This window comes from Acinetobacter sp. Z1 (assembly GCF_024296945.1).
GTDB lineage: Bacteria > Pseudomonadota > Gammaproteobacteria > Pseudomonadales > Moraxellaceae > Acinetobacter > Acinetobacter beijerinckii.
The window spans coordinates 1,384,110-1,441,780 of record NZ_CP101115.1 but is presented as its reverse complement, the minus strand read 5'-3'; the positions used below and the strand labels follow the sequence as shown (position 1 = coordinate 1,441,780).

The 57,671-nt window shown below is 40.0% G+C and carries 50 protein-coding genes (1 of these 50 only partly in view); 11 read left to right on the top strand and 39 right to left on the bottom strand.

Translation table 11 applies throughout. The features are described 5' to 3' along the window. On the top strand, positions 1-352 hold the 3' portion of the coding sequence (hpxO, locus tag NGC85_RS06755) for an FAD-dependent urate hydroxylase HpxO (protein WP_254805294.1). 806 nt of this gene lie to the left of the window's left edge; 352 of the gene's 1,158 nt are visible here — the last part of the coding sequence; its start codon lies beyond the left edge, outside the window; it ends in the stop codon at positions 350-352. Between the two features lie 133 nt (positions 353-485). On the opposite strand, the gene NGC85_RS06750 is transcribed toward hpxO, so the two are convergent. From NGC85_RS06750 to uraD, 4 genes are all read right to left on the bottom strand, one after another. Continuing rightward, complete coding sequence (locus NGC85_RS06750; RefSeq protein WP_254805293.1) at positions 486-1,781, bottom strand: OprD family outer membrane porin; 1,296 nt, start codon at positions 1,779-1,781, stop codon at positions 486-488. A gap of 184 nt (positions 1,782-1,965) precedes the next feature. Next, on the bottom strand, positions 1,966-3,342 hold the full coding sequence (locus NGC85_RS06745) for a nucleobase:cation symporter-2 family protein (RefSeq protein WP_254805292.1): 1,377 nt from the start codon (positions 3,340-3,342) through the stop codon (positions 1,966-1,968). Positions 3,343-3,385: 43 nt separating this feature from the next. Beyond that, the gene (gene uraH / locus NGC85_RS06740) at positions 3,386-3,721 is read right to left on the bottom strand and encodes a hydroxyisourate hydrolase (RefSeq protein WP_254805291.1); all 336 of its coding nucleotides are present in this window, start codon (positions 3,719-3,721) and stop codon (positions 3,386-3,388) included. After that, positions 3,721-4,221, bottom strand: coding sequence for a 2-oxo-4-hydroxy-4-carboxy-5-ureidoimidazoline decarboxylase (gene uraD, locus NGC85_RS06735; RefSeq protein ID WP_254805290.1), 501 nt, complete (start codon positions 4,219-4,221; stop codon positions 3,721-3,723). Before uraD ends, uraH begins: the two co-directional genes overlap by 1 nt. A 330-nt stretch (positions 4,222-4,551) precedes the next feature. Here uraD and NGC85_RS06730 point away from each other — a divergent pair, with 330 nt between their 5' ends. Next, positions 4,552-5,676 carry a linear amide C-N hydrolase gene (locus NGC85_RS06730; protein ID WP_254805289.1) on the top strand — a complete coding sequence of 375 codons (1,125 nt, stop codon included), beginning with the start codon at positions 4,552-4,554 and terminating at the stop codon, positions 5,674-5,676. Between the two features lie 67 nt (positions 5,677-5,743). Here NGC85_RS06730 and NGC85_RS06725 read toward each other — a convergent pair whose 3' ends face one another. The 13 genes from NGC85_RS06725 to NGC85_RS06665 form a co-directional block, all read right to left on the bottom strand. Beyond that, positions 5,744-8,167 (bottom strand): glucose/quinate/shikimate family membrane-bound PQQ-dependent dehydrogenase, encoded by a 2,424-nt coding sequence (locus NGC85_RS06725; RefSeq protein ID WP_254805288.1) that lies wholly within the window; start codon positions 8,165-8,167, stop codon positions 5,744-5,746. A gap of 15 nt (positions 8,168-8,182) precedes the next feature. Next, positions 8,183-9,514, bottom strand: a complete 1,332-nt coding sequence (locus NGC85_RS06720; protein ID WP_254805287.1) for a carbohydrate porin — start codon at positions 9,512-9,514, stop codon at positions 8,183-8,185. A gap of 18 nt (positions 9,515-9,532) precedes the next feature. Further along, positions 9,533-10,993 (bottom strand): nitrous oxide reductase family maturation protein NosD, encoded by a 1,461-nt coding sequence (locus tag NGC85_RS06715; RefSeq protein ID WP_254805286.1) that lies wholly within the window; start codon positions 10,991-10,993, stop codon positions 9,533-9,535. A gap of 19 nt (positions 10,994-11,012) precedes the next feature. Further along, the gene (gene aroD, locus NGC85_RS06710; RefSeq protein WP_254805285.1) at positions 11,013-11,852 is read right to left on the bottom strand and encodes a type I 3-dehydroquinate dehydratase; all 840 of its coding nucleotides are present in this window, start codon (positions 11,850-11,852) and stop codon (positions 11,013-11,015) included. Positions 11,853-11,920: 68 nt separating this feature from the next. Further along, the gene (pcaG, locus tag NGC85_RS06705; protein ID WP_254805284.1) at positions 11,921-12,550 is read right to left on the bottom strand and encodes a protocatechuate 3,4-dioxygenase subunit alpha; all 630 of its coding nucleotides are present in this window, start codon (positions 12,548-12,550) and stop codon (positions 11,921-11,923) included. A gap of 12 nt (positions 12,551-12,562) precedes the next feature. Then, positions 12,563-13,288 carry a protocatechuate 3,4-dioxygenase subunit beta gene (gene pcaH, locus NGC85_RS06700; RefSeq protein WP_254805283.1) on the bottom strand — a complete coding sequence of 242 codons (726 nt, stop codon included), beginning with the start codon at positions 13,286-13,288 and terminating at the stop codon, positions 12,563-12,565. Between the two features lie 10 nt (positions 13,289-13,298). After that, positions 13,299-13,712 (bottom strand): 4-carboxymuconolactone decarboxylase, encoded by a 414-nt coding sequence (gene pcaC / locus NGC85_RS06695; RefSeq protein WP_254805282.1) that lies wholly within the window; start codon positions 13,710-13,712, stop codon positions 13,299-13,301. Positions 13,713-13,736: 24 nt separating this feature from the next. Then, a complete protein-coding gene (locus tag NGC85_RS06690; RefSeq protein WP_254805281.1) occupies positions 13,737-15,089 on the bottom strand; it encodes an MFS transporter in 1,353 nt (450 codons plus the stop codon). A 42-nt stretch (positions 15,090-15,131) separates the two neighbouring features. Continuing rightward, positions 15,132-15,917, bottom strand: coding sequence for a 3-oxoadipate enol-lactonase (gene pcaD / locus NGC85_RS06685; protein ID WP_254805280.1), 786 nt, complete (start codon positions 15,915-15,917; stop codon positions 15,132-15,134). Then, on the bottom strand, positions 15,914-17,269 hold the full coding sequence (gene pcaB / locus NGC85_RS06680) for a 3-carboxy-cis,cis-muconate cycloisomerase (RefSeq protein ID WP_254805279.1): 1,356 nt from the start codon (positions 17,267-17,269) through the stop codon (positions 15,914-15,916). Before pcaB ends, pcaD begins: the two co-directional genes overlap by 4 nt. An 8-nt stretch (positions 17,270-17,277) precedes the next feature. Further along, positions 17,278-18,486 carry a 3-oxoadipyl-CoA thiolase gene (gene pcaF, locus NGC85_RS06675; protein ID WP_254805278.1) on the bottom strand — a complete coding sequence of 403 codons (1,209 nt, stop codon included), beginning with the start codon at positions 18,484-18,486 and terminating at the stop codon, positions 17,278-17,280. 86 nt (positions 18,487-18,572) lie between these two features. Continuing rightward, positions 18,573-19,226, bottom strand: a complete 654-nt coding sequence (locus tag NGC85_RS06670) for a 3-oxoacid CoA-transferase subunit B (protein WP_254805277.1) — start codon at positions 19,224-19,226, stop codon at positions 18,573-18,575. Between the two features lie 11 nt (positions 19,227-19,237). Continuing rightward, positions 19,238-19,924 carry a 3-oxoacid CoA-transferase subunit A gene (locus NGC85_RS06665; RefSeq protein ID WP_254805276.1) on the bottom strand — a complete coding sequence of 229 codons (687 nt, stop codon included), beginning with the start codon at positions 19,922-19,924 and terminating at the stop codon, positions 19,238-19,240. A 246-nt stretch (positions 19,925-20,170) separates the two neighbouring features. On the opposite strand from NGC85_RS06665, the gene pcaU reads away from it, so the two are divergent. The 5 genes from pcaU to NGC85_RS06640 all read left to right on the top strand — a co-directional run bounded on the left by pcaU (position 20,171) and on the right by NGC85_RS06640 (position 23,518). Next, complete coding sequence (gene pcaU / locus NGC85_RS06660) at positions 20,171-20,995, top strand: IclR family transcriptional regulator PcaU (protein WP_254805275.1); 825 nt, start codon at positions 20,171-20,173, stop codon at positions 20,993-20,995. A gap of 298 nt (positions 20,996-21,293) precedes the next feature. Then, a complete protein-coding gene (locus NGC85_RS06655; protein ID WP_254805274.1) occupies positions 21,294-21,860 on the top strand; it encodes a nuclear transport factor 2 family protein in 567 nt (188 codons plus the stop codon). A 36-nt stretch (positions 21,861-21,896) separates the two neighbouring features. Continuing rightward, positions 21,897-22,265 (top strand): roadblock/LC7 domain-containing protein, encoded by a 369-nt coding sequence (locus NGC85_RS06650; RefSeq protein WP_254805273.1) that lies wholly within the window; start codon positions 21,897-21,899, stop codon positions 22,263-22,265. Positions 22,266-22,314: 49 nt separating this feature from the next. After that, a complete protein-coding gene (locus NGC85_RS06645) occupies positions 22,315-22,812 on the top strand; it encodes a chalcone isomerase family protein (protein WP_254805272.1) in 498 nt (165 codons plus the stop codon). Between the two features lie 13 nt (positions 22,813-22,825). Continuing rightward, positions 22,826-23,518 (top strand): response regulator transcription factor, encoded by a 693-nt coding sequence (locus NGC85_RS06640; protein WP_005053467.1) that lies wholly within the window; start codon positions 22,826-22,828, stop codon positions 23,516-23,518. A gap of 3 nt (positions 23,519-23,521) precedes the next feature. Here NGC85_RS06640 and NGC85_RS06635 read toward each other — a convergent pair whose 3' ends face one another. The 10 genes from NGC85_RS06635 to NGC85_RS06590 all read right to left on the bottom strand — a co-directional run bounded on the left by NGC85_RS06635 (position 23,522) and on the right by NGC85_RS06590 (position 34,485). Further along, positions 23,522-24,850 (bottom strand): HAMP domain-containing sensor histidine kinase, encoded by a 1,329-nt coding sequence (locus NGC85_RS06635; protein ID WP_254805271.1) that lies wholly within the window; start codon positions 24,848-24,850, stop codon positions 23,522-23,524. A 29-nt stretch (positions 24,851-24,879) separates the two neighbouring features. Beyond that, positions 24,880-25,929, bottom strand: coding sequence for a cyclopropane-fatty-acyl-phospholipid synthase family protein (locus tag NGC85_RS06630; protein ID WP_254805270.1), 1,050 nt, complete (start codon positions 25,927-25,929; stop codon positions 24,880-24,882). A gap of 9 nt (positions 25,930-25,938) precedes the next feature. After that, the gene (locus NGC85_RS06625; protein WP_254805269.1) at positions 25,939-26,718 is read right to left on the bottom strand and encodes a DUF1295 domain-containing protein; all 780 of its coding nucleotides are present in this window, start codon (positions 26,716-26,718) and stop codon (positions 25,939-25,941) included. Between the two features lie 33 nt (positions 26,719-26,751). Then, positions 26,752-27,951 (bottom strand): cyclopropane-fatty-acyl-phospholipid synthase family protein, encoded by a 1,200-nt coding sequence (locus NGC85_RS06620; RefSeq protein ID WP_254805268.1) that lies wholly within the window; start codon positions 27,949-27,951, stop codon positions 26,752-26,754. Further along, positions 27,926-28,741 (bottom strand): DUF1365 domain-containing protein, encoded by an 816-nt coding sequence (locus tag NGC85_RS06615; protein WP_254805267.1) that lies wholly within the window; start codon positions 28,739-28,741, stop codon positions 27,926-27,928. Before NGC85_RS06615 ends, NGC85_RS06620 begins: the two co-directional genes overlap by 26 nt. A gap of 15 nt (positions 28,742-28,756) precedes the next feature. Beyond that, positions 28,757-30,031, bottom strand: a complete 1,275-nt coding sequence (locus NGC85_RS06610) for an NAD(P)/FAD-dependent oxidoreductase (protein WP_169109872.1) — start codon at positions 30,029-30,031, stop codon at positions 28,757-28,759. Further along, positions 30,031-31,017 (bottom strand): acyl-CoA desaturase, encoded by a 987-nt coding sequence (locus tag NGC85_RS06605; RefSeq protein ID WP_254805266.1) that lies wholly within the window; start codon positions 31,015-31,017, stop codon positions 30,031-30,033. Before NGC85_RS06605 ends, NGC85_RS06610 begins: the two co-directional genes overlap by 1 nt. 216 nt (positions 31,018-31,233) lie before the next feature. Continuing rightward, complete coding sequence (locus tag NGC85_RS06600; RefSeq protein ID WP_254805265.1) at positions 31,234-32,025, bottom strand: sulfite exporter TauE/SafE family protein; 792 nt, start codon at positions 32,023-32,025, stop codon at positions 31,234-31,236. Between the two features lie 106 nt (positions 32,026-32,131). Next, positions 32,132-33,787: a bifunctional protein tyrosine phosphatase family protein/NAD(P)/FAD-dependent oxidoreductase gene (locus NGC85_RS06595; protein ID WP_254805264.1), complete on the bottom strand. Its 1,656-nt coding sequence runs from the start codon at positions 33,785-33,787 to the stop codon at positions 32,132-32,134. Between the two features lie 14 nt (positions 33,788-33,801). Further along, the gene (locus tag NGC85_RS06590) at positions 33,802-34,485 is read right to left on the bottom strand and encodes an MBL fold metallo-hydrolase (protein ID WP_254805562.1); all 684 of its coding nucleotides are present in this window, start codon (positions 34,483-34,485) and stop codon (positions 33,802-33,804) included. A gap of 193 nt (positions 34,486-34,678) precedes the next feature. Between NGC85_RS06590 and NGC85_RS06585 the strand changes: the two genes are divergently transcribed. Beyond that, positions 34,679-35,983, top strand: a complete 1,305-nt coding sequence (locus NGC85_RS06585) for a sigma-54-dependent Fis family transcriptional regulator (RefSeq protein ID WP_254805263.1) — start codon at positions 34,679-34,681, stop codon at positions 35,981-35,983. Between the two features lie 42 nt (positions 35,984-36,025). On the opposite strand, the gene NGC85_RS06580 is transcribed toward NGC85_RS06585, so the two are convergent. Together NGC85_RS06580 and NGC85_RS06575 are read right to left on the bottom strand one after the other, a co-directional pair. Next, positions 36,026-38,491, bottom strand: coding sequence for an acyl-CoA dehydrogenase (locus NGC85_RS06580; protein ID WP_254805262.1), 2,466 nt, complete (start codon positions 38,489-38,491; stop codon positions 36,026-36,028). A 352-nt stretch (positions 38,492-38,843) separates the two neighbouring features. Beyond that, a complete protein-coding gene (locus NGC85_RS06575; RefSeq protein ID WP_254805261.1) occupies positions 38,844-39,875 on the bottom strand; it encodes a LysR family transcriptional regulator in 1,032 nt (343 codons plus the stop codon). Positions 39,876-40,071: 196 nt separating this feature from the next. Here NGC85_RS06575 and NGC85_RS06570 point away from each other — a divergent pair, with 196 nt between their 5' ends. Both NGC85_RS06570 and adeG read left to right on the top strand, forming a co-directional pair. Further along, positions 40,072-41,295, top strand: a complete 1,224-nt coding sequence (locus tag NGC85_RS06570; protein ID WP_254805260.1) for an efflux RND transporter periplasmic adaptor subunit — start codon at positions 40,072-40,074, stop codon at positions 41,293-41,295. A 5-nt stretch (positions 41,296-41,300) separates the two neighbouring features. Next, positions 41,301-44,480 (top strand): multidrug efflux RND transporter permease subunit AdeG, encoded by a 3,180-nt coding sequence (gene adeG / locus NGC85_RS06565; RefSeq protein ID WP_254805259.1) that lies wholly within the window; start codon positions 41,301-41,303, stop codon positions 44,478-44,480. Between the two features lie 101 nt (positions 44,481-44,581). On the opposite strand, the gene NGC85_RS06560 is transcribed toward adeG, so the two are convergent. Both NGC85_RS06560 and NGC85_RS06555 read right to left on the bottom strand, forming a co-directional pair. Next, the gene (locus tag NGC85_RS06560) at positions 44,582-46,069 is read right to left on the bottom strand and encodes an NAD(P)/FAD-dependent oxidoreductase (RefSeq protein ID WP_254805258.1); all 1,488 of its coding nucleotides are present in this window, start codon (positions 46,067-46,069) and stop codon (positions 44,582-44,584) included. A gap of 12 nt (positions 46,070-46,081) precedes the next feature. Next, the gene (locus NGC85_RS06555; protein WP_254805257.1) at positions 46,082-46,921 is read right to left on the bottom strand and encodes an SDR family oxidoreductase; all 840 of its coding nucleotides are present in this window, start codon (positions 46,919-46,921) and stop codon (positions 46,082-46,084) included. Positions 46,922-47,048: 127 nt separating this feature from the next. Here NGC85_RS06555 and NGC85_RS06550 point away from each other — a divergent pair, with 127 nt between their 5' ends. Then, positions 47,049-47,678, top strand: a complete 630-nt coding sequence (locus tag NGC85_RS06550; RefSeq protein WP_005058521.1) for a TetR/AcrR family transcriptional regulator — start codon at positions 47,049-47,051, stop codon at positions 47,676-47,678. 136 nt (positions 47,679-47,814) lie between these two features. Here the strand turns inward: NGC85_RS06550 and NGC85_RS06545 are convergent, their stop codons facing one another. The 8 genes from NGC85_RS06545 to NGC85_RS06510 all read right to left on the bottom strand — a co-directional run bounded on the left by NGC85_RS06545 (position 47,815) and on the right by NGC85_RS06510 (position 57,271). Next, positions 47,815-48,255: a YbaN family protein gene (locus NGC85_RS06545; RefSeq protein ID WP_254805256.1), complete on the bottom strand. Its 441-nt coding sequence runs from the start codon at positions 48,253-48,255 to the stop codon at positions 47,815-47,817. Between the two features lie 25 nt (positions 48,256-48,280). Continuing rightward, positions 48,281-48,880 carry a biliverdin-producing heme oxygenase gene (locus NGC85_RS06540; RefSeq protein ID WP_254805561.1) on the bottom strand — a complete coding sequence of 200 codons (600 nt, stop codon included), beginning with the start codon at positions 48,878-48,880 and terminating at the stop codon, positions 48,281-48,283. 25 nt (positions 48,881-48,905) lie between these two features. Continuing rightward, complete coding sequence (locus NGC85_RS06535; RefSeq protein ID WP_254805255.1) at positions 48,906-49,826, bottom strand: energy transducer TonB; 921 nt, start codon at positions 49,824-49,826, stop codon at positions 48,906-48,908. 10 nt (positions 49,827-49,836) lie between these two features. Continuing rightward, entirely contained in the window at positions 49,837-51,300 is a 1,464-nt protein-coding gene (locus tag NGC85_RS06530; RefSeq protein WP_254805560.1) for a surface lipoprotein assembly modifier, read from the bottom strand. Between the two features lie 106 nt (positions 51,301-51,406). Beyond that, positions 51,407-52,198, bottom strand: a complete 792-nt coding sequence (locus tag NGC85_RS06525; RefSeq protein ID WP_254805254.1) for a Slam-dependent surface lipoprotein — start codon at positions 52,196-52,198, stop codon at positions 51,407-51,409. A gap of 186 nt (positions 52,199-52,384) precedes the next feature. Next, complete coding sequence (locus NGC85_RS06520; protein WP_302885537.1) at positions 52,385-55,570, bottom strand: TonB-dependent receptor; 3,186 nt, start codon at positions 55,568-55,570, stop codon at positions 52,385-52,387. 171 nt (positions 55,571-55,741) lie between these two features. Then, positions 55,742-56,749, bottom strand: a complete 1,008-nt coding sequence (locus tag NGC85_RS06515) for a FecR family protein (protein WP_254805253.1) — start codon at positions 56,747-56,749, stop codon at positions 55,742-55,744. Then, positions 56,750-57,271 carry a sigma-70 family RNA polymerase sigma factor gene (locus NGC85_RS06510; RefSeq protein WP_254805252.1) on the bottom strand — a complete coding sequence of 174 codons (522 nt, stop codon included), beginning with the start codon at positions 57,269-57,271 and terminating at the stop codon, positions 56,750-56,752. It abuts the gene before it with no gap. Positions 57,272-57,671: the final 400 nt, after the last annotated feature.

Here is a 57,671-nt window from a genome sequence, read left to right as displayed (position 1 = left end):
TGAGCCTTTTATGAATTTTTATAAAGGTCGTGTCGTTTTACTTGGCGATGCAGCCCACAGTACCACCCCAGATATTGGACAAGGCGGTTGCCAAGCAATGGAGGATGCTATTTACTTGGCACGTGCTTTGCAGATAAATACTTTTGGGCTAAGTGATGCACTAGAACGATACCAAAACAAACGTAATGATCGAACCAAAGAAATGGTATTACGTGCTCGTAAGCGTTGTGATGTAACGCATATGAAAGATCAAAAAGTGACTGAAGAATGGTATCAATCACTCTATACAGAACAAGGTTCGCACATCATGCAAGGAATTATTAGTAATATTGTGGGAAATCCTTTAGATTAATAACATAAAGTTTTAACTCCCCCCTTCAATGGGGGCTTTTTTTTATTTGAATAATTTAATCAGGCAATCTTATAAAGCTGATAATAAAAAAGCCCATTTCATAGCTGAAATAGGCAGTTGGGATAAGCAGACTTTAAAACTTATAGCTCAATGTAAATCGATTTTGTAAAAAATCCTTCTCATATCGTGGAGAAGTTTGGATACCAAAGAAGTTACTCACACTAAATCCTTTTAAAGCGCCTGTAAAATTATAAATGCCAAAAACCATATACTCAGACTGATTACGACTCGCAAGATGATCGGCCTCTTTCAAATCCATAAACGAATATCGAGCACCAGCAATCACTTGATCAGTGAACTTCCCTTCCAAGGATGTCATAAAAGCATTTCCCGCACCTAAATCTTGCGTACTGGTAAAAAATGGCTGTGCAAAAATTTCACCTGAAGAAGTTTTAGTAGCGAATGGTGTTAATAAAGCACCATTTAGATAACTTTCGCTATCTGGTTTGATATAGTTATAGGCCACTTTCAAACTTGCTTTTGGCAAAACTTTAAACGCTGCCTGAACACCAAAAATTTGGCTATCTACTGCTCCAGCTAAAGCTTTACCTTGATCTTTACCCGAAATATATTGCATAGAAAACTCTGGCGAATAATTCAATTTTGGCAAAGACAAATCTGCTTGGATATAAATCAAACGTGTGTAATCATCATAGTCTTGATACCAAAACTGAGCTTTAAGCTTCTTATCTTCATCGATGTCAAAACTCTTACCTGCACCAACTGACCAAACACCATCTGATTGAATATTTGAGTTTTGACGTGTGGTTTTGGTAAATTCATCATCAGCATAACTTTTAAATTTATTGACTTTGGTTAAGCGTATAAAGTCAGTGTTATTTCCAATTTGGAGATCCGCAGCTTGATACAAAGCCATTAAAATACGCCTATCTGCATAATCCCCCATAAATGGTAAATTAAGACGCTGATTACCAACCGTCACCCGTGCGAAATCATTTTTCCAAGTCACATAGGCTTCCGCCAAGCCATCGCGATCTTCTTTTAACTCGGATACTTCATCATTTTTATTTTTCTCATCTAGACGACGTTGCAGATCATAACCAATAGCTGCTTGTACGCCGTAAAATGGCGCTGTTTCATATCTAATATAACCTCCAATGGAAACTGTATCTTGATTAAGATTATTGACAAAGTAACCATTATTCAAAGAATAATAAGCTGTTTTAACTGCACCATGTATCGCTCCACAACTCAGCATTTCCTGTACGGATTTAACTGAATTATCTTGCACTTTACAGTCTTGCCCTAAATTAAACAGACTATTCAAGCTCGTATCAGCAGCCCAAACTTGGCTCATGCTCCCCATTGCGATGAGCAGAGTTACAGATTTCAAAGTAAAATTTTTCATAATATTCCCCTAATGATTCATTTAAAAATCAACTCAACTCATTTTTAAGTTGTCAAAGCCCCAACCTTTGATTTTTTAAAATCAAAAGCTCCCCTAGACCTATTCAAAAATGAATAAGTAATTTTTTAATGGTTGATGTTTAAAACGTGTGATGGATTTGGAAAATCAAGCCACCGCAATATGGTTATGAGTGGCCAGAATTAACAGGTAATGTGGTTGTTTCTACAGACTTCTTAGTGAAAGGTAAATGATTAAATAAAATATTGAGCAAAATGGCAGTGATACATGCTGAGCTAATTCCAGAATGTAATAGCGTACTAACCCATTTTGGAAACTGTGCATAGAACTCATTGTTTGCAATCGGAATCATTCCAATTGCCAATGAGGTTGCAACAATAATCAGATTTTTATGATCGTTATAATCAACTTTTGCCAATGTGCGGATACCACTTGCGGCCACTGTGCCAAACAATACAATACCTGCCCCACCTAATACTGGCATTGGAATAGCAGCGACTAAACGCCCAACAATTGGTAATAACCCAAGTACTACCAGAATTCCTCCAGCAGTAGCTACAACAAAACGACTTTTGATTCCTGTAATTGCAACTAACCCCACATTTTGTGCAAATGCGGTTTGCATAAAGGAACCAAAAATTGGGGCAACTGCACTAGATAACATATCAGCGCGTAGACCGTCTCCAATTCGTTTAGAATCAACTTTGGTTCCAACAATTTCACCAATTGCAATAATATCTGCTGTAGTTTCAGTCATAATGACTAAAGTTACGATCACCATAGAAAGAATGGCAGTAAATTCAAACACTGGCATGCCGAAATGGAAGATATGAGGAAAAGCGAACACTGAACCATTAGCAACTTTGGAAAAATCTGCAAATCCAGCCAATGAAGCGATAATCGTACCTAAAGCAATCGCCATTAAAATCGCTAGACGTCGCATTAACTGACTTTTTAACATACTGAAAATAATGACAATCGCTAAAGTCATCGCAGCTAAACCAATGTTTGCTGTATCGCCCCAATTTTCAGCTTTTGGATTACCACCCATCATCCAACGAATCGCAACGGGCAATAAAGAAATTCCAATCATAGTAATCACACAACCAGTCACGACTGGTGGGAAAAAACGAATAATTTTTGAAAAGAATGGTGCGAGTAATAAACCAATCAATGAAGCAACGATGACTGCGCCAAACGCTGAAGCTAATCCTCCACCTGTGGTGACAATCGCCAAAATTGTTGCAACACCAGCAAAAGATACCCCTTGAACTATTGGCAACTTTGCTCCAAAGTGTTTAAAGCCCAAGGTCTGTAACATTGTTGCAATGCCCCCAACAAAGAGTGCCGCAGCAACCAAAAAACCTATTTCCGAGGCTTCTAAACCTGCGGCAGCACCAATAATGATGGGTGGTGCAATAATTCCACCATACATGGTCAGTACATGTTGCAGTCCATAAATAACATTTTTATTCATTCCTAAATATTGATGTTCTGCTGAAACGCTTGCACGAGCTTCGCTGTCTATTTTATCGTTGTGCATTTGATATTCCTCAATAAAAATTCATCATGAATATATTTTCTGTTTAACTGCCGCGATAGGTTGAATACGAAAATGGACTAATTAATAAGGGCACGTGATAGTGCTGATGGATATCTGATATTTTAAAATCGATACAAACCTTTGGATAAAAGCATTCAATACCTATAGATTTAAAATAATTCTCCACATAAAAAACTAGTTGATAATTTCCTTGTATAAATGAATCGAGATTAAATGCTTTAATACGACCATCTATATCAGTTAATTGTTTATCCATAGAAAAATAGCCTTGTGACGTTTCCTGTAATAATTCCACAGAGACCCCCACAGCAGGTTTACCTAATGAAGCATTTAGAATATGTGTACTTATACCTGCCATTATTGAATCTCCTGCTTTAAGCGAATTAATGCAATTTCACTGAGTTGTTGTTTGACTTCTTGCTGCTCTTGTTCATCTGAATTTTCTAAACGTCGGTTGAGTTCTGTTAACATTTCTGTACCTGAACGACCTGATGCCCGAATCAAAAAAATATGACCAAATTTGTGCTCATAAGCTAAATTGCCCTGAGACAGTGCTTGTTGAAGATCACTATTAGGATCTAGCAATGCTTGTTCATTTTGCGAAAATTTCTGCTCTTTAGCCGATAAAGCAATAGCTGCTTTTTTCTCCCCAATTCGCGGATGTAGCGCCAATGCTTGTGATATTTCTGACCACTTCCATGTTTGGGCTTGTAAGCTCGCCGTTTGATATAATTCTTCTGTCGAAATAAAAGGACGCTGTTGAAGAATAGTCTGAATCCAAGATTGAATATGAACACAGGATCTCAAAGCTTCTATCGCTTGCTCATCTTTTAAAAGATTGAATTGTTCCAAATTCATTTTTGCTCCAAATTGTTTCATTGTCAGACTGGTCTGACCAGATCGTATGTATTTAAGCAATGAACATGCCAATCTAGACATTTAGAATAAATTGGATTTTTAAAAAAAAGATAATATTAAAATATATTTATTCTAAACCTATTTATAAAATAATCTAAAGTAAATTATACGAACCGATTTTAATAATAATTTGACTATAAAAATATCATCTGCTAGTTTTTATATGCTCGATTAATCCTATATATTTAGAGCAAATATACATTAATATAAGATTAAATAATAATCGCCAATATTAATTAGTAAATATTCATAATTAAAAGAGAAAATAATATGTGTACTGAGTTTATTTTACCTCAAGCTACTGGTTATCGTATTTCAGGTCGTACAATGGATTTTGCTGCCACATTTACATGGCAATTAGCAGCAATTCCATTGGCAACTTCTTTGAAATCTATCGAGACCTTGCATAGTTCTACACCAGCTTATCACTGGCAAGCAAAATATGGTTTTATGGGCATTGGGATAAAAATGCCGCTAAATATACTCGATACTAAATTGTGTGATGCAATGAACACCGAAGGATTTTCTGCTGCCGCACTTTGGTTACCCCCTTCAATTTATCCAAAGCGGGCGAATGCACCACAAAATGCTAAGTTAATTTCTGCATTAGATATCTGTGGCTGGGCTGTGTCTAATTATGCTTCAGTTGAAACCTTAAAAAATGATTTATATGCCATTCAACAAGGCAAAGTTACATCTTTAGGTGAGATTTTATATTTTTGGGATCCCTTACAATTTTCAGAAAATAGTGAATTAAATAACAGCAATGAAGTCAAAAATTTAATTCCTATCCATTTTCAATTTCATGACAAAACTGGTGCAAGCTTAGTTCTTGAATTTAAAGATGGTGCATTATCGATTACCGATAATTCAGATATCGGCGTGATGACTAACACCCCATTTATTGACTGGCATCGTACCAATTTAGAAAATTATTTAAACCTAACCAATGTTGAAACCAACAGTAAAACCATTATTGGTATGAATGTAAATAAAGCAGGCAATGGCGGCGGTTCTATTGGCTTATCATCTTCGGCATTGCCTTCAGATCGCTTCTTGCGCACCACGATGGCATTGAACTACTCCATCCCTTGGCTCAATCAAAATACTAAACCTAGCAATACTGCTGCAATCGCTTATGCGATGAATGTCATTAAAGGAATATATGTTACTCAAGAGCAATGTATTGACCAAAGTGGCAATATTAAAGGGGATTATACCCAGTGGGAAATTGTTCGAGATCACAACAATCAAATCTTCTATATATCAACAACCGCTAGCTTAGGATTTTGGCAAGTTAATTTCTCTGACTTCCAACTTCAACAAAATGCTGAACCGCAATTTGTGGTGATTTCAGATGCGATTCAAATGCCTATTCTGAAAGCTTCAGCGTAATTCAATACGTAATAAAAAACCTGCAATAATTCAATTATTGCAGGTTTTCAAAGTGAATTTTAAACGCTTATTGCAAGCTGTACGCAATCACATAATCACCATGATCGGGAGATTGTCTTGCGCCACCCGCAGTAATCATCACATACTGTTTACCATTTTTTGGTGAAACATAACTGATCGGCGTACTTTGGCTACCGACTGGTAAACGAGATTTCCACAACTCTTTACCTGTTGATGAATCAAGTGCTCTTAAATAGTAGTCTTGAGTTGCAGCAAAGAAAACTAGACCACCTTGGGTTGCCATTGGTCCTCCAATCGTTGGCATCCCAATTGGTGCTTTAAGCCCCATTTTAATACCCATTGGTCCAGTATCTTCTACTGTTCCCATTGGTACTTGCCATGCAACTTGACGTGTTTTCATATCAATCGCAGTCATCGTACCGTACGGCGGTTTTTGACATGGGATATTAAACGCTGACCAAAAACGGTTCTTGTCTACTTTATATGGTGTGCCTTTCATTGGTACTGCACCCATACCTGTATTGACTTTTTCTCCACCGCTCGCTTCAAGCGCTAAATCTTCTGGCGTTTGTTCAATCAATCTAATCCATAAGCCTAAACGCATATCATTTACAAACATGTATTGATGGCTTGGATCAAATGCAATACTTCCCCAGTTCATTCCACCTAGAGAACCCGGAAAGCTGAGTGAAACATCCTTACCTGGTGCGGTAAATAAACCCTCATAACGCATTGATTTGAAGTTAATACGACACATCAATTGATCGAATGGTGTTGCACCCCACATATCTGATTCGGTTAAGGTTTGATTGCCAATTTGCGGCATTTCAACAGAACGAGGTTGTGTCGGACTGTATTGTTCACCTTTAATATCGGCAGGTTTTACAGGTTGCTCAATCACTTTTGTCAGTGGCTGACCGGTCAAACGATCCAGTACGAAGAATTGACCTGATTTTGTTCCAATCACAACCGCTGGCTTATTGGTTCCATCTTTCATTGGAAAATCAACAAGACTTGGTTGCATTGGTAAATCAAAATCCCATAAATCATTATGGACAGTTTGATAAACCCATTTTTCTTTACCTGTAGTTGCATCTAAAGCCAAAACAGATGAGTTGTATTTGTGATCGAGTGGCTGACGATTACCGCCCCAAACATCGACAGATGAACTTCCCATCGGTAAAAATACGGTATTCATTTGCGGATCATAAGACATGGCTGCCCATGAATTCGCAGAACTACGCTTATAGGTTTCACCGTCTTTAAGTACATAGTTTGGATCAGGATTACGTGGATCAAATGCCCAACGCAATTCACCTGTAATGATATCGTATGCACGAATTACACCACCTGGCATATCAGCAGCAAAATTATCTGCGATACGACTACCAATAACCAATACTGAACCAGCAACAGTTGGTGCAGAAGTAACTTCAAAACGTGGGGCTTTAGTACCCTCACCCAATCCTTTTAATAAATCAACTGTACCATCTACACCAAAGTCTTTACAGCGCTCACCTGTGTCGGCATTCACTGCAATCAAGCGTCCATCGGGTGTATTGGTATAAACGCGACGTAAACAAGAAGTATTTGTTGCAACCGCTTGTACGGGTGTTGCACCGACTAAGGTGGGTTGTTGTAATGCTTGAGTTGAGTCAAAGTATGCAACACCACGACAGCGTTCCCATGCATCCGCTTTAGAATTTATTTCTGCTTTCCAAAGTTGTTTACCTGAATCGGCTTCTAAAGCAAAAATATTATTGTGCGGGGTACATAAGAAAAGTTTATTGCCAACCTGCAATGGTGTCATTTGATCTTCAGCACCATTACCTGATCCTGTAGTGAAATCACCAGTACGGAAGCGCCAAACTTCTTTTAATTGATGTACATTGTCACGGGTAATTTGATCTAAAGCCGCGAAACGGCTACCACCAGCATCCTGTCCATAATGTTGCCAATTAGTTTGTTTCATGTCTGTTTTGACAGGAACTAATGGTAATTGCTCACCTGAAGCGGCAACAGTCGGATGTGGTACAAACATTTGATAAAAACCAAAGATCATACCCAATACAGTCAAACCACCCACTGCATAAGCTGGCATAGCTGATGTCGGTTGAAACTGATAATGACGTATCGCGGGTAAAGTCAGCATGAGAGCTGCAAACAAACCTGCTGGGAACATAAGTCGAGAAAATAAAGGCCAAAATTCCCAGCCAGCATCAATCAGCGACCAAATAATAGTTCCAATAAATACAACAGCGAAAATACTTACGCCTAAGGCTCTTTTCTTAAAAATAAAAAATGCAGCAACTAATGTTAAAAGTCCTGAGATCATGAAATACCATGATCCGCCCATTGTAACCAACTTCACACCACCAACTGTAAAAAACAGTCCTGTCAATAGCAAAGATAGTCCTAAAATAAAACACCATATTTTCAGTATGATATGTGAGCTTGTAGATTCAGACATACGTCATACTCCTTATTAGAAATTCACGCGCATGCTTAAACCTGCAACCCAAGCATCATCGACCTCTTTAACACCCGCCGGTTGATGAATATATTGTAGGTTTGGTCTGAGCATCACCGCAGGTGACCATTGATAGGTATAGTTCAATTCGACATTAAGCTCATCACGCTGCACAGGAACATAATCTGCTGCAAAGGCATCATACTGGTCGTAACCACGACTGGTATTGAGAGCAACTTGACGATCTTTATAACGATCATTGACTAGATAGTTTGCAACACCAAAACCAATTGAATCGTTTGGACGGCTATCAAAGGGTCCTTTGTACCACAGCGCAAGTTGTTGTGTACTTTGTACTGCTGTCGTCTCTTTATCATTTACAACTACATTAAAGCTGACATATAAACCACGTTTAGGATCATTTTCTTTTTGGCTTAATTGTTGTTGTGCATTCAGCCAAAAACTGTTTTTGCTATCGTGGACTTTACCTAGAGTGGCAATATCATTCGCTTCTGCTGTTGAATACAAAGCACCTAACTTATATTCACCTGCTAATCCATTGAACGCTGCCAACTTAGGTCGCCAAGCCAGTTCCACAGGAATTGTTGCGCCTTTGACATTGTCCATATCCAAGTTAAAACCATCATTTTTCCCAGTTTTAACATTGTCAGGATTTACTTCATATACGCCCACACCAAGTGTCCATTCTGGTGCAAATTGATATTTGACATTGGTACCCCATAGACCTACAGGTAAGTTATACCAAATCGAACCAATGGATTTTCCGAGCTGTCCGCCACAGAGTAATAAATTTTGAAATTCACATTGGGAACTATTGAAGTCATCAGACATACCCATACGACCAATCTTGAATTGAACCGTGTTATCCGCGAAACCTTTTTTGACCCAAGCTTGCGTTAAGCGCCAGATTTTGCCGCGTCCATAGATTTCTTGGCTATTTCCCAAAGCACTTGAACGTGGATCTTTAATGCGATCCAAAGTTAAGGCATTACCATCACGTTTGGTGATTAAGATGTTGGCGCTTGTGTTTTCCCAACCTGCAATTTTTTCTAAGTCAAAATTTGCACCTAAAGATAATTGCGTTGCATTTTTAAAGGCATTGTCATCGTTATAGCCACCATCTAAATTGGTGGCTGATTGACTCATAATCGCTGCAGTAAATTTATAACCGTCTTTTTCTAACTGTTGACGTTGTCCATTCCAATCACCTAGTAACCATTGTCGATCTTGAGACCAAGCTTGATTTTGGTCAGCGAAGCTATGTTGGGCTGCACAGATCGCAATCGCTAAACAGCTCATTTTGATCATTAAAGTGTTTGTATTCATATCAAAGCCTCCATGCTTCTATTTAAATTTTACTGCTGAGCTGAGTTCAGAAGTTGCACCTAAATGATCTGTAACATTTGCGGTCACACTTGCGACTTTTGATGTAGGCTTATAAGAAACTTTTGCAATACCCTCTGCATTGGTCACAGCAACAATCGAACCTAAATAAAATTCAGCTTCATTTGCATTTGCTGATGAGTTTCCAAACAATTCAACTTGATAACGCTGATTTGGTTGTCCTTTTATCTCAACAGCAATTTGACCTTTAGATAGGCTCAATGCCGGTGCCTGAATGCCTTGATTTGGTTGCTGATTGCAACCTTGTTGATTCGGCTGTAGACAAGTTTTTTGCAAGTTTGCTGGATCAATTTTGACACCGTGTCCACGAGACCCAACAAAATGCGCATGTTCTAAGCCCGGAACATCAAAAACAATTGCGCCTAAACGTTGATTTGGAACACAACTCCCACCTGCCTCACAGCGTTTAATATCTTTGGCGTTATCCCAAATTAGATTTTTAGTCAGTGTGATATGTGCATTGGCATCTTTTTCAGAACGAATGGCAATTCCCACTCGGTTACCATGCACTTTATTGCTATCGAAAATATTGCCATCGCCCGTTAGATTAAAACCATTCGAGTTATTGGTTAGTTCGTTATAAGCGATATAGTTACGTTTGCCCCAGTTAATCTGCAAACCATCTGAATAATTTTCAAATTTGTTGCCGACCACAGCATTGTCATTTCCCCACAGAATCTCAATACCTTGTGATGGTTCAGGATTTGCGGAAGTTGAAATAAAATGGTTGTTGGCAACAAGATTGAATGCTGCTCCGCGGGTTAATTCCAAACCATCGCCATTGTCTTGGAAATAATTATCTAAAACCTTGTTGTTATTGGTGGTAGTTGCTGTTGGATTGCCTTTACCATCATCACCCGTCAACATCACACCCGCGCCACCATAGTTGTGCATAATGCGGTTATGTTGAATCAAGTTGTTGCTGGCACGATTCATCAAGATACCGATACAAAAATGACGAATTTCTAAACCTTGGATGGTCACACCATTAATGTCACGTAAAACGATACCCGGTAAAGTCGTAGTACGCACATTGGTTCCAAACTGCCCCTCTACCGCTCCCGGACAGGCCTCAACACCACGACCTTTAATATAGTTTGAACCATCTACTGCGACAAACTCACCTGTTTTTGCCCATTGTGTGCCGATGATTTTGACAGGTGCTTTAATTTCAGGAAGTGGGCTATTGACTTTGATTGCATACGGCGCTTGACCAACTGCTTGAATCAAAATTTCACTGGCTTCCGTTGGTTTGGTATTGGCTTGTTCAATCGCCCAACGCAGTGAACCTTTTTCAGAATCATCCTGATAACGATCAACTACATAAGTTTCAGCTGCTGCTAAACCTGATACTGCTAAACCGATTGCAAGCGCACTTAAACGCAAAGAAACTACTTTCATTTTTAAAATCCTTTTTCAATTATTGTGTTGGTTGAACTGTTTTTAAGAACTGTTTCAGTTGGGTCACATCAATTTGACCGGGTGCTGATGCTTCACCAATCATGCCGAAGCTAAAGCTACCGCCCATATTTGCAGTTGCAATTCTTGAAATTGTGCCTAGTTTGCCCATAGACATGGTCAGCAATGGTTTTTTAGATTGTTGGCTGACTTTTAATGTCGCATTCATCAAGGTGAAAACATCTTGTTTGCTTTGTGGCATCACTGCGATTTTTAAAATATCCGCACCTAGCTGATCTTGTTTCAATAAACGTTTAACGATTTCATCTTCACTTGGAGTCTTCTGGAAATCGTGATTTGACATCACAATTAGTACTTTTTTGTCATGCGCCAATTTGACTGTATTCTTAACCACCTGCTGATCTCGGAACATTTCCACATCAAGCATGTCCATAAAAGGCTGTTTTAAATAAGCTTGATAGGTCTTGCCATAATCAGCATCACTGATGGTAAGTTTTCCACCTTCGTTGTGAGTGCGAATAGTTGCAATCATTGGTTTAGTAGCTAGAATCTTTTTTAATTCATGTCCTAATGCAATCACTTGTTTGCTATCAGCAGCAAAATCTAATAAATCAATCCTAAACTCTGCTAAATCAGCATCTTGATTGGCAGCAATCACTTTTGCTTGAGCAATCGCTTGTTCTTTAGTTTTTGCAGTAATGGGTACAATTGTTTTAACAGGTAATTGTGCCAGTGCTGAAAGTTCAATCTTTTTTTGAACATTTTCTTGGGCTTGTACCATTTGAACCGTAAATAAAGGGCTAACAAGCAGTGTTAATGCTGCCAGTGTTTTCATTTTCATCATCATCTTCCTTAATGGATTGCCTGTCTTTCCCAAGAGCAAGCAATCATTCGTTATGCACTTAAAATTTAAATATCAAAAAACACAGTTTCATCTTCGCCTTGAATACGAATATCAAAGCGATACACCACTTCACCATCCACTTCTATGCGTTTGGCAATTAAGGTTTGACGACGTGTCGCCCATTCAATACTGTTTAGAATCGGATCATTCGCATTCGCTTCCACTTCATCCTCGAAGTAAACACGAGTATGCAAACCAAGATTGATACCACGCGCAAAGACAACCACTGCAATATGCGGCGCTTGTGTTGTACCTTTACGACCTGCTACAGCACCCGGTTTAATGGTGTTGAAACTCCAAAAACCTGTTTCAAAGTTTGCCCCTGTACGTCCCCAACCTAAAAAATTTGGATCAACTGTTTTGCCTTGAGTATCAGCTTGACTTGGGTAAACACCGTTGGCATCGGCTTGCCAGATTTCTAACAACACATCTCGTAATGGCAAGCCAAGTCCATCAAATACTTGTCCTTCAAGGCGAATACGTTGACCTTGCGTTTTTTCACTCACCAACTGATTGTTAAAATTGTGTTCAAACACCTCAATATTGGCTTGCTGTGGTAACAAACCAATATGTACATAAGGGCCGCCTGTTTGTGATGGGGTTTCTTTCAATTCCTGAAAATTCCACGCGTTCATTGTGTTACTCCCTTAAGTCAAATCATTTTCAAAATAAGTCGCACGACGACCACGAAGATGAATATCAAAGCGGTAACAACGGCTGTCAGCTTCAATGAAATTATTTTTATCTTCCAATGCGATCAAGGCACGACGTTGATCTTCAGATGGAATGGTTTTTAAAATTGGGCAAGAATCAATTAAGGTATCGCCTTCAAAGTAGAACTGCGAAATCAAGCGCTGTGCCCAACCATCAGCGATCAAAGAAAAATGAACGTGCGCTGGGCGCCATTCATTGATACGGTTACGCCAAGGATATGGACCCGGTTTAATGGTACGGAAAATAAAGAAACCATTTTCATCAGTGAGCGTACGACCACAACCACCAAAGTTAGAGTCCATCGCACCAATAAACTTATCATTCGGATGACGGTAACGACCTGATGCATTGGCTTGCCATACTTCTAATAAGGCATTTTTAACAGGACGACCAAATTGATCACGCACATAACCATGCACAATGATTCGCTCACCAACAGGTAAACCATCTTTGGCATAGTTCAGAATCAAATCATTGTCTTTTGGGCCAAAAAGATTGGGTGAAAAATGTGGTGAGGTAACTTCCGTCAAGGTCTCGCTGATTGAAATCAATGCATTTTTTGGCGAACGTAGCACACTGGTTTTATAGCCTGGTGTATATGCTGGCGGATGATCATCCGTATTACGTTGTGCATATGCACCCAATGTATGAATTAACATACCTGTCTCCTTAATCCTGTGCTTGTTCCGAAATGGGTTGCACATCTATTCCAAGTTCTTTGAATACCTCTTCTGCCATATGCATTGCAGCATTCGCAGCGGGTAAACCTGCATACAAGGAACTATGCAAAATCAGCTCTTTCAGTTCGTCCTTAGTTACGCCGTTGTTAAAACAAGCACGTAAATGCATTCTGAGTTCATCTTCTCGCCCCAATGCCAACAAAATGGCAATGGTGACTAGACTACGGGTATGACGTGGTAAACCTTCGCGTGACCACACTTCACCCCAAGCAAATCGACTAATAAAGTTCTGAAAATCTTGGTTAAAGTCATTCAGGTTCTCTAAAGAACGCCCGACATGTTTTTCACCAAGCACTTCCGTACGAACTTTTAGCCCTTGTTGATAACGTTGTTCATCATTCATTGACGTTGTCCCTGATTATGAGAGTTAGGTCGCATCTGTATGCGCAACTAAAGATTTAACAAAAATCGCCACCGCAGCAGCCGTTGCTGGAATCATCAGTAAGCTAAGAATCGCCGTGAAAGACCAATCATTGCCCAACAGAACTGCACCAATCCAAGCACCAAACACTGCGCCAAATCGCCCAATTCCTGTCATCCAAGAAATACCTGTTGCCCGACATTGCGTTGGATAAAAGCGAGCACTTAAGGCTGGCATCGAAGACTGAGCCCCATTGATCGCAATACCCGCACATAACACTAAGAACGCCAATAAGGTTGGATTATTGAGACTTTGACCAACGGCAACTGCAAATACACCTGCAATAAAGTAGAACACTGAAATAATGCGATTTGGATTGAAACGATCCATTGCCCAGCCGATAAATAGCGCGCTAAGCACACCACCAAATTGAAATAAACCACCGATAAATGCAGCCCGTTCCATGGTTGCACCTGTTTCACGCATTAAAGTTGGTAACCAACTGGTCAAGAGATAAATCACGACCAAGCCCATGAAATAGGTCGACCACAATAAAATCGTGCCTTTGGCATATTGTTTTGAGAACAACATACCGAATACGTTTTTCTTTTCAGCTACCGCCGATTGTTCTTCTGGAATATGAAACTCGGTTACACCTTGAACTTGTTGAGGTGCAATACGGCTTAAAATTTTGCGAACCTTTCCTGGGTTTTTACCTTTTACGATCAAGAATCGATATGACTCTGGTAAGCAAAAAATCACTAAAAGCATTAAAATGAGTGGCGACCAACCACCTAATAAAAACAAACTGTGCCATCCAAATGTTGGGATCAACCAACTACTAATAAAACCACCTGTTGCCATACCCAAGTTATAGCCACAAAACATACAAGTGATCAGAAGTGAACGAATCCGATTTGGACAATACTCAGAGAATAAAGTCGTTGCATTTGGCATTGCAGCACCGAGTCCAATACCCGTTAAAAAGCGTAATACAACTAAACTATCTAAATGAGTTGCATAAGCAGATGCCAAAGTGAAACCACCAAAAACCAGCATCGAAATGGTTAAAACAATTTTCCGCCCGAAACGATCTGCTGTTGGGCCTGATACCAATGCACCAATAATCATGCCGCCAAGTGCAGCACTCATAACTGGCCCAAGTTGAGAACGATCAATTCCCCAATCTTGTGCTAATGCAGGTGCAATAAAACCCATTGCTGCTGTGTCGATCCCATCTACGAATACAATGAGAAAACAAATGATTGCAATCATCCATTGATACTTACTAATAGGTGCATCATTGATAAGTGACTGAGCATCCACACTGCTTTTTTGGGCAGCAAATTCCTGTGCCATAGTTGCCTCCTTGTAGGCGAATTCCTTTCTAACCCTGTTCGGTTATATCTTTTGAATAAACTTGGACAATGTTTGGTTGAACACTTGCGGTTGTTCAATATTCGATAAGTGCGAAGCTGCCAAGACTTCAAGCTGACTGTTTTTGATAGACTGATGCATGAATCCTGCATCTTGAACCGTTGTTACAGGGTCAAATTGACCTGCGATAATTAAAGTGGGAATTTGAATTTGATTCAGTTGATCGCGTAAATCGGCATCAGCCAAAGCTCGACAAGCATTCGCATAACCTTGTGATGGTGTTAAAGCTAAACTTTGAATAGTTTTTTGTGCCAATACGTCATGGGCATAATCAAAATACTCACTAAACCAACGTGTATGAGTGGTTTTAACAAGCTCTGCTAAACTCTGTTGTTCAACACTATTTGCACGACCATTCCAAGCTTCTGCCGTACCAATTTTTGCAGCCGAATTTGCAATTGTGACACTCAAAAAACGCTCTGCATAATGAATCGCAAGATACAAACCAGTGATCCCCCCCATTGAAATTCCGCAAAAATGGGCTTTGTCAATATTTAGGGCATCTAAGACATCTACAACATCTTCAGCAAGATTCGACAAGGTTGTCGTATCAATAACAGCACTTGCACCATGACCTCGTGTATCGTAAGTCACAACTTGATAATGCGCTGTGAATGCCGCAACTTGTGGTTGCCACATTCCATGATCAGTTCCAAGTGAATTGGAAAAGATAATGGCAGGTGCTCCTTTCTGCCCTTGAACTTGTACAGCAAGTTGATATCCTTGACGATTTTGAATATTGATCATCATTGTGAATCTCCTTGAGCTGCTTTGAGAACAGAATCAATTTGCATTTGGATATTACCTAAATAAGATTCAGGCTTAAAAAGCTCATCTAAAGCTTGTGCTGAAAAATGTTCTTTCACTTCATCTAGATTGGATAAAATATTTTTTAAATGTGTTTGTTGTGTAATTGCTTGTTGACATGCTTGCTCGACTAAATGATGGGCAGTCAAACGTCCAATCTTTCCTGCAAGTGACATCATCACGGCTTCAGCCATGATCAAACCTTGTGTAGATTCAAGATTGCGTTGCATCGCTTCAGGGTTAACCTGCATATTCTCAAGCACATCATTCGCACGTTCTAATGCACCAGCGCAAAGTTGAAAAATCTCAGGAATCGCTAACCATTCGGCATGCCAAGCACCTAAAGCACGTTCATGTTCTTGCACCATGCTTTGATAAATACTCGCCATTAGCGCAGGTACACGATTTGCCGCTGCAAGAATTGAAGCAGCTGCAACGGGATTTCGCTTATGTGGCATGGTAGATGAACCACCCCGACCTTTTGCCGTTGGCTCAAAAACTTCAGCAATTTCAGTCTGCATGAGTAATGACCAATCACGTGCGATCTTGCCTAAGTTGCCAACAATAATCGCAAGCACACTCGCAATCTCAACGATACGATCACGCTCACCATGCCATGTACATTCAGGTGTAGTCAGTTTTAATTCAATCGCAAAGGCTTGAACGACAGCAGAACCTTGATTTTGCAAAGATGCCAATGAACCGACCGCACCACCGAGTTGGGCAGTTAACACACGCTCTTTCATTGCTTGCAAACGATCAAGATCACGCTTTAATGCTGCTGCATAACGTGCAAATTTATGTCCTAAAGTAATTGGCAAAGCTTGCTGTAACCATGTTCGCCCAATCATCACTTGGTCACGGTAATGTTCAGCTTGTTTAAGTGAAATTTGATATGCAGATTGAAGTTGCTTTTCAATCAATACCAGCGCATCACGACATTGCAAAATCATTGCCGTATCAATGATATCTTGACTGGTTGCACCCCAATGTACGTATCGAGAGGCATCTTCATTCTGTTGTTTAACAATCGCGGTGAATTGTTTCACAAAGGGAATTGCAATATTCCCAGCTAAACCAGTTGCCACAACTAAGGTATCAAAATCAATCTGTGTTAAAGCAGATCGCCCAACCTGTTCGATGATCATCGCCATCTCACGAGGAATGAGATTGACCTGAGCCTGTGCTTTTGCCAAAGCCACTTCGGCTTGGATCATATAACTCAATAAAGATCGATCACTAAAAATAGCGGTGACGTCTGATTGATAAAACAAGCTGTCATATAACTGGCTCATTGCACACCTCACTCAACACGCTGAATAATCAAGGCAATGCCTTGACCCACGCCGATACACATCGAACACAAAGCATATTGTCCTTTGATCTGTTCAAGTTGGTTCAGTGCGGTGGTCACTAATCTCGCACCCGATGCACCCAGTGGATGACCTAAAGCAATTGCTCCACCATTTGGATTGATACGCGCATCATCATCTGCCAAACCTAAATCACGAGTCACAGCTAATGCTTGAGCTGCAAATGCTTCGTTCAACTCAATCACATTCATCTGTTCTAAGGTCAGATTGGCTTGTTTGAGTAACTTTTTGATTGCAGGTGCAGGTGCAAAACCCATAATGCGGGGTTCAACACCCACCGTAGTGGCGGCAATGATTTTGGCACGTGGTTTAAGTTGGTATTGAGCAACCGCGTCATCTGAAGCGATCAATAGTGCTGCTGCACCATCGTTAATGCCTGAAGCGTTACCCGCAGTCACTGTACCGTCTGCTTTCACCACACCTTTGAGTTTCGTTAATGCTTCAATGGTGGTCGATGCACGTGGGTGTTCATCGGTATCGACAACGACCGCATCACCTTTACGTTGAGGGATGCTCACGGGCACGATTTCATTTTTAAAAAAGCCTTTGGCTTGTGCTGCTGCAGTCCGTTGTTGGCTGTTTAGGGCAAACTGGTCTTGATCAATACGATTGATATTAAATTGCTCTGCCACGTTCTCCGCAGTCTGTGGCATGGTGTCTACACCATACATTTCTTTCAGTTTTGGATTGATAAAACGCCAACCCATGGTGGTGTCTTCGATTTTTTGGCTACGACCAAAAGCACTGTCCGATTTACCCATCACATAGGGTGCACGGCTCATGCTCTCAACACCACCTGCAATGATGAGATTTGCTTCACCTGATTTAATCGCACGCGCTGCCATGGCAATCGCATCTAAAGATGAACCACAAAGACGGTTCACTGTGGTTGCAGGAACTTGGTACGGTAAACCTGCGAGTAGAGCTGACATACGACCGACATTACGATTGTCTTCACCCGCTTGGTTAGCGCAACCATAGATCACATCATCCACTTGTTGCCAATTGACCATTGAATTACGTTGCATTAAGGCTTGAATCGGAACAGCCCCAAGGTCATCAGCACGGACAGGTGCTAAGCCACCTGCATAACGTCCGAATGGAGTGCGAATCGCATCAATGATATAAGCGTTTTTCATATATTTTCCCTTAAAAATCTCCCCTAACCCCTCTTTGTAATGAGGGGAACTACTCCCTTTAAAAAAGGGAGGTTGGGAGGGATTAATTATCCTTGCGTCGCATCAATCAATTGAGCACCCGTCAAAGCCTGCAGCTCTTCAAAGCTTAGACCATCCACTTTCTCAATCACTTTTAAACCTTCTGCGGTCACATCAATCACACATAGATCGGTATAAATACGATCGACACATTTCAAACCCGTGGCTGGATAACTCAGTTCTTCAACAATCTTAGGTTCACCTTGTTTGGTGATATGATCGGTGGTGATAAAGACTTTTTTTGCACCTACTGCTAAGTCCATTGCACCACCCACAGCAGGAATCGCATCGGCTGCACCTGTATGCCAATTGGCAAGATCACCGTTAGCTGCGACTTGGAATGCACCGAGTACCGCAATATCTAAATGACCACCACGCATCATGGCAAATGAATCCCCGTGATGGAAAAAGCTTCCACCTGTGAGCATGGTCACATACTCTTTGCCTGCATTAATCAGTTCAGGATCTTCTTCACCTTTGGCTGGTGCTGGGCCAAATGCCAATAAACCATTTTCAGAATGCAGAAAGACATCTTTATCCGCAGGTAAGTAATTTGAAATCTTGGTCGGTAAGCCAATGCCTAAATTGACATAGGCACCATCAGGGATATCTTGTGCAACACGTTCTGCAATTTGGTCACGGCTGAGTTTTTGATAGCTCATTGTTATTCTCCTTATTGCACAGCGACAGGTGATGTTGCTTCAACAGCAACCACATGCTGAACAAAAATCCCTGGGGTAATAATATGTTCAGGATCAAGCTGACCGAGTTCAACCACTTCAGAAACTTGAGCAATAGTGACATCCGCAGCCATGGCCATGATCGGTCCAAAGTTACGTGCAGATTTATTGAAAACTAAATTGCCCCAACGATCGCCCTTGTAAGCTTTGATCAAGGCAAAATCAGCTTTGATTGGATATTCAAGAACGTAGTCTTTACCATCGATATGACGAGTTTCTTTACCTTCTGCCAATAACGTTCCAAAACCAGTCGGCGTAAATACAGCACCTAAACCCATACCAGCAGCTTGAATACGGCAAGCGAGATTACCTTGTGGCACCAGTTCTAGTTCAATTTTGCCAGCATGGTAGAGTTCATCGAACACCCATGAATCAGATTGACGAGGGAAAGAGCAGATGATTTTACGGACTGCGCCAGTTTTTAGGAGTTTGGCAAGACCATAATCGCCATTGCCTGCATTGTTATTGACGATGATAAGGTCTTTGACACCAAGTTCAATCAGACCATCGATGAGTTCAGCTGGTTGTCCTGCAGTTCCAAAACCACCAATCATGATGGTCGAGCCATCTTTAATTTGGGATAAAACCTCAACCAATGAGGCTGTACTCTTATCAATCATCTGACTACTTCCTGTATTAAGAATCACTCAATTTTCATCCAGAAAATCGATGAAATTAAACTGAGTGTTTTATTCGGATTTCTTCTATTTATTCTTGATGACTTTTGATTTTAGTTCTACTGAATGAAAGCTATTTTGTTCGATTATTAATTTTAAAGTTCGATGATCGAACATAATCCAAGTAAATTAGTCATATTTCATTTAGAATAATTTTGACCCAAGGGATTTTGAGTAGAGTTATTGGTTATGGAAAATAATCCAGACAAAAATTTGAGACTTATTCATCACACTGAAAATAAAAAAATCATTCGGCATGAAGACTTTATCGCTGGAATCGCCAAAGGTTTAAGCATTTTGGAATGCTTTGGACCTGAGCGGCATCGTTTAAATATCAGTACTGCAGCAGAAAAAACTGGGATGACTCGTGCAGCAGCTAGACGACATTTACTCACATTGGAGTACTTAGGCTATTTAGAATTTGATGGACATTATTATTATCTAACCCCAAAAATCCTAAAATTTTCAGGTGCTTATTTAGATGGATCACCGCTCCCTAAAATTTGTCAGCCTTTGCTTAATCTGTTAACCAACCAAACTTCTCTAATTTATTCAGTTATGGTTTTAGATGGGTACGAAGCGATTACGATTGCACGTAGTGCTGCGCATCAACAAACTGATCGAGTAAATCCATACGGATTGCACTTAGGGAATCGCCTACCAGCCCATGCAACTTCTGCGGGTAAAATATTATTGGCACACTTAGATTCAGAGGCACAAAAACAATGGTTAGAACAATACCCTCTTAAACGTTTAACCAAATATACGCATACAGACACTGAGATATTTTTAGCATTATTGCATGATATTAAAGAACAAGATTGGTGTTATTCATGTGAGGAACACGAACTCGGTGTACATGCGGTTGCTGTTCCAATTTATGATTCCAATGCTACTGTCGTTGCCGCATTGAATATTGTATCCCCCACTATGCGTACCACAAAAGACTATTTAATTACTCACATTTTACCTTTGCTACAAGAAACAGCTAGAGATCTACGCCAAGTTATTTAGTTTAGAGTTTATTGCATTATATTTGTTCAAATATTTATGTTGTGGTTTATTGACTTTTAAAATACATCAATATGCTGCAATTGGTGAATCATTACGCTGTTTTACAGAAGCAAGCTTATCAAGAGTTTCTAAAAACTACAGAATAATATTATTCAATACTAAATCAATATCTTAAGAGTCACCATATACTGGATTTTTTGTTATATTTCATCGGTAAAAAAACTGTAGTTTTTCAAGTTCACGTCATATTCACGGCCTAGCATCTAATATCAAATTAACATGTAATTGGATGATAAATATGACACTCTTAAAAACTCTAGCAATATCAACTCTTACCTTTATTTCGCTCGTCGGATGTAAAAGCGTGCCAAGTTATACATCTGATTATCGTGAAGCAGATAAAAATATAACGGGTGTGACTCTCGATCATGAAAAGGCACAAATGATTGGTAATCGTTTTGTGAATGCCTTTAATACATTAGGTACACCAGATTTTGTTAAAAATGCCAGTGAATTATATGCAGATCGTCTATTTATCAACGACACACTTTCTCAATTTTCAAATAAACAAGACCTAATCAAACACTTTGAAGGCATGAATAAACGTGTGAGTAATGTTACGGTTAAACTTGTAAGCGCTACACATCAACGTGACTCTGCTTATATTCATTGGTATATGGCATATGACTTTAAAATGTTTGGTCGAACCAAATCTATGGCTTCATATGGTGTCACTCAAATGAAAATAAACGGTTCGAATCAAATCATTTTCCAACAAGATTATTGGGATCCAGCGAATGGTTTGTATCGCTCATTACCATATGTCGGAAGTGGTTATTCTATGATCTTACCGTTCAAAAAATAGTTTAAAATTCAGCCCTCTTTAAGCAGAAAATAAATTATGGAAATCAATTTATTATCAAAGCAATTAAAACGGATTAAGGGTTTAATTGTTTTAGCGCTGATCGATGCCTATGATGGTTCGATCCTCGAATATTTTGGTGATGAATTTTTCAATATTGATTTAGCTGCTGCTGAAGGGGCAAATTTACTCAGTTATCAAAGACAATTGATGTCTGAGCTTGATTCAAATGATTACTTAGAAGGTTTTTTGGTCACGATGCGTGATCTATATCATATCGTGACGCCATTGGAAACCAATCATACCCTTTTCCTTTATGCTGTTTTAGATCGTACCGACACAAATCTTGCTTTCGCACGGTATGAGATACAGCAAGTTGAACGAAACCTTAATTTCTACACCTATTAAGCTCAGTATGAATAAGGTTAGATTTACATTTGAAAACTGAGGATTTGTTATGTTTTACCATAGAAAAATCATAGTGCTCTCAAGTGTGCTATTTCTCTCTCTCACAACAAATCTTAGTCATGCAAGCACTCAATTTTGTAAAAATGCGCCGATTATCGTGACTAAAAAGAATGTAGGTACAGTCAGTTATTATGCTAGTGACTGTGGTCAAAAATGGGATAGTCAAGATATACAGCTCGATTTCATGTATACACGTGATATTCCAGAATGGGCTTTTAAAAGAGCAGCCACTCATTTCCTTAAGAAAAATATCAGCAATTTTACGGATAATTCTGCTTTAAATAAAATTACATCTTTATATAAGCCTGTCCGTAAAGGTGATCTATACTCATTAAAATATAGTCATTCCAATCAAACACTTTCCCTATCGCTAAACCAAAAATCACTCGGTGCAATCACCGATCAACAATCTAATCAGTATTTCAAAATTTGGTTTGGAAGTTCGCCATTTAATGCTAAATTAAAGCAACAATTACTAAATCAATAACTTGAAATTTATTATGAGCAATCAATTTATCCTTATGGTTGAAGATCACTATGAACTTGCGGCGACCGTATGCGAGTTTTTAGAGCAACATGGTTTTGTGATTGATCATGCTCGTAATTTAGATGCAGCTCGTAATTTTTTAAAAAACCAGCCTTATCATTTACTTTTATTAGACATCAACTTACCTGATGGCTCAGGTTATGATCTTTGCGAATGGTTGAGAAACGACCAAGGAAAAGATATTCCTGTGCTCATGCTAACTGCAAGAGATACTTTAGATGACAAATTAAAAGGTTTTGTTGCGGGTACAGATGATTATCTCGTTAAACCGTTTGACTTCAATGAATTAGTGATGAGAATCAAAGCATTAATCAAACGTTCATTAGGCGAGGTTTCAAACAATAAAATTCAAATCCATGACCTAATTTTAGATAGTTCCACACAAACCATTATTCGTGCAGGTCAACAGATTGATTTACCACGCATTCAATTCAAACTTTTAAAAATATTAATGAGAAACTCACCAAAAGTAATTACTAAGCAAGAAATTATTATTGAACTTTGGGGAGACGAAGAACCTGAAAGTGATGCATTACGTAGCCATATTTATAACTTACGAAAAATGGTCGACAAGCCATTTGAGCAGAAACTCATCCACACGGTTTCTGGTGTCGGGCTGAAAGTCGCACTTGAAGGACAGAGCTAAAAGTTAATTCATATAAACGACAACGATTAGACCTGTAGTATTTTCAAGTGCAAGATATTTATGGCTGCTGAGATAATATTGACGATCAAATAATTCAACTCGCCAGCCTAATTGTTTACAGAGTTTTTGAACAAGCTGCAAACCAATCCCATGTCCTTTGGCATTTAGCTGCAATTTGGTCGTGCTTAATTCTTTATTCTTTGATTCATTTGGCATCTCAATGCCAATCCCATTATCCGCAATTACAATACTATTTTTTCTTTGGATAATATGGATATGTGTCCCTTGAGAATAATTGAGAGCATTACGTAAAATATTGCTGAGCACCATTTTCGTCATAGATGAGTAAATGACCCTAGGAAATTCTTGGATATCATATTGGACGAATATATCAATTCCTTTTGTTTGACTGACTGGTTCCAAATCACTAACTAAATCACGAATAATGATTGATAAAAGCATCTGTTCAGCAGTCAAGGTATTGGTTGTATTTCTAGCAATTGCCAACAATGTATCAACTAATAATTGCATATCATCGATGGTATTTGAAATACGATTGAAGGATTTATCCTCACCATATTTTGCCTGACAAAGTTGAATATTCCCTTTTAGAATCGTGAGTGGCGTTCTAAGTTCATGACTTACGTCGCCCGTAAATTCTCTTTCTCGATTAATAAATTCAGTGAGGACTTGATGGTATTTCTCCAGTGCTTGTTTTAAATATTCAGCTTCCATATTGCCATTGGTATTTATATCTTTAAAAGGTGATGCTTCTATATTTTGATGTGCCCAATCAATATGTTCCAACGCATTTGCTAATCGTGTAATCGGTGAAAAGTAACGCTTAGCACGGCGATTTGACCACCACAAAATGCTATATAGCACAATTAAGCTGAACATAAGCGGTGCTAGGCCAAACATCCAAACAATTTTATTAACGTTGCTTTCACCAAACACAAGCAATACATGCTGTCCGTTTTGTTCGCCATATACGGTCATACGGTCTTTGCCATCAACAAATATTCTGTGAACACCCTGTTTTAAAACTTGATGTTTAAATGCTGAAGGCGGATTTTCACTCTTCCAACGATAACCATATAAATTTTTAGTATCTGGAAGATCTGCATTTGGATCGCGCTCAACACGTATCCAATAATGCTCCATCTCTTGTTCAAGTGCAGTTTTAAGTAAAGAACCTTTAATCACCCATGCACTACACGCAATTCCAATAATAATTGAAAGTGCAATCAGCCCAATTTGCAGCCAATAATGGCGATTGAATATTTCACCCAATGGGTGATTTTGCTCGCCATTTTTATTGCGTGTAAACATAGGCTAATCTTCACTAAAGAGTAATTAAATTATACGCTTTTCTTTTTGAACAGGAAGTGACCAACCACCCACTCTTGTCCCTGTTCAAATCCAAATAACTCAGCACAAGCCATAAAGAATATACGCCAACGTTGCCACCATGCATCTGCATCTTGTGCATAGACTTGTTCAAACAAAGGTTTTAACTCATCAGCATGGCGATCCATATTTTCTAACCAAGCATTAGATGTTTTTTCATAATGTGTGCCTGACCATTGCCAATGTTGAGCAAGTTCTAAATGATCTTGAAAATGTAAAAATGTAGACGTTGACGGCATCAAACCACCCGAAAAAAAGTAACGGGACATCCAGTCATATTCGCTTTTGATTTCAAAAGGATAGTGTAAGAAGCGATGACAGAAAATATGACACCACAACATACCATCCTCTTTAAGCCAAGACTGAATTTTCTCAAAGAGTTTCTGATAATTTCTAACGTGTTCAAACATTTCCACTGAAACTACGCGATCGAACGTATTTGTTTTCAATTCAAGTACATTGACATCACAAGTTATGATTTCAATATTGTTCAAATTACGTTTTTCAGCTTCAGCTAAAATATGCTGACGTTGAGTTGCCGAATTTGAAACACCTGTGATCTTCGCATTTGGATAACGCTCAGCCATCCATAGGGTAAATGATCCCCAACCACAGCCCAATTCTAAAATCTCTTGACCATCCAGTAACTGTGCACGATCACTATATATTTGCAATGCAAATTCTTCGGCTTCATCTAAGGTGGTGTGGTCATGTGGAAAGAAACAGGCACTATATTTCAAACGTTTCCCTAGTACAGCCTGAAAGAAAGCAGTCGGCAACTCATAATGTTGCTCATTGGCTTTGTCTGTTTCAATCGCAATCTCGCTATGCTTCAACATATTGAGCACGTCCATATAACGCTGTGCACCTTGCTCAGGATCATAACGTCCTTCTTGGATCAAACGCTTTTTACTCAATGCACGGATTGCTGCACGAATCGCCTGATCTGGAACTAAACCGCTTTCAACGAGTTTTAAAGATTTTTGAATAATAAAGTCCATGTGCAGTACCTACTGTTTGGGTTTCCACGGAATAAACATTGAAGTTCGTTTTTGATAATCGAGATAATTTTGGCCTCGATTGTTTAATGCTTGTTGCTCACTAAATGGAATACCCGTGATGTAATACAAGAATAGCCACATCAAAATTGGATAAATCCACAAGCTTAATAATCCTGCTGCTAATCCTATGATGGGATAAGCAAACCAATGCAGCCATTCAAAGAAGTAGTTTGGATGCCTTGAATACTTCCACAGACCTTGATCCATTGTTTTGCCATGATTATTGGGATTCTGCTTGAACCGATATAATTGTTGATCTGCAACCGTCTCGCCAACGAATGCAAGAAACATAATCAAACCTGCAATAATCAAATAATCATTGGTATCCATGCTCCAAGACATACTTGGTACATTGAGCAAACTCCACATCGGAATGCTAAATAAAATGGCTAATCCAGCCTGAAATATGAAAAATAGAAAAAAACCAAAATGTTGATATTTGCCCATCGCTCTGCGCATATTGGCATATCGACGATCTTCTTCATGCTCAGCTAAATAACGACGCAATAGATGTAAAGTTAGACGCAAGAACCATATGGCACTGAATATGCCGAGAAACAATCTGACATTTAACGGAGCGATTTCAACAAATAATGCTGTAATGGCAATGTTGAGAACAATACAGAAACTCCATGCGACATCTACGATACCAGCACGATGGTTCACTGTTGCCCACAACCAACAAAGCGTCATCACTGCGGCATCAAGTAAAAACAATTGCCATATCATAACTGCCTCCTTGATGCTTAAAATAATTAGGAATTAATAAGGACTCGCTTCAAATAAAAGGTGTACATCGCTGATCACCCCTTCTTTAAAGCCACCTTCGCAATAGCAAAGATAGAAATCCCACATTCGAATAAAGTTTTCATCGAATCCCAAAGCCAAAACTTGTTCTTTGGCATTTAAGAAACGCTCACGCCATTGATGAATTGTCTCAGCATAGCTCAAACCAATATCTTCAAGATGTTTTAAGCGTAACTGTTGTTCGGATGCAGCTTGAGTTAAAACGCTGATACAAGGAATAAAGCTACCAGGAAAAATATAACGTTTAATATAATCCACGGTATTCAAGGCTTTTTTATAACGTGCATCTTCAATCGTTATGGCTTGAATCAATCCCAAACCGTTCGGTTTTAATAAAGATCGGCATTTATTAAAGTAAGTCGATAGGTATTGCTCACCCACAGCTTCGATCATTTCAATCGAAACCAACTTATCGAATTTGCCTTCTAACAATCGGTAATCTTTGAGCTGAACATTGACACGATGACTGAGACCCGCATCAGCGATACGTTTGGTTGCTTCATCGTATTGTGCTTGAGAAATGGTGATCGTGGTCACTTTACAGCCATAATGCTGAGCAGCGTAGATCGCAAATCCTCCCCAACCACTGCCGATCTCAACCAAGTGATCCATCGGTTTGAGCTGTAATTTCTGACAAATCAGTTCTTTTTTATAATCAGAAGCTTCTTCTAGAGTCATATCTTTGTGCTTATATACTGCACTGGAATACATCATTGAAGAATCAAGAAAGAGTTTGAAAAAGTCATTGCTCAGGTCGTAATGCTCTGCAATATTTTTTCGACTTCCTGACAATGAATTTTTACGTGTTTTGTACCAAGCTTTTAATACAAGTTGGCTGGCTTGAGAAATCACATTCTGATTAATCTTATCAAGCACATGACGGTTTCTCGCCAAAATTTGAATGACTTCAACGAGATGTTCACTGCTCCAATAGCCGCGAATATAACCTTCAGCCGCACCAAGTACACCGTTTTTAAAAATGAGATCGATCAATTCTTTATTATGAATCTCTATCGTAGCTTCTAAATCTGAAAGCTCTCCCACGGTACCATTCCATTCTCCACGAAAATGAATTTGACCATGACGAAGTTTGAGCAAGCTCCGAAGAACTAAAGGCAGTGAATCGTGTTCACCGAAAATAAGCGTTTTCATCATGTTGTTTTAAATCCTTATCTTTTTTAGGGTGCCGATAAAATGGAACTTTCTTTCGCCATAGATGAAAAGCTTGAAGGTAGATCGAAGCTAACATCTTGAAAGGTTCAAAGATATGATGAATAGCATAACGATTCAGTTGTGAAGGAACTGTGATGCTGGTTAAAGTGAAACGCATCGTTGCATCAAAGATAAATTTATCTGATTGATAAAGCTGCATATGAATCACATTTTGTTCATCTGAAAAGTTAAAGCACCATTTATAGTGAAGATCCATTGGCATAAATGGAGACACATGAAAACTCTTTTCAAATTCGAACTCATAACCTTTGAAATGACTGTGCTCTTTTAATTTTTGACGGCAGTCATGCACATAAACTTTACGTTCATTCCAAGGGGTATTGGTGATTTCACTCAATATGAAAACAGGTTGTTTTTGAGGATTGAGTACAAAATAAAAGATGACTGAATTAAAACTAAATCCTAAAGTTCTTGGCAATGCGAGCACACGAATTTCTGATTGAGTCGATAAAATCGTGTCCACTTGCTGCAAAAGGATTTTCTTAATTCGTTCTCTAATCGAACCTGTATAGCCTTTTAGAAAATCATTTTCATAAAGATTTAAGATATTCCAACGCGAAGTTGAACAAAGCCATGAACGATCTAGGTTTTGATCGATACAATCTGGATCAAAACATAAATAGCTCAAACTAGACTGAAAATCGTGTGCTTTGGGATGAAAGCGCCGATGTCTAATCTGAGCCTTGGCTATGGAAAGTGAATCTTCAAACATGTGATCACCTCCAAATTAGTCATTAAGTTTTAATAGCGCATCTACTACACGTTGAGCACTTCTCGCTCCATCTTCATGAAAGCCCCAACCCCAATATGCCCCACAGAATGAACTGCGGTTTTGACCATTAATCAGCTCCCAACGCGCTTGTGACTCAATTGCTTTTTTATCAAAAACAGGATGACGATAATGACGTTCGACATAAATCTTATCTTTCGCAATCGGCATATTCGGATTCAATGTAGAAAATACCTGCGTTGTACACGGTAGATTCTGTAAGGTATTCATCCAGTAGGTAAATCCATAGTGTACTTGAGGAGGATTGCTATTTTTTTGAGATTTTTCTTGGGCAGTGACATGCACATGCCAACTCGCCCATTGAGACTGACGCTTCGGCATAATCGAAGTATCATGATGTACCACCATAAAGTTATCTTGATAATCAAAACAACCTAATACATTTCGCTCATCTGCCGAAGGATTTTGAATCAGCTTTAATGTGTCATCAGCATGACTCGCAAACACAACCCAATCAAAAGTTTCTTGCTCTTGATTCGTGACAATATGAACTAATTCGTTTTCACGAATCACTTGTTGAACTTGCGCTTTTTTCCAAATAATCGATGGACAAGCTTTTTTAATCGCTCGTATATAAGAAGCTGAACCACCTTGTACTGTTTGCCATTGTGGTCGATCAGCCAACTGCAACATACGATGATGTTGAAAGAAACTGACCACAAATTTGTAGGGTATCTTCCCAACTTGATCAACTGGACTTGACCACAGTGCGCCGCACATTGGATAGAGATGTTCTTCTCTAAAAACCTGAGAGTAGTCATTTCGATTTAGATAATCGTCAATACTTAACTCAGCATCACATTGATCCACGACAACATCTTTATTCTCCTGATAAAACCTGATCAAATCAGACAGCATCAATCGAAAGTTCTTATTTAAAAAATTTTGTGGGCGAGTCAATAATGACCATTTTTTAGATGGATTGTACTGTAGACCAGTGACCTGATTATTAACAGAAAAACTCATATCACTATTCTGTGCTTGGACACCCAGTTCAGCAATCATTGCGCTGAATAAAGGATAGTTATAGTCATTAAATACAATAAATCCACTGTCCACTGCGACATTTTGATCATCGATCCAAAGATCATGCGTGTCGGTATGTCCTCCAAAATAATTTTCTTTTTCAAAGATAGTGACTTGATGCTGCTGTGATAATTTCCATGCAGCATACATACCTGAAATGCCAGAGCCTACGATTGCAATCTTCATCAAGACTCCTCAGTTTGAATTTTATTTCTGTTCATTTTTAGATTTAATTGATGGCTTTTATTTGCATCATAAATACGTTGCGGTACAGGTTTGATCGCCCAAACTAAACCTAAATAAGACATGATTTTTAAAATGTAATAAGTAATATCAATTTGCCACCAAAAGAAACCTTGTCGAGTGCTGCCCGCATAGTAATGATGGTTGTTATGCCAACCTTCACCTAATGTAATAATGGATAAAAATAAGTTATTGCGACTGTTGTCGTTAGTCTCAAAATCTCGACTTCCATACAGATGAGCAAGAGAGTTAATACATAAAGTTGCATGGATCAATAAAACGGTTGAAACCACAAAACCCCAAACCAATAGTTGCAAACCCGATGTACCTAAACTCGGATAAGCAGCAGCTAACCACTCACCCAAACCATAAATTGATAAAGCAGTCAGTAATACCACGGGTAAACTAAAACGATCTAACCATACAATTTCAGGAAACTTTAACCAATCTTTGATGACCTCTTTTCTTGTCGTAAAGTTTTGGTCATTTAAAAACCATCCGATATGGCTGTACCAAAATCCATGTGTAGATGAATGTGGGTCTTGTTCAGTATCAGTGAACCGATGATGATAACGATGATGAGCTGCCCACCATAACGGACCACGCTGTGCACTCATTGTGCCAATAAGTAGGAAAAAAAACTGAACTGGTCGTGAAGTTTGAAAGGTTTTATGTGAGAGATAACGGTGAAAGAACCCTGTAATTGCAAACATTCTAATCAAATAAAAAGCAAACATAAATATAACTGCAAACCATGAAACCCCGACCCAAAAAACAGCCAGACAGGCAATATGCAGCAAAATAAACGGAATAATTCTCAACCATTGAATTTGAGTATCTTTGATGGCTATTGAACTTTCAATTTCATTTGATTTAGACGCATTGGGAATTGACCAACTATCTATCCATCGCAGAAAAAATTTAAACATTGATTCTTCCTGACCCATCTCTTTTTATAATTATCATAGTAGTAAATTTAGTATGAAATTAATGTGAAGCGTTATTTTATTACCTACATCATATCTTTTATCATAAGATAAATTGTTTGTATAAACATAAATTTATTATTTTATTAGAGTCTAAATACATATCAAATTAGACTCCAATATATTTGCTTCATCCAATATCTCAACCCAAATATTCAATCAAAGAAGACGAATACTTGACCAGATTAAATATATAGCAACTCCAACTACAACCGTTGCAAAAAGCTTCTGTACTGTATTGAGTTCAATCAAATTGATTAATTTTCTTCCTACAATCATTCCAACAATACATGCCAGCACAAAACTAATGGTGATTAATATTGGATATTGATAACCATCAATGATATGAGCTGAAATACTTACGCCACCAATCAGAAAAATAATCATTAAAGAAGTGGCAACAATACTACGCATATCAAGATCAGTTGCTTTTTTTAAAGCAGGCACAATCACAAAACCGCCCCCAACACCTAAAAGCCCAGTCAATAAACCCGCAAAAATACCGATAAGACCCAAGACACTGGCTGTTTTTACATTCCAAATCAGCTTTCCCGTTGATTGATTAACCTTACATGGTGGATCTTCAAAATCATGAACTTTATTGAAGAAAATTCGATAGGCGACAATCAACATGACAAGACTAAATGCCAAACTTAACCAAGTCGGCGAGATAATATTAGACAAATAAACGCCATATCTAGCTGAAGGGATACTAATCACAGCAATCCATATCGCAGCTTTATAACGTACAATTTTTTTTAGTAAACCTTGTACACTCCCTACAAAAGCTGAAAGTGTAATAGCAAGTAGTCCGACTGGTGCAGCTTGTGCGACAGTCCACCCTTGGCTAGCCATAAGTGCAGGAACGGCTAAAATACCCCCTCCCGCACCTGTTAGGCCAAGCAGGCATCCGATTGCTAGACCTTCTAAGACTAATAACCACATATCCATAAAGGACCTCATGAAAGCTGCGATACACTTTTCAAGTGTGAAAAAAACCTGACTCAGCTCTAGATTTAGAGCTAAGTTAATGATTTTAATAATCTAATGAATTACATTAAAGTTTAGGTTTTACCAGCCACTCATGCCCTTTTAACATGCCATCCCAATACATCGGGGGTAGGATTTGCTCTTTTAACAGCCATGCCATACGTGAAGGTTTTTGACCATCTAAAAACCACTTTGGAAAACTCGGAAGCAATTCCCCACCGTAACCGAACTCAGCAAGTACAATCTTGCCTCGCTCAACAGTCAAAGGACATGAACCATAACCATCGTACCGCGCAAAGTGATCACTACCTTTTAAGTACTGCAATACATTCACCGCAACGATTGGTGCTTGTTTACGCGCTGCCGCAGCAGTTTTCGCATTCGGAGCATTCATGACATCTCCAAGTGCAAAAATGTAAGGATATTTACTATGCTGCAAAGTATGTTGATCGACACTCACCCAACCCGCGGCATCGACTAAATTACTCGCGCGAATAAAATCAGGAGCTTGTTGCGGTGGGACAACATGAATCATGTCAAAGTCAGTTTCAAACAGCGATGAACTTTCACCTTGATTGATCTTGAACCAAGCACGTTTGTTCGCACCATCAATTTTTATCAATTGATGATTGAAGTGCAGATTGGCGTTATAGCGTTTTATATATTCCATCAGTGCAGGCACATAGGCTTCAACACCAAATAAAACCGCGCCTGTATTAAAGAAATCTACTTGAATATCTTTCAATACCCCTTGTTTTTGCCAATGGTCAGCAGAAAGATACATTGCTTTTTGCGGTGCACCCGCGCACTTAATCGGCATAGGTGGTTGAGTGAAAATAGCCTTGCCACGTTTCAAATTACTCACCAATTGCCAAGTGTATGGCGCTAGATCATAACGATAATTCGAGGTCACACCATTTTTGCCCAGTGTTTCAACTAAACCTTCAATACCATGCCAGTTGAGTTTCAAACCTGGGCAAACAACCAATACTTCATAGTTGATAGGCTTACAGCCCTCTAACAACACTTGTTTGTTGTCTGGATCAAATGCTGCTACTGCTGCTTTTATCCAATGCACCTGTTTAGGCATCAAACTCGCCATGGTTCGAACTGTTTTTTCAGGTGCAAAAATTCCACCACCGACCATCGTCCAACCCGGTTGATAGTAATGAATTTCTGCTGGATCAATCACAGCAATATCTAGGTTTGGCTGACGAGCAAGTAGGCTTGAAGCAACCGAAATCCCAGCAGCTCCGCCACCTACGATCACCACCGAAAATTTAGGCACATTATTTAATTGTGTCGGATGTTGATTGAGGATTCTTGGCACTAAACCTTGCAAATCATAGCCCATCATTTTGGAGACAAGTAACATCTGATCTATACTTAAACCCGAAACCTGAGATAAACCCCAAAGCGTCATTGAGCGAGTACCCGAACGACAGAATGCCAAAATTGGTTTCTGAGCTGCTTGGTATAGCGATTTAAATTCTTCAGCCTGCTCATCAGTCACACGACCACTCACCACAGGTAAATACTCAACTTGAATCCCGTGAGTAGATGCTACTTCTTGTATTTCAATGATATTGGGTTGATCAGCACCCTCACCATCAGGACGATTACAAATAATTGTTTTGATACCTTTACTTGCAAGTTCAGCCACATCTTGTTGAGAAATTTGATCTGCAACATAAAATTCTTGATTCACTTGTTTTAATTGCATGCCACTCTCTCCTATTATTGACCGCAAGCTTTATTCGCAGGTAAAGCAATATCAATTTTCTTTGGATAAGGAAGATTCAAGTTTTCCATCAAAGTAATAAACTCTTGCTTACTTTTCCCCTCACCCAATCGAGAATTATAAAGTCGCTCTTGTGCTACGGTAGATGACAAACGCCCTTTATAGTCATGGCCCGGATATACAACAGTTTCATCAGTTAAAGTGAATATCTGTTGATGGATACTGTCATATAAAGTCGCTGCGTCGCCCTCTTGGAAATCAGTTCGTCCACAACCGTCAATAAGTAGTGCATCACCGGTAAATACCATACCCTCGACCACATAACTGGTACATGCATTGGTATGCCCTGGTGTATAGCGAGCCTCAATTAGAATTTCACCTAAGCGAATTGCAGTACCATCTGTAATGAAAATATCGCCACAAATAACACCTGAGTTACGGTGTAAGACGGTTCTACATGCGAAACGTTCACGTAACAGATTTGCTGCTGTGACATGATCTGCATGGACATGCGTATCAAGGCTATAAACCAACTTCAAATTATTTTGTTTAAGCATGTCCGCATAACGTTCAATTTCCGATGCTACTGGGTCAATCAATACCGCTTCACGTGTTTGCTCAGATGCAATGAGATAAGTATATGTTGAACTTTCATTTTCAAAAAATTGATGGAATATCATACGCATCGATCTCTATTTGCTTATTTATATATTCTTAAATTGCAAACAAGATGCCAACTTTATGCACAAATTATTATATTTAAATAAAACAATATATTATTAAATATAATTAATTATTTTTTAACGATAGCGTTTCAAATTAGGTGCAAATCATGTTTCAATAAACAATATATGAAACATAAAATGAAATGTAATGAATCAAATGATTGGTTTTAAAACTCAACAGGATTTAGAAAATTTCTTGGGCTATTTACAACAAGTCATAGCAGACTGTACCCTTTTTATCGTTGATCAATCGAATGTAGCTGTTATTTATGAGTTCAAATCAATAGGCTTTAATCCTTCTATTGCAGAATTAACTAAACAAAAAATACTGAACAATCTATTAGAAACTGGTAAAGTTCATCTGGAATCTACCACAGGTTCAACTGAACTTTTATGTCATCAACACAATATCAATGTTTCTGATCAACATTTCACTGGAAAATTGTTTTTAGTACAGCTCTTACAACAGACTGAAATAACACCAACAAAACAAAGATTTCAAAGCTTAGCGGAAACATTTCATAGCCAGTCACCTGAAATGCAACGCATGTTTTCAATCATTGAACGTGTTGCAATTACTGAATTTCCCGTATTAGTTCGTGGTGAATCTGGAAGTGGCAAAGAACTTGTGGCCCAAGCCATTCATGACCACAGTCAGCGAAAAAACAAAGTATTTATCGCGATCAACTGCGCTGCATTAAATGCAAACATCTTAGAAAGTGAATTGTTTGGACATGTCAAAGGTGCTTTTACGGGCGCGATTCGTGAGCATAAAGGTGTTTTCGAACGTGCTGCGGGTGGAACGCTGTTTTTAGATGAGATTGCTGAAATTCCACTGGAGTTACAAGCTAAACTTTTGCGTGTCTTAGAAACAGGTGAGTTTACGCCTTTGGGTGGTGAAAAATCGATTAAAGCCAATGTCCGAATCATCACCGCAACGCATCGCGCATTGAGAGAAGAAGCTAAGCAAGGACGTTTTCGTCAAGACCTTTTGTATCGTCTTAGAGTCATCCCCATTTTTATTCCGCCTTTACGTGATCGCAAAGAGGATATTCCTTTAATTGCCGACTATATACTGCAACAGCATCAATCTGTTTTAAAACATTTACCTCAATTATCAGATCGTGCTTTAACAGCTTTAATTGCCTATGATTGGCCGGGCAATGTCCGTGAGTTAAAAAATACCCTACTTTATGCGCTAACAATGGCAAGTGACAAACTAGAAATTGATACCTGTGACTTACCAGATGAAATTATAGAAAATCCTTTTCATATCAATGAATCCAATTCAACGATCACACATATCAAACAGCCACAATTACCTCAAAAGCTAAACAAAGAAACGCTAAAAAATGTTTTAGTTAAATATGATTATAATCTCGTTCTTGCTTCAGAAGCATTGAATATGAGTCGCACAACCTTATGGCGTTATCGTAAAAAATTTGGACTATAAAAAAGCGAGGTAATCATTACCTCGCTTTTTTAATTACCTCATCTAATTTCTTAGATGAGGGTTCTCAAGTGGTAAATCGTTTTCTAAATGCTCATCGAATACATCAGTGAGCATACTGTCATAGCGCTTAGCATTATATTTCAAAAGCTGTTGTGCTTCATCTGTAGTAATAAAACCTGTTGAAACCGCATCAGCAATATGCTCTTCAAAAGTCAGTCCTTTAAACTTATCTTTTGATTCAGCTTTTTTGAACTTATCCCAAAGTGGCTGCACACTGAGTAACATTTGGAATGTTGATTCCATGCGCCCCATGACATCAGTTTCATCAGTGGTGTAATAGACATGTTTTTTCAATTCTGCTCTGAAAGAGTTTTCTTGCAGCAGCAATTGAGCAACCTGTTGTTTAAGCTCATCCGAAGGTTTAGCAATTGGACGACCAAATGGGAAACAAATCAATTTCACCAAGCTAGAAGCTATTTTCATCGGGAAGTTTTCATAAAATCCAAAAAATGCTTCTTGTGCATTATATAACGCCTTGTTCAACGCTAATTCAGCATGCTTTTGATCAGCCTCTGTTCTTTGACCATTTTCATAGTATTTAAGAATTGCAGTCGCGATAAATAAATGAGAATGGATGTCGGCTAAACGTCCAGACAACATCTCTTTCCGTTTAAGATCACCCGCTAATATTCCTAACGCCATATCAGCTGTAAGGGCGAAATCGGCGCTCATACGATTGATGGTTGCATAATATGGTCTAGAAAAATCATCAGACTGAACCGAACCATCACTATTCCCTCCGGTGAGACCAAAAGCTAAAGCTTTAGCACCACGGTTAAAGGTATAGGCAAGATGTTTAAATAACAATGAATTAAATTGTTTTAATGCAGAAGCCTTATCTTCAGATTGCAGTAATTGCAATTCCTCAAATAGATAAGGATGACAACGCATTGAACCTTGACCAAAAATCATCAAAGAACGTGTGAGAATATTTGCGCCTTCTACGGTGATTGCAACTGGAATAGATTGATATGTCAGCGCTAGGAAGTTACGAGGTCCAAGTTGAATTGCACGTCCTCCAACCACATCCATACCATGATTAATTACCTTTCTCATGGTCTCCGTAGCATAATATTTTGCCATTGCAGTCATCACTGCTGGTGTACCACCTTGATTTAGACCACAAGTCACCATATATCGGAATGACTCAAGCATATAAGCATCGCTGGCAATATCACTGGTCGCTTCTTGCACACCTTCAAAATGCCCAACAGACACTTTAAATTGCTGCCTTACACTTGCAAATGCACCAACTAAAAGATAACTCATTTCACCGGCAGCAGTTGCTAATGCTGGTAGCGAAATACCACGACCTACTCCTAAGCATTCCATCAACATACGCCAGCCTTTACCTGCATTTTGCTGACCACCAATAATCCAGTCGATAGGAATAAAAATATCAGTTCCTTCGACAGTTCCATTCATAAATGGAGCACCTGGATTATGACGTGCGCCAATCTTAATGCCTTCATGACTAGCAGGAATCAATGCACAGGTAATGCCATATTCATTTTTGGTTTTATCGCCCAACAATCCATCAGGATCATACAGTTTAAACGCTAAACCAATCACTGTTGCAATCGGAGCAAGCGTAATCCAACGCTTTGAAAAATTCATTTTTAAACCAAGAACTTCTTGTCCTTGATAAGAACCATAACAAACCACGCCTGTATCAGGAATCGCACCTGCATCAGAGCCAGCTTCTGGGCTGGTTAAGCCAAAACAAGGGACTTCTGTACCATTAGCTAAGCCCGGTAAGTAACGTTGTTTCTGAGCACTCGTTCCGTAATGAAGTAATAATTCACCCGGCCCAAGAGAGTTTGGAACCATACAACTTACCGCAGCAGTTAAAGAGCGTGAAGCAATTTTGCTCATGATACGGCTTTGGGCAAAAGCTGAAAATTCCTTACCCCCAAATGATTTAGGAATAATGAGACCTAGAAAACCTTTATCTTTGATAAATTGCCAAACTTCAGTTGGGAGATCTTTGTCATGATGATGAATTTTCCATTCATCAAGCATAGCGCAAAGCTGCTGAACTTCGTTATCAATGAAAGATTGCTCTTCTGAGGAAAGCTTTGGATAAGGATATTGATCGAACTTCTCCCAATCAGGTGCCCCCATAAATAATTCTTTTTCCCACCAACTGGTACCCGCCTCCAAGGCTTCACGCTCAGTGGTACTCATACTAGGCATCGCTTTGGAAAGAATATTAAACGCAGGTTTACTTATTAAAGCTTCTCTTAGCGCTGGAATAAGCAATACCACACTCATTAATATGATAGGTATACCAATCAATAAACTCCATGGTGTTATTAAAACTCCACAGAGAACAGCGATTCCAATAGAAACAATACTACCGATTGTTCGATTTAGTTCGAAATAAAATACAGCCCACAACACAACAAACTGAATCAACAAGCTAAGCAATATCAATAATAGAGTCATGGTTACTCCTTTGCCTTCAACTTGAATTGAGAAAAATTAGATATTTGTAATTAACTTTATGATTTAACTTAGTATCTAATAAGTGAATAAAGAGTGAAATTTGATTGTACCGATAGTTTTTTTATTTTCTTGATAAACTACTAAAACATTACACAATGCTATAAAGAAAAAACTTAGACCGATTCGTCATTAAAAAAATTTTTTATTATTCAATAAATATCAAAAACTTATAAATATAAAAATCTTTTTAACTTTTACTAAAGATTCAAAAAACTCACAAAACCACTTTATCACTATTTATAGTTTTTCAGTTCATGGAAAATCTACCAAATGATTTAGTGGCGTATATTAACTATGTTTTAAGTACTCTCGCCTCTGCAATATTATGCTGTTCAACCAAAGTTCGAAGCGTATATTCATGATTCGTTTTCTGATCACAAACAAATGCACATTTTTGATCTAAAGGTAAAGCACTACCTCCTAATAATGGACAAGCCCCAAATAATTCAGCAACCCAATCAACAAATACTCTAACTTTGAGAGATAAATGTCGATTTTGTAAATATACTGCTGAAATCGGCATAGGAGCAGGCGTCCATTGTGGTAAAACCTCTTTTAATAAACCTGATTCTAAATGATTAGTCAGCATATATCGTGGACCTTGAATAATACCAAATCCTTGTAATGCTAAATCAATATAAGCGTCACCATCATTTACAGATACATGACCATTTACACTGACACTTTTAATTAAATCATCAACAACAAAGTCCCAGTCAAAGTTGCGTCCTGTACGACTAGAAAAGAAATGAATCGCTTGATGATTCTTTTGTAAATCTTCAATGCTGTTTGGCTCACCATTTTTTTCTAAATAACATGGTGATGCTGCTGTCGCACATTGGAACGTGCCAATACGGCGTGCAATTAAGCTGGAATCCTGTAATTCCCCAACACGTATAGCACAATCAACAGCATCACCGACCAAATCTACTGGGCGATCATTCAACCCTATTACCAAATCAATATCGGGATAACGTGCATGAAATTCACGCAGTCTTGGAATCAGAACTAAACGTCCAATTGAGACAGGAACATCAATACGCAAACGTCCTCGAGGACCACGTTCTTCATTGTGAAATGAAGATTCAATATCCTCAACGTCGGCTAAAATTCTTACTGTACGATCATAATAAACCGCACCATCAGGTGTAAGGCTCAGTTTACGTGTAGTTCGATTGAGTAAACGAACTTGAAGATGTTTTTCTAAAGCTTGAATCGTGGTCGTGACCGATGCACGTGGTAGTCCAAGGCTATCTGCAGCCAAACTAAAGCTGTTGGTTTCAACCACTTTATTAAAGACTTTCATTGCATGAAATAGATCCACTCAACCACTCCTAATCAATGCATAAAGGAACTTTACACATCAATTATTATAAAAATACGAATAGTGTTATCAAATTTAATGTATTTATTCGTAATTGACAAACTTTTATGCTCCTTTCATTCCATAAACCTGTTTCTCCCACACAGACCACAACAAAAAGTCTGAAAACAGGGATTCAAATAGTCAGGAGCATTCCATGTCAATTTCTCGCAAACAGCTGACGCTGTCTGCCGTCATCGTTGCTATTTTTGCAACGGGCGGCAGTTTTATTCTCTTCCAAGAAAATGCAGATGCCAAAGCCACCTCAACAGCAAACGCACCGCCAGCTGCAACCGTGGATGTTGCAAATGTCATCAGCCAAACCATTACCGACTGGCAAGAATATTCCGGACGTCTGGAAGCCATTGATCAAGTCGATGTTCGACCCCAAGTTTCAGGAAAACTGATTGCCGTTCACTTCAAAGATGGTAGCTTGGTCAACAAAGGGGATTTATTATTCACCATTGACTCGCGTCCTTTTGAAGCAGAGCTGAATCGTGCCAAAGCGCAGCTGGCTTCTGCGGAAGCACAAGTCACTTACTCTTCAGCAAATTTGGGTCGTAACCAGCGCTTAATCCAAAGTAATGCGATTGCCCTTCAAGAGCTTGATCAAGCGGAAAATGAAGCACGTTCAGCCAATGCCAACTTGCAAGCCGCCAAAGCCGCAGTCGAAACTGCCCGTCTAAATCTGGAATATACCCGTATTACTGCCCCTGTCAGTGGGCGTATTTCCCGTGCAGAAGTCACGGTTGGTAATGTGGTCTCCGCAGGCAATGGTGCACAGGTGCTGACCAGTTTGGTATCCGTTTCTCGCCTTTACGCATCTTTTGATGTAGATGAACAAACCTATCTGAAATATATCAGCAATCAACGCAATTCAGCCCAAGTTCCTGTCTATTTAGGTCTTGCCAATGAATCTGGTTTTAGCCGTGAAGGTTTTATCAGTTCGATCGATAATAATTTAAATACCACCTCAGGCACCATTCGTGTCCGCGCCACCTTTGATAATCCCAAAGGCATGATGCTACCAGGACTGTATGCCCGTATTCGTTTGGGCGGCGGGCAACCTCGCGCAGCCATTCTGATTAGCCCAACGGCGATTGGTGTTGATCAGGACAAACGCTTTGTAGTCGTTGTCGATGCGAAAAATCAAACCGCTTATCGCGAAGTTAAATTGGGTGCCCAGCAAGATGGCTTGCAAATCATCAATAGTGGTCTGCAAGTGGATGATCGCATTGTCGTGAATGGTTTACAACGCATCCGACCGGGTGATTCTGTCAAACCTCACCTCATTGCTATGCCAAATCCTCAAATCATCACAGATAACACAGTACAACAACCTCAGCCTACAGAAAAAACCCCAACTTCGGCAAAAGGTTAATCCGCATGAATGTTTCTAAATTTTTTATTGATCGACCGATCTTTGCTGGGGTGCTGTCCGTCCTGATTCTACTGGCGGGCTTACTCTCCCTTTTCCAACTGCCTATTTCTGAATATCCAGAAGTGGTGCCACCGTCTGTCGTGGTACGTGCCCAATATCCGGGTGCCAACCCCAAAGTGATCGCTGAAACCGTTGCATCTCCGTTGGAAGAATCCATTAACGGCGTAGAGAACATGCTGTATATGCAGTCTCAGGCCAATAGCGATGGTAACCTCACTATCACCGTCAATTTCAAGCTTGGGATTGATCCAGATAAAGCACAACAACTGGTACAGAATCGAGTTTCTCAGGCTTTACCCCGTTTGCCTGAAGATGTGCAACGTCTCGGCGTGACTACGCTAAAAAGTTCACCAACTTTGACCATGGTGGTGCATCTCACCTCACCAGACAATCGCTATGACATGACCTACTTGCGTAACTATGCTGTACTCAATGTCAAAGACCGTCTGGCACGCTTACAAGGTGTGGGTGAAGTCGGCCTGTTTGGTTCGGGTGATTACGCCATGCGCGTATGGTTGGACCCACAAAAAGTGGCGCAACGTAACCTCACGGCCACTGAAATCGTAAATGCAATTCGTGAACAGAATATTCAAGTCGCTGCAGGAACCATTGGTGCTGCGCCAAACAATTCACCTTTACAGCTCTCGGTGAATGCACAAGGTCGTTTAAGTACCGAACAGGAATTTGCCGATATTGTTTTAAAAACAGCTGCGGATGGTGCAGTGACTCGACTCGGTGATGTCGCGCGTGTTGAACTTGCCGCTTCGCAATATGGTTTACGTTCATTGCTGGACAATAAACAGGCGGTGGCGATTCCAATTTTCCAAGCACCGGGTGCCAATGCCTTACAGGTCTCTGACCAAGTGCGTAGCACCATGGCGGAACTGTCCAAAGATTTTCCATCTTCAATTAAATACGACATCGTTTACGACCCCACCCAATTTGTACGCTCAAGTATCAAAGCGGTGATTCACACTTTGCTTGAAGCGATTGCACTGGTGGTTGTCGTGGTGATCCTGTTCTTACAAACATGGCGCGCCTCAATTATTCCGTTACTGGCAGTACCTGTTTCAATCATTGGTACCTTCGCCTTGATGCTGGCCTTTGGTTATTCCATCAATGCCCTGTCACTGTTCGGGATGGTACTCGCCATCGGGATTGTGGTGGATGATGCCATCGTGGTGGTGGAAAATGTCGAGCGGAATATTGAAGCAGGCCTCAGTCCAAGGGATGCCACCTATCGTGCCATGCGTGAAGTCAGTGGGCCGATCATTGCCATCGCGCTAACATTGGTTGCCGTGTTTGTCCCCCTCGCCTTTATGACTGGATTAACAGGGCAATTCTATAAGCAATTCGCCATGACCATTGCCATCTCTACCGTAATTTCGGCATTTAACTCACTCACTCTATCTCCTGCTTTGGCCGCCATGTTGCTCAAAGGACATGATGCTAAACCTGACTTTTTGACCCGTGTGATGAACCGTGTCTTCGGACGCTTCTTCGCACTGTTTAACCGTGTGTTCTCACGTGCCTCGCATCAATATGGTCGAGGGGTGAATCGAGTCATTTCCCATAAAGCTTCAGCCATGGGCGTATATGCAGCCCTGCTTGGCCTGACCATTGGTATTTCTTATATTGTTCCGGGTGGCTTTGTGCCTGCACAAGATAAGCAATACCTGATCAGCTTTGCGCAATTACCGAATGGTGCCTCACTTGATCGAACCGAAACCGTGATTCGTAAAATGAGTGATGCTGCACTGAAACAACCCGGTGTCGAAAGTGCGGTGGCCTTCCCTGGTTTATCTATTAATGGCTTTACCAACAGTTCCAGCGCAGGGATTGTGTTTGTCACCTTAAAACCATTTGCAGAACGTAAAGCAGCCGATCTTTCTGCCAATGCCATTGCTGGTGCCTTAAATCAGAAATATTCAGCGATTCAAGATGCTTATATTGCGGTATTCCCACCACCACCCGTGATGGGTCTGGGCACCATGGGTGGCTTTAAACTCCAGCTTGAAGATCGTGGTGCTTTAGGCTATGCCGAGTTGAATAACGCAGCACAATCCTTTATGAAAGCAGCACAATCTGCACCTGAGTTGGGCCCGATGTTCTCTAGCTATCAAATCAATGTGCCACAACTGAATGTTGATCTGGATCGGGTCAAAGCCAAACAACAAGGCGTTGCAGTCACCGATGTATTTAGCACCATGCAGATTTATCTCGGTTCACAATATGTGAATGACTTCAACCGCTTTGGTCGCGTCTATCAGGTACGTGCTCAAGCCGATGCACCGTTCCGTGCCAATCCTGAAGATATTTTACAGCTTAAAACCCGTAACAATGTTGGGCAAATGGTGCCGCTGTCTTCATTAGTCAACGTCACTCAAACCTATGGTCCCGAAATGGTGGTGCGTTACAACGGCTACACCGCAGCGGATATTAATGGTGGTCCTGCACCGGGTTATTCGTCGAGCCAAGCCGAAGCTGCGGTTGAACGAATTGCCGCTGAAACCTTGCCACGTGGGGTGAAATTTGAATGGACCGATCTGACCTATCAAAAGATCTTGGCAGGTAATGCAGGATTATGGGTCTTCCCAATCAGTGTGCTGTTGGTATTCTTGGTCTTGGCTGCACAATATGAAAGCCTCACTTTACCATTGGCTGTGATTCTGATTGTACCGATGGGTATCTTGGCTGCACTGACAGGCGTTTGGCTCACAGGTGGAGATAACAACATCTTTACCCAAATCGGCTTGATGGTACTGGTCGGGCTGGCCTGTAAGAATGCCATCTTGATCGTGGAATTTGCCAGAGAACTGGAAATGCAAGGCGCGACCGCATTCAATGCTGCAGTTGAAGCCAGTCGATTACGTCTGCGTCCGATCCTGATGACTTCAATCGCCTTCATTATGGGTGTAGTTCCACTGGTCACATCAACAGGTGCTGGTGCTGAAATGCGTCATGCCATGGGCGTTGCGGTGTTCTTTGGTATGATTGGGGTAACCTTCTTTGGTTTGTTCCTGACTCCTGCCTTCTATGTGTTGATTCGTACCCTGAATAGCAAACATAAACTGCATTCGGCAGCTGTGCATGAAGCACCACTGCACAGTTCACACGATCATTAATAAAAAGAGAGCGTGTTATGTTTCCCTCACCGAGTAGCTCACGAGGAATAGGCTGCTCGGTGAGGCTTGACTATATTAGAGATACAATACCGAATCAGAATTTAACTGGCTTTTTTCTTGGTTTCGGCCTCAGCAAAGCCAAGTAAGTAATCGTTCAGATCACAATATACTAAGCGAGATCGCATTTCAAAAGTCGTCCACGGCCATAAAGTACTATTACGTCCATTCCGGTCGATAAAGTAGCTGCTGCACCCACCGGTATTCCAGACCGTATTTTTTAATGCCGCTTGGATTTCATCATTGTATTGTTCCAATACCTCAGCACGAATTTCAACGGTTTCAATCTGCTGCGCCTGTACTTTTTTCAGCATGTCCAAGATATACGTCAATTGTGCTTCAATGATAATCAGTGCCGATGAACTGACCGCAATATTAGGGCCAAACATGACAAAGGCATTTGGGCAGCCTTCGACCACTGTACCCAAATAACCCTTGGCACTGCCTTGCCATACTTCGTCCATGCTTTTGCCATGTTTATTACGGATTTGTTTGGCAATCGGTGGATTGCTGACTTCAAAGCCTGTGCCAAAAATAATCGCATCAACCTCATGTTGCGATCCATCACTGGCAATCAAAGTATTGCCACGCACTTCTTCTACCCCACAGCGCAATACCTCTACATTCGGCTTTGCCAATGCTGGATACCATTGATTAGACTGTAATACCCGTTTGCAACCGATGGTAAAGTCAGGCAATAGTTTTTCTCGTAGCTCAGGATCTTTCACCCCTAAACGAATATTCAATTTGGCTAGGCGTTCAATCTGGCTGACCAGTTTTGGATGGTGCATACTGGAATTTAACGATTCAAATACGCCATAAACGCTATAACGCGTTAAACGCTGAGTGACTGGAAGCACTTTAAACAGTGCCTGAGCAAGTTTTGGTAGGCTTTGATCCATTTTTGGCAATACCCATTGTGGGGTACGCTGTAACAAAGTGAGTTTCTCAACTTGGGCTTGAATCTCAGGTACAAATTGAATTGCAGATGCACCTGCACCAACAACGGCAACCTTTTTACCATTTAAGTCAAAATCATGATTCCATTCTGCCGAGTGGAACTGAGCCCCTTTAAATGTCTCTAAACCTTTAATTTTAGGCAATACAGGTTGATGCATTGGCCCACCCGCCATAATCGCAAAACGGGCATGGATAAGGCCTTGATTGGTTTTCACCACCCAATGTTTAGCCTGATCATCCCAAGCACTTTCCAGCATTTCATAGCCAAAGCGCACATACTTTTTCACATCGAATTGCTGCGCAACATTTTGTATATAGGTCTTAATTTCTTGCTGCTGCGCAAACACCCGACTCCATTGTGGATTTGGTGCAAAAGAATAAGAATATAAAGCTGACGGTACATCACAAGCACACCCCGGATAAGTGTTGGCACGCCAGACACCGCCAATTTCATTGGCTTTTTCCAAAACCACAAAATCCGTGAAACCCGCTTGCTGTAATTTAATGGCTGCACCAATCCCTGCAAAGCCAGCCCCGATAATCACCACATGAAATTTTTCGATCTTCGCCATGAGTTGTAATCCTTATTTTGTCTGTGCGAATTGGCTTAAACGTTGGCTATATGCTTTGCGATCATTCTGATCCAAGCCTTTTAAAATACGGTCATCTCCGATCAGTTTTCGGAATCCAGTATTTAACCAATGCGGCACCAACCCATAGGCTTTCGAGGTATGCGTTAAATAATTCGGTACCGCAATTTCGGCAAGATTATGTTCGATGGCTTGAATAATCGCATTCGCCACATCTTGTGGTTCTACCGTCGGAATCGGCAAACTGTCCCCCGTTCCAGAAGACAACTCAGTCAAGACTTTGGACGGTAACACTGCCGATATGCCAATCGGTGTGTTTCTAAGCTCCTGCTGCATCGATGCAGTTAAACCCACCACAGCAAATTTGGTCGCACAATAAATACTGGCACCGGGAATCGGATATTTACCTGCTAGAGAAGCGACATTAACGATATGTCCCGTTTGTCGCTCCTGCATTTTAGGCAATACCGCTTTCATGCCATGAATCACCCCACGTAAGTTGATATCAATTTGCGCATCGCTGATGGCTTGGCTTTCCTCGACCATCGCTCCCATTGGCATAATCCCAGCGTTATTTATCAAGATATCGATGGGACCCAATTGCTTTTCAATCTGCACAATGAGGTCATGAAATGAGTTCTGTGGACGTACATCCAAATAGCCGCCAAAGCCTTGCACTTTAGTAGCAGCTTGCTGAGCCAACTCTAGATCAATATCGCCAATCGCCACTTTGGCACCAAGTTTTCTAAAGGCAACGGCTGTGGCTAAACCAATCCCTCGCCCACCACCTGTGATCAACACCACTTTATTTAAAAAACTGTATTTTTTTCCCATGCTCAGCTCCTTTAATTAGTCAAAAAATCACCAATACGGAACATAATGTCATTTACGGAATTATGTGTCAATTTTAATTGATTTTGTTTTATCGTATTTCCAATAAAGTTCTGATAAAATTTTTAGCATGAATGATCAAACAACTCTCTCGCGTGCTGAACGCCAACGTATTCAACTACAAGCAGAAATTATTGAAGCTGCTTTTTTGGAATTTTCTGAACGCGGTTATCATCAAACTGCAATCTCTGACATTGCCAAAAGACTCGGTATTGGTCACGGTACTTTCTATCGTCATTTTGAAAATAAAAGAGACATTCTCGATAAAGTCATTGTCGATACCATGTTCAAAATAACGGCTTTATTGGCAGATGAAAATGCGCCGAATGCCGTATCAACTTTAGATGACTATATTGCCCAATGTGAACGAATTTCATTTAAATTTCAGGAATTTGCACGTGAAAATCCACGGACACTTCGTCTCATCTTATTAGAAGCAACCTCAATTGATAAAGAGATGACAGCGCAAGTAAGTAAGCTTTTGCAGGTGGGTGGATTGTTCACGGCGAATTATCTTCAAAACGGAATTGATCGTGGCTATTTAAATAAAAATTTAAATACCGAGATGACTGGACATGCCGTTGTTGGAATCATTATCGCTGGGGCTTTACAATTTTTGTTGGCAAATCAAGAAGCAAAATTTCTAGAACAATATAGCAAAGCTGCAATTCAGCTTATGATATTTGGTGTGTCTAACTAAATACTCTTTGAAGTGATAGCAATACAAGACATATTAAGACAGTATCGATAACAACCTAGATTGATCCTATGTTGCCTTATGTTCTAAATACTCTAATAAATTCGCATTGCACTTGATTAGATAGTGTCTAGTATTGTTAAGCTTTAAGCCACATCCATCCTAAAACAACCACCATACATGCCACAAGAGGATAAACGACCCAAGGATGTGGAATAGTCCAGATCATAATCCCGGCAGCTAGACTCATACTGAACGTCGACATGAATTTTGCTTTTTGGGGAATACGTCTATTTTCTTGCCATTCTTTGATGATTGGGCCGATGAAACTATGATTTAGAAACCATTGATGCAGCTTTTCTGAGCCTCTAGCTGCAAAAAAAACAGCCAATAAAATAAAATCAACGGTCGGTAAACCCGGAATAAAAACTCCAAGAATACCGAGTCCAATGCACAACCAAGCGAGGCAGATAAATAATAATCGCCACCAAACTGAGCGTGCTAATTTGCTTGCTGGCTGTGGCGGTTGTGACAAAATATCTGTTTTCACATCATTATTCATGCGATCAATATTCTCCATCCCTAGCAATGCTCAATCCAATTGTTTATTTCAACTCATCTAACTGGATTAATGCATTTCCAAAATAGCCAAAAGCATCTAAAGCACCTTGCACCACGCGATCCTGTAACACAGGATCAAAGTCAGCATCATCAAGTGCTTGGACAAAGCGTTTCCAAACCTTAGCGCGTCCCTCTGGATACGCCGCGAGATTACGCGCCGCGAATGTTTCAGAGAAACCTAAACTTTTTTGGGCTTCTTTAAATAAAAAAGCTGCGCCTAAGGTTGACCCTTCTGAGACATAAATCCAGCCGAGAGCTTCTGGTAATTTAACCGCTGCACTCTGCAACGGCTGCCCTGCGGGTTGAATACCTAAATCTTGTAAATCTTCAAAAGCTTGCTGAGAGCGACCACGAATACCGAGATCTGGAATTAATCCAGCCACACCTTCTTGTTCAAAAAGATGCTCAATTTCTTGCTGAAAATAATATTGAGACAAAGTGAATTGCGCATATTTTTCTTTGCTTGCAAAGACATCTGCCTGAGCCATTAAGCGATGCATTCGTTCATGCTCTGCTGCCGTTTCTTGCTTGAGACGTTGAGCAAGGCTATTGGCGACCATTTGTTCTGTTGCTGCGTTCATTATCATTCTCCTGAAAAAAGAATATTGCTCATCGGCTGTCCCGACTGAGTTTAAGTTGCACTGGGAAATCAACGACAATCGCCACTGCTCGGCCATTGACTTTGTAGGGTTTGAATTTGGACTGTCGGGCTGCGTTTAGAACGCGTTCATCTAAACTGGCAATACCTGAACTTTGTTTTAATTGAATATCGATAGGCTGCCCGTTTTCATTGATGCGTAAACGTAACTCCACCATACGAGTTTGCTGCCTAAGCTCCCGATCATCGTAGCTAAACTTTCCAAAACTGAGCACATCGACACTACTGACTTGTACAAGTTCATCATGCTGAACTTGGCTTTCAGGTGCTCGACTTAGCTCTTGTTGCGCTGCGGGTGTTTTTACACCACCCGGGCGTGATTGATTTTCTTCAGATTGCGCTTTATGCATTTGCTGATTTTCGTTCACCGCAGTAGATTGTTGATCCGTCTGTGTCTGTTGTTTAAACGCTTTGCTTTCTACGGACTGAACTGCAATAGTTTGTGCTGATTGAGATGCGACGGCGTGATCTTTTTTATTCGGCTGTTTGTTTTGCACCGTATTTGTTGCATTTTGACTGGTGAATATCTTTTGCTCGATGGTCTCAGCACTTTGTTGCGTAGCACGAGGTGCAGATTGTTTTTTTAAGTGTTGTTGTTTGGGTGGCTGAGCAATCGCACTTTGAGCCGTTGTATGAGGAGATAGATTTTCTGATGGTGCTAAGGACACAAAACGTACCTTGAGTGCATTTACTTTCGGTGAAGTAGCCAAAGTGTAAGGTTCAATAAAATGACTCAGAAACCATAATCCTATTAGATGCAGTGCAATGACCAGCAATACAATGATCGACTTATGATAGGAATGTGCCAAAACCAAAACAGATGGTGGTTTTGAGGTCAACTCATAAGCTGGATACTGGAGCTTTGATTTCATCGCCATCCCCTTAAAAACGATGCTCAAGCTTCAAGCTGACATTGTGTTTATCGTAGGAATATAACCAATCCACATTGCTACTGTTGTGGTTATAACGATAGGCCAGATTTGGCGTCACACCGTAAAATTTAAATCGGGGCATCTGCACAACAAAGGTATAGTTTTGTTCAAAATCATGACGGCGGGTCGCAAATGTCTCGACATATCGATCAAATTGCCGCCAGCGATATGAACTGAATAAGGTGGTATTCAAGCCAATATTCCAAGACTTGCTGAGTCCTAAACGGATGCCTTGCTGCTGATAAGCCGCCATGTATTTTTCTTGAGTGTCATGATCAAGCACATCTAGTCCACTAAATAATGTCCATTGCTTAGGTAAAATCTTCCAAAACGTGAACATCGCTGAGCTTTCTTTACCATCTAATGTTTTATATTTTTGATAATCCAGATCTTTGATTTCAGCTTCGAGCTTGAATGCTTTGTCTGCGGCAATAAATCGCATCCATTCAGCACGTGCACCCCATGCATTGTATAAACCGTCATTTGCATAACGTTTATGTTCAAACAATGGTGCAATGCTGATCTGATTTTTTAAATCGAAAAAGCTATAGCCTGCATTAATATTTAGAGTGGATTCGTTATAGTCGGCATGATCATCATAAGACTGTCCATAAGCTAACCCACGTAAGGAAATCCCATGATTGCCGTAGAGAGAAAAGCGTTTGATTAAACTGGCTTCATAATCTACGCCTTTTGCAGAAATTGCTTTCGGACTCCCTCTGGTCATATGAGCTGGAATAATGTTTCCATCTTGATCCATCCCATACAGTGTCCAAGTTTTACTTTGCTCAGAAGAACTATTCAGATTTGTGGCATAGGATGGACCAATCGCGACACTGCCTTGCCATGAATCCCGCTGATTGAGCGCTTTGACGAACAGATTAACCGTTTGTTCTACTTCTGGTGGTATCACCGCACGATCACTCTGTCCCAATTTGTTTTGAATTGATGTAAAAAGGCGTGCTGCTTCTTTGTTCTTCTGCTGTTCAAACAGCACGCGCGCTAACTCTAGTTCACAAATCAGATTATTCGGTTGTTTATTGAGACTGCTTTGAAATTTTTGCTCGGCTAATTTGAGCTGCCCTTGGGCACGTGCCAATGCCCCTTCAGCAAAATTAGTTAAAGCCTGATCATAGCCTTCATATTGCTGATAATGCTTTAAATAAACCGCAGCATTGCCCCATTGTTTTTGCATGACAGCTAAATATAGGGCTTTTGCCAAATCATCCTGATTTTTCTCTACCGCAAAAATTTGGCCATTGATAAGAATACTGGGTAGTTTCTCGATATCACGAATTGTGCCTTGTTGTTGTAGTTGGTGCTGTTGTTGTAATAAATTTTGATCCAAGCTTTGATTCAGGCGAAGTTGAGTATCATCTTCTGCATAGAGTGATGAAGCAGCCAATAAAGTCAGACAGCACAGCAATGTTCTTTTCATAAAAACCGCAAAACAAAAAATAAAATCATTAAGTCTTAAGCAAGAAAAAGGAATCTACAGTTGTAGATTCCTTTCGCTATAATTAGTTCTTCGCACCGCCAAATGCAGTGTTATAAGAAACATTGTCAAATTTCGCGATACCCGCTAAAGCAGCAGCATTTGCACCAAAGAAATGTCCTTGAACAATACCTGAGTCATTTAAGCCAGCTGTACCATTTGCAACTGCAAATCCGCTGAACGCAGCAGAACCTGGATTAAACGTCACACCGTCAAGTGTTACGTTTGAAACGGTTGTACCTGTTCCAGCTAATGAACCTTCCAAAGTCCCCGCACCAAAGTTTGCAGTAAAATTACCACTTAACAGATTGGCTGCTGAGCCGTTAATCCCTGCAACGGTATAGGTCGCAATCCCTGCAGTGGGTACTGTGGTATTGGTATTGTCACCCGCGTAATAAACCGTATGACTTGCGCTTGCAGGTGTATCACCCGCTTTCCACCATTCACCGAAATAAACTTCCTGTGTGCCGACTTGACCAAAATTAAAATTACCTAAAGCACTGTGTGAAGGCGGCATAGCCGATACTGGAATGTGCGAGATATTAAATGTCTTGGTACCTACAGTGACATTCGTATTACTTGTGCCTTGCGCAGAGAATGCTTGCGCTAAACCTTTGAGTGAACTAAAGCCAGTAAAAGCGTTATATGGTGCACCTGCCGCCTGCACAGAAACTGCAGCCGCACCACCCGGATGACTAGCACTTGCTGCCGCACCGACTTTGATATTTGCTTCGTTACTCGAAGCACCTTCAATACCTGCATGAGCAAATACAGCAGAACATGCAACAAGACCGATGAACAGTTGAGAGATTTTCATTTATTGTTACTCCATTTTTCTAAAGCTAAGTTATTGTTTCAATAAAGATAACGATATCGTTATCTATTTAGTTGTATGAACAGTTGGATCTATTACTGCTCTTGATTTTGTAAATAATAATCATTCAAATTTATTATTTACATCCATCTAATTCCCTCTTTTTAAAAGAGGAAATTGAATTCTGTGTTAAAACTTAGTTGTCCAGCTGACTTTCAGCGTGCGGCCTGGTGCAGCCATTGCACTTCGAGTCAGAGGATCGATATAGAATTGGTTTGAAAGGTTATTTCCGACAAATTCAACCGTGTTATAGGTGTCGACTTGATAGCGTGCATAAGCATCAAAAATCCAAGTATCATCCCACGCCAGCGGTACGTTGAGGTAATAGCCTTTATTGATACCTGCATCGTTATTTTTACGTAGCGGACTTTCATAGCCTTTGTAGAAGGTTGCACGAGCACCGAGTTCTAATCTTTCATCTAGAAAACGTGCGCCTAACAAGGCATGTGCACTGAGTTCTGGTGTCGACATGGTGACGAGGTAACCATTGGGAAAACCATCATCGACACAACGTTGGTAAGCATCACGGAATTGAATCCCCTGATCTGTTTGTACCGTACCGCTGTTAATCATTTTATCGATGGCGCTATTGGTGTCACAGACTTCATTTTTGAGGTTATAAGCCAAACTTAAATCGGTAAAGAAAGCACCATTATCAAAACGGCTTTGCAGTTCTAGACCGGAAAGTTTTTGCTCATCCATATTGGTGAAAATCAGGTTTTGATTTCGCTCAATCACGTTTTTGGTTTTGTTGTAGTAATACGCCAGTTTAATATCGGCATTTCGTGCTGAGCTTAACCAGTCACGCATGTCGTAGACATAACCCACTTCATAATTAAACGCGTGTTCGGGTTTAATCGCTTGATATGGCATCATCGCAGAAAAGCCGACTGTACTTTCAAATAAGCTGGGTAAGCGATACTCTTCTGCATAACGTACATAGAGCCGATTATTATCAGTCAAATGAATGGATGCACCGAGCTGAGGTGCCCAGCCACTGTCTCTTACTTTCTGAGCAGACTCAATGGGAACCTGTTCAATCACTGCAGGACTAAGATTGCCACTGCCAGTAATCACATATTTTTGACCTAGGGCATTCAGTCGATCTAATACATTATCAGCCAAAGCCAAGTGACCATTTTCATCTGCCTTCCACGTGAGTGTATTTTTCTGTGTCCAAATCAGGTTATACAGCTGTGTTTCTGATGCAGGTACACTTTCTAACTTTCCATCCCAATCTGGATTTTTGGTGGCATAACGTTGTGAGAACCGATCCAGCAGACGTTGCTGCTGAGCATTGTAACTCTCAGGCATCGTCACATATTCAAAGCTATATTCTTTGAGTTTACTTTTCTTGGTAAATAATGGGTTTAATGCAGGATCGACCCCATCTCTCAAGGATTTATTTAAGAAATCATCAAAGGCCCAGTATGAGCGATAGCGCATACCCGCATCAAAACTTAACCAAGAGGCAGGACGATAGTTAAAATTAAAATCAAAGGTTTTTTCTTCACGTCGGCCTGCTCGTGGTAAAGCCTGAAATAGACTATACATTGGACCGTATTCACCATAGACATCATCAGAAGTCAGTTTTTCTTTTAAGAAACTGCCACCTAGGGTTAAATTAAGTTGGTCCGTTAATAGGGCTTTATTGCTGATATTAATGCCCTGACGTCGGTTGTCAGAATGGCTAATTGCCGTATTGATAATGCGATTGTCCCGAAAATCAATCGTCGTTGGCCAACCACCGCGTGTATAGGTTTGGCTTTCTGTATCGGTTTGCCAAATATTGGCATAGAAGTCGACCCACTGATTCGTTTCGGGTTTGAACTTATACTCCAAGCTATAGGCTTTGGAACGAATGTCACTGAGCGGCCACTGTGGTACACCAATTTCAGGTGTTAGCCCCCATTCAATCCGTGAAGGCATGATTTCACCAAATCTATTTTTGGTGTCTCGATAGGTCAATTTTAGGGCTTGGTCATCAGTTGGTCGATAGTTTGCTTTAAATAACCACGACTCCATTTGACTTGAGGTATTGGGAACTTCATCACCTGGCTTATAGGAATGAGCAAAATAAGGAATAAAATCGAGACTATTACTTGGTTCTGCCCGTTTATAGTAGCCCGACCCATGCGTACCCGAAAAATAGTTGCCACGTTCACGAATAGCATAAACTGCCAATAAATCAAATTTATCCTGCTTCATTGCCAAGGCAAGTCGACCTGCTAGATCATCCCCCGAGAAGTTGGAGTTATCATTTTTAGTTCGGTTCTTCTTATAAATATCAGGGTCATACTGTTTACCATCCACATTGTTCCAAGGGGTTGTATCATTATAATTCTTGCCAACCTTGCTCATGTCAGGAAGCGATGGGTCAATAGAGTTGGTTGAACCTTCAACTTTTAACTCTGCACCGAATGTTTTACCTGGGCGAACGATATCATCCGCTTCCAAGGTCTTAACCACAACACCACCACCCACTGAAGTTGTGGTATTTCGTTCTAACGATGGCCCTTTAATAACTTCAATGCCAGCAATCAGATTCGGATCGATGTAATTTCGGTTATTCACGCCATTATAGCCGCGCCATACTGCAATCGACTGCTCAGTGCCATCGATGGTTAATGGAACGCGACCTACACCCTGTACACCACGAACACTCGGATCCAATGCGCCACTATTTCGGGCATCACCGCTATAAACGCCAACCATACCTTGTAAAACATCGGCAGGATTGATGCCTTTAAAGCGTTCAATATAGTCTTTTCCTGCATAGACTGAAGAGCGATTGGCGTCATAAACTCTGTTGCTGCCCTGAGTATCACGATCTTCTTGACCATAAACAACAAGTGGGGTCAAACGAACTGAAACTTCATCATCCTGAGTCGGTACAGACGCAGTCTTGTTCACCACTGCATTCTCAGCAACAGTGGTGGTATTGGCATTTTGAGTGGTTTTTTTCGCCAGCGTATAACCTTGACCGACTTTGACTGCATAGAGTGCCGAAGATGCTAAAATATGCTGAAAACCTTGCTCTAATTCAAAGTTACCTTTTAATCCTGAACTGTATTGCCCTTTTAATTGTTGTGCATCAATCGCAATTGAAGTCCCCGATTGTTCAGCAAATTGATTCAATACATTGGCTAAGGTTCCCGCTGGGATATTGTAGGCTTTTATTCCAACTGTTTCTGCATAAGCCGATTGTAACGGTAAAGTCAGACTACCAATACAAACCGTATGTATCGCAAATGCGAGTGTTGAAAATCGAAATAAGTTCCGATTACGCATTTGACCCTTTCCAACGTTTTTCATTTTGCCGCCCTAGTAAATGTAAATAAGAATCATTAAACTTTTTGGAATAAAATGATTCCAAATTTATTGCTTCTACTTACTCTGACGAACAGCTTTAAAAAAAGTGGAACCTAAATTTAAAAAAAAATAAATAAAATTTAAAATATATTCATTTGATTATAAATATACAGGCTATTTTTTTAATGAAATAACAATGAGATATGGTGTGATTTGATGTACCTTTAGGGTTGGAAATACAGTTGCTAATAATTTAAGTGCATCTTGCGTTTGGTCTAAGGGTAACACGGCATTCACTTGGATATCTCGCAGTGCTTCGGCATTAAACACGATTTTGCCTTTATAATTTTGATCTAATTCTTTTAATACTTGGTCAAGCGGTAAATCCTCTACCATCAATTGATGTTTATTCCATTTTTGTTGTTCATTATAAATATTCAGTGCGGGTAATGATTGCACGCCATTTTGATTCATACTGACGGCTTGCCCTGCATTGACTATCACCTGCTGAGTTGCATAACCATGCGCTGTAGACTGTACACGGACTCGCGAATGCAACATTTTTAACTCTGTTGCTGAAGGCTTAAAAGCTACACTAAAAGCTGTTCCAAGTGCTTGAATCTGTCCATGTTTGGTTTTGACTAAAAATGGTCGGTCTGGATCTTTGGCAACATCAACATAGAGTTGCCCTTGAACCAATTCAACCACTCTTTGCTTTGCCTGAAAATCAATATTGACTGCACTTTTCCCCCGCAGAATTAAGCGAGAGCCATCTTGTAAGGTTTGTGTTGTCCACTGTGCCGAATCGCTGCGAACATCAGCGCTTAGATAGGCCATAGAAGTATCAGATACATATAGAGAACTGCCGCTGATGATAACGAATGCAATGGCAAATGCACTTCCCGCACGAGCATGTTTATATATTTTTGCAGATCCAAAACCTGCTTTGAGTGCTGATTTAACAACTTTTTTATGCTGTGGTGTTTGAGACACCTTTTGAATCGAGCGAATACACTGTTCAATATCCGCTGCAATTTTTTGATGCTGCTGACTGTTCTGCTTCCACTGATTAAATTTTAATTGTGCATTCTCACGGGTCGACTCATCATCTGAACTTAATTGCACAATCCATAATGCAGCTTCCTCGACCAGTTGATTGTGATCTTGTTTATCGATAGCCATTTAGATGCTGACATCCATATCTAGTCGGGTTTGATAACAGCGTATTAAACAACTTGCCAGATATTTTTGAATCATTTTGGTCGAAACACCCAGTAGCTCTGCGATTTCTTTATGGGTATAGCCTTCTAGATAATGCAAGATAAATGCTTGTTGTGCTTTTGCAGAAACATCTTCCAAGGCTTTACAAAGTTGGTCAAGTGCCTGAATGATTTGCATTTGATCTTCTGGTGAAGCAACCGCATCCAGCATGTATTCCATCTGGCTCACGCCATCTAAATAAGCTTGTTCAATGCGTTTGCGACGTATCTGGTCAATAAGTAAGTTTTTTGCAATAGAAGTCAGATAAGCACGTGGTTCTTTAATCCCCAACAGCTCATCACGTGTTTGCAGTAATTTGATAAAGGTGTCCTGCACCAGATCTGCGGCTTGCTCAGTGTTGCCTATTTTTTGTCTCAACCATTGATGAAGCCAGCCTCTATGGTTTCTGTATAATTGATCTACAAGCATAGGGGATTTGTTCACGATCGTCCGACTCAAAACAAAGTACTTCTCAAATGATAATAATTATCATTTAATAAAGTCAATAATTAGTTTCTTAGCTGAAAGATTTTTAGGTATAAAAAATCTTTCAGCTCTTTGATTGTTAAGATTAAAGCCCAGCCCAAAATAATAATCTCTTTCATAAATCAAAAAATGAGTTTCATTCAAAAAGTACAAATAATCATAAAAAAACATAAAAAAACATTAATACAAAACACAAGCCACAATATTTTTTTTTAATCATTTCAAATAAACAATAAAATGAAATTATTAAATTTTAACATTCTATTTTGTGGGTATTTAGATTCATGCTTAAGTTTTTAAAAAGCTTTCATTCAATTAATACATATCTAATATTATCTATGATGCTTTTGATTTCTAT

Bases quoted from the DNA above. Each gene is read 5' to 3' on its own strand.
- NGC85_RS06630 (WP_254805270.1), bottom strand. From the start codon at position 25,929: ATGGACTTTATTATTCAAAAATCTTTAAAACTCGTTGAAAGCGGTTTA.
- pcaU (WP_254805275.1), top strand. From the start codon at position 20,171: ATGGAAAATAATCCAGACAAAAATTTGAGACTTATTCATCACACTGAA.
- NGC85_RS06655 (WP_254805274.1), top strand. From the start codon at position 21,294: ATGACACTCTTAAAAACTCTAGCAATATCAACTCTTACCTTTATTTCG.
- NGC85_RS06580 (WP_254805262.1), bottom strand. From the start codon at position 38,491: ATGACTCTATTATTGATATTGCTTAGCTTGTTGATTCAGTTTGTTGTG.
- NGC85_RS06600 (WP_254805265.1), bottom strand. From the start codon at position 32,025: ATGGATATGTGGTTATTAGTCTTAGAAGGTCTAGCAATCGGATGCCTG.
- NGC85_RS06525 (WP_254805254.1), bottom strand. From the start codon at position 52,198: ATGAAAATCTCTCAACTGTTCATCGGTCTTGTTGCATGTTCTGCTGTA.
- NGC85_RS06550 (WP_005058521.1), top strand. From the start codon at position 47,049: ATGAATGATCAAACAACTCTCTCGCGTGCTGAACGCCAACGTATTCAA.
- NGC85_RS06690 (WP_254805281.1), bottom strand. From the start codon at position 15,089: ATGGCACAGGAATTTGCTGCCCAAAAAAGCAGTGTGGATGCTCAGTCA.
- NGC85_RS06665 (WP_254805276.1), bottom strand. From the start codon at position 19,924: ATGATTGATAAGAGTACAGCCTCATTGGTTGAGGTTTTATCCCAAATT.
- NGC85_RS06595 (WP_254805264.1), bottom strand. From the start codon at position 33,787: ATGCAATTAAAACAAGTGAATCAAGAATTTTATGTTGCAGATCAAATT.
- NGC85_RS06585 (WP_254805263.1), top strand. From the start codon at position 34,679: ATGAATCAAATGATTGGTTTTAAAACTCAACAGGATTTAGAAAATTTC.
- pcaC (WP_254805282.1), bottom strand. From the start codon at position 13,712: ATGAATGATGAACAACGTTATCAACAAGGGCTAAAAGTTCGTACGGAA.
- NGC85_RS06610 (WP_169109872.1), bottom strand. From the start codon at position 30,031: ATGAAGATTGCAATCGTAGGCTCTGGCATTTCAGGTATGTATGCTGCA.
- NGC85_RS06515 (WP_254805253.1), bottom strand. From the start codon at position 56,749: ATGGCTATCGATAAACAAGATCACAATCAACTGGTCGAGGAAGCTGCA.
- pcaD (WP_254805280.1), bottom strand. From the start codon at position 15,917: ATGATGATCAATATTCAAAATCGTCAAGGATATCAACTTGCTGTACAA.
- NGC85_RS06750 (WP_254805293.1), bottom strand. From the start codon at position 1,781: ATGAAAAATTTTACTTTGAAATCTGTAACTCTGCTCATCGCAATGGGG.
- pcaH (WP_254805283.1), bottom strand. From the start codon at position 13,288: ATGTTAATTCATACATTGGGTGCATATGCACAACGTAATACGGATGAT.
- NGC85_RS06570 (WP_254805260.1), top strand. From the start codon at position 40,072: ATGTCAATTTCTCGCAAACAGCTGACGCTGTCTGCCGTCATCGTTGCT.
- aroD (WP_254805285.1), bottom strand. From the start codon at position 11,852: ATGAAAATGAAAACACTGGCAGCATTAACACTGCTTGTTAGCCCTTTA.
- NGC85_RS06625 (WP_254805269.1), bottom strand. From the start codon at position 26,718: ATGATATGGCAATTGTTTTTACTTGATGCCGCAGTGATGACGCTTTGT.
- NGC85_RS06730 (WP_254805289.1), top strand. From the start codon at position 4,552: ATGTGTACTGAGTTTATTTTACCTCAAGCTACTGGTTATCGTATTTCA.
- NGC85_RS06645 (WP_254805272.1), top strand. From the start codon at position 22,315: ATGTTTTACCATAGAAAAATCATAGTGCTCTCAAGTGTGCTATTTCTC.
- NGC85_RS06620 (WP_254805268.1), bottom strand. From the start codon at position 27,951: ATGATGAAAACGCTTATTTTCGGTGAACACGATTCACTGCCTTTAGTT.
- NGC85_RS06635 (WP_254805271.1), bottom strand. From the start codon at position 24,850: ATGTTTACACGCAATAAAAATGGCGAGCAAAATCACCCATTGGGTGAA.
- NGC85_RS06545 (WP_254805256.1), bottom strand. From the start codon at position 48,255: ATGGAGAATATTGATCGCATGAATAATGATGTGAAAACAGATATTTTG.
- NGC85_RS06725 (WP_254805288.1), bottom strand. From the start codon at position 8,167: ATGTCTGAATCTACAAGCTCACATATCATACTGAAAATATGGTGTTTT.
- pcaF (WP_254805278.1), bottom strand. From the start codon at position 18,486: ATGAAAAACGCTTATATCATTGATGCGATTCGCACTCCATTCGGACGT.
- NGC85_RS06640 (WP_005053467.1), top strand. From the start codon at position 22,826: ATGAGCAATCAATTTATCCTTATGGTTGAAGATCACTATGAACTTGCG.
- NGC85_RS06520 (WP_302885537.1), bottom strand. From the start codon at position 55,570: ATGAAAAACGTTGGAAAGGGTCAAATGCGTAATCGGAACTTATTTCGA.
- NGC85_RS06535 (WP_254805255.1), bottom strand. From the start codon at position 49,826: ATGAAATCAAAGCTCCAGTATCCAGCTTATGAGTTGACCTCAAAACCA.
- NGC85_RS06650 (WP_254805273.1), top strand. From the start codon at position 21,897: ATGGAAATCAATTTATTATCAAAGCAATTAAAACGGATTAAGGGTTTA.
- NGC85_RS06615 (WP_254805267.1), bottom strand. From the start codon at position 28,741: ATGTTTGAAGATTCACTTTCCATAGCCAAGGCTCAGATTAGACATCGG.
- NGC85_RS06715 (WP_254805286.1), bottom strand. From the start codon at position 10,993: ATGAAAGTAGTTTCTTTGCGTTTAAGTGCGCTTGCAATCGGTTTAGCA.
- NGC85_RS06670 (WP_254805277.1), bottom strand. From the start codon at position 19,226: ATGAGCTATCAAAAACTCAGCCGTGACCAAATTGCAGAACGTGTTGCA.
- NGC85_RS06555 (WP_254805257.1), bottom strand. From the start codon at position 46,921: ATGGGAAAAAAATACAGTTTTTTAAATAAAGTGGTGTTGATCACAGGT.
- NGC85_RS06745 (WP_254805292.1), bottom strand. From the start codon at position 3,342: ATGCACAACGATAAAATAGACAGCGAAGCTCGTGCAAGCGTTTCAGCA.
- uraH (WP_254805291.1), bottom strand. From the start codon at position 3,721: ATGGCAGGTATAAGTACACATATTCTAAATGCTTCATTAGGTAAACCT.
- NGC85_RS06720 (WP_254805287.1), bottom strand. From the start codon at position 9,514: ATGAATACAAACACTTTAATGATCAAAATGAGCTGTTTAGCGATTGCG.
- uraD (WP_254805290.1), bottom strand. From the start codon at position 4,221: ATGAATTTGGAACAATTCAATCTTTTAAAAGATGAGCAAGCGATAGAA.
- adeG (WP_254805259.1), top strand. From the start codon at position 41,301: ATGAATGTTTCTAAATTTTTTATTGATCGACCGATCTTTGCTGGGGTG.
- NGC85_RS06560 (WP_254805258.1), bottom strand. From the start codon at position 46,069: ATGGCGAAGATCGAAAAATTTCATGTGGTGATTATCGGGGCTGGCTTT.
- pcaG (WP_254805284.1), bottom strand. From the start codon at position 12,550: ATGAACGCGTGGAATTTTCAGGAATTGAAAGAAACCCCATCACAAACA.
- pcaB (WP_254805279.1), bottom strand. From the start codon at position 17,269: ATGAGCCAGTTATATGACAGCTTGTTTTATCAATCAGACGTCACCGCT.
- NGC85_RS06605 (WP_254805266.1), bottom strand. From the start codon at position 31,017: ATGTTTAAATTTTTTCTGCGATGGATAGATAGTTGGTCAATTCCCAAT.
- NGC85_RS06590 (WP_254805562.1), bottom strand. From the start codon at position 34,485: ATGATATTCCATCAATTTTTTGAAAATGAAAGTTCAACATATACTTAT.